Annotated in this window: 54 protein-coding genes and 5 tRNA genes (2 of these 59 cut by a window edge); 15 read left to right on the top strand and 44 right to left on the bottom strand. The window is 52.3% G+C overall.

What is annotated here, in order from left to right:
- The 10 genes from infB to rlmE all read right to left on the bottom strand — a co-directional run.
- Window positions 1-258 carry the start of a translation initiation factor IF-2 gene (gene infB, locus ACSBQN_RS12130; RefSeq protein ID WP_024474266.1) on the bottom strand. It extends 2475 nt beyond the left edge of the window, so 258 of the gene's 2733 nt are visible here — the first part of the coding sequence; it begins with the start codon at window positions 256-258; the stop codon falls past the left edge of the window.
- Window positions 259-279: 21 nt separating this feature from the next.
- Window positions 280-1791: a transcription termination factor NusA gene (gene nusA, locus ACSBQN_RS12125; protein WP_024474265.1), complete on the bottom strand. Its 1512-nt coding sequence runs from the start codon at window positions 1789-1791 to the stop codon at window positions 280-282.
- A gap of 26 nt (window positions 1792-1817) precedes the next feature.
- Entirely contained in the window at window positions 1818-2270 is a 453-nt protein-coding gene (gene rimP / locus ACSBQN_RS12120; protein ID WP_004241392.1) for a ribosome maturation factor RimP, read from the bottom strand.
- 196 nt (window positions 2271-2466) lie between these two features.
- Window positions 2467-2543, bottom strand: a tRNA-Met gene (locus tag ACSBQN_RS12115).
- Window positions 2544-2600: 57 nt separating this feature from the next.
- Window positions 2601-2690, bottom strand: a tRNA-Leu gene (locus ACSBQN_RS12110).
- Between the two features lie 80 nt (window positions 2691-2770).
- On the bottom strand, window positions 2771-3109 hold the full coding sequence (gene secG / locus ACSBQN_RS12105; protein WP_015422312.1) for a preprotein translocase subunit SecG: 339 nt from the start codon (window positions 3107-3109) through the stop codon (window positions 2771-2773).
- Between the two features lie 244 nt (window positions 3110-3353).
- On the bottom strand, window positions 3354-4688 hold the full coding sequence (gene glmM, locus ACSBQN_RS12100) for a phosphoglucosamine mutase (protein WP_337137144.1): 1335 nt from the start codon (window positions 4686-4688) through the stop codon (window positions 3354-3356).
- Window positions 4681-5529 carry a dihydropteroate synthase gene (gene folP / locus ACSBQN_RS12095; protein ID WP_024474263.1) on the bottom strand — a complete coding sequence of 283 codons (849 nt, stop codon included), beginning with the start codon at window positions 5527-5529 and terminating at the stop codon, window positions 4681-4683. The genes glmM and folP overlap by 8 nt, the downstream gene beginning before the upstream one ends.
- 140 nt (window positions 5530-5669) lie before the next feature.
- Complete coding sequence (gene ftsH, locus ACSBQN_RS12090; RefSeq protein ID WP_004234548.1) at window positions 5670-7619, bottom strand: ATP-dependent zinc metalloprotease FtsH; 1950 nt, start codon at window positions 7617-7619, stop codon at window positions 5670-5672.
- A 48-nt stretch (window positions 7620-7667) separates the two neighbouring features.
- A complete protein-coding gene (rlmE, locus tag ACSBQN_RS12085) occupies window positions 7668-8297 on the bottom strand; it encodes a 23S rRNA (uridine(2552)-2'-O)-methyltransferase RlmE (protein ID WP_004234546.1) in 630 nt (209 codons plus the stop codon).
- 159 nt (window positions 8298-8456) lie between these two features.
- Here rlmE and yhbY point away from each other — a divergent pair, with 159 nt between their 5' ends.
- Window positions 8457-8750, top strand: coding sequence for a ribosome assembly RNA-binding protein YhbY (gene yhbY, locus ACSBQN_RS12080; protein WP_004234544.1), 294 nt, complete (start codon window positions 8457-8459; stop codon window positions 8748-8750).
- Between the two features lie 199 nt (window positions 8751-8949).
- Here yhbY and greA read toward each other — a convergent pair whose 3' ends face one another.
- Complete coding sequence (greA, locus tag ACSBQN_RS12075) at window positions 8950-9426, bottom strand: transcription elongation factor GreA (protein ID WP_015422313.1); 477 nt, start codon at window positions 9424-9426, stop codon at window positions 8950-8952.
- 328 nt (window positions 9427-9754) lie between these two features.
- Here greA and dacB point away from each other — a divergent pair, with 328 nt between their 5' ends.
- Complete coding sequence (gene dacB, locus ACSBQN_RS12070; RefSeq protein ID WP_170927037.1) at window positions 9755-11167, top strand: serine-type D-Ala-D-Ala carboxypeptidase; 1413 nt, start codon at window positions 9755-9757, stop codon at window positions 11165-11167.
- A 73-nt stretch (window positions 11168-11240) separates the two neighbouring features.
- Here the strand turns inward: dacB and cgtA are convergent, their stop codons facing one another.
- The 3 genes from cgtA to rplU all read right to left on the bottom strand — a co-directional run bounded on the left by cgtA (window position 11241) and on the right by rplU (window position 13125).
- Window positions 11241-12410: an Obg family GTPase CgtA gene (gene cgtA, locus ACSBQN_RS12065; RefSeq protein WP_004241389.1), complete on the bottom strand. Its 1170-nt coding sequence runs from the start codon at window positions 12408-12410 to the stop codon at window positions 11241-11243.
- A gap of 128 nt (window positions 12411-12538) precedes the next feature.
- Entirely contained in the window at window positions 12539-12796 is a 258-nt protein-coding gene (rpmA, locus tag ACSBQN_RS12060; protein ID WP_004241388.1) for a 50S ribosomal protein L27, read from the bottom strand.
- Window positions 12797-12816: 20 nt separating this feature from the next.
- Entirely contained in the window at window positions 12817-13125 is a 309-nt protein-coding gene (gene rplU / locus ACSBQN_RS12055) for a 50S ribosomal protein L21 (protein ID WP_004241383.1), read from the bottom strand.
- Between the two features lie 262 nt (window positions 13126-13387).
- On the opposite strand from rplU, the gene ispB reads away from it, so the two are divergent.
- Entirely contained in the window at window positions 13388-14359 is a 972-nt protein-coding gene (gene ispB, locus ACSBQN_RS12050; RefSeq protein ID WP_354633097.1) for an octaprenyl diphosphate synthase, read from the top strand.
- A gap of 41 nt (window positions 14360-14400) precedes the next feature.
- On the opposite strand, the gene ACSBQN_RS12045 is transcribed toward ispB, so the two are convergent.
- The gene (locus ACSBQN_RS12045; RefSeq protein WP_004241382.1) at window positions 14401-14787 is read right to left on the bottom strand and encodes a DNA-binding protein; all 387 of its coding nucleotides are present in this window, start codon (window positions 14785-14787) and stop codon (window positions 14401-14403) included.
- A 582-nt stretch (window positions 14788-15369) separates the two neighbouring features.
- Between ACSBQN_RS12045 and ACSBQN_RS12040 the strand changes: the two genes are divergently transcribed.
- Window positions 15370-15636 (top strand): helix-turn-helix domain-containing protein, encoded by a 267-nt coding sequence (locus ACSBQN_RS12040; RefSeq protein WP_015422314.1) that lies wholly within the window; start codon window positions 15370-15372, stop codon window positions 15634-15636.
- 94 nt (window positions 15637-15730) lie between these two features.
- Here ACSBQN_RS12040 and mdh read toward each other — a convergent pair whose 3' ends face one another.
- The gene (gene mdh / locus ACSBQN_RS12035) at window positions 15731-16669 is read right to left on the bottom strand and encodes a malate dehydrogenase (protein ID WP_024474260.1); all 939 of its coding nucleotides are present in this window, start codon (window positions 16667-16669) and stop codon (window positions 15731-15733) included.
- Between the two features lie 448 nt (window positions 16670-17117).
- Between mdh and argR the strand changes: the two genes are divergently transcribed.
- Entirely contained in the window at window positions 17118-17588 is a 471-nt protein-coding gene (gene argR / locus ACSBQN_RS12030) for a transcriptional regulator ArgR (protein ID WP_004234524.1), read from the top strand.
- 67 nt (window positions 17589-17655) lie between these two features.
- On the opposite strand, the gene mpl is transcribed toward argR, so the two are convergent.
- Complete coding sequence (gene mpl / locus ACSBQN_RS12025) at window positions 17656-19008, bottom strand: UDP-N-acetylmuramate:L-alanyl-gamma-D-glutamyl-meso-diaminopimelate ligase (RefSeq protein ID WP_004234522.1); 1353 nt, start codon at window positions 19006-19008, stop codon at window positions 17656-17658.
- Window positions 19009-19175: 167 nt separating this feature from the next.
- Here mpl and fbp point away from each other — a divergent pair, with 167 nt between their 5' ends.
- Both fbp and ppa read left to right on the top strand, forming a co-directional pair.
- Window positions 19176-20189: a class 1 fructose-bisphosphatase gene (gene fbp, locus ACSBQN_RS12020; RefSeq protein ID WP_004234520.1), complete on the top strand. Its 1014-nt coding sequence runs from the start codon at window positions 19176-19178 to the stop codon at window positions 20187-20189.
- Window positions 20190-20284: 95 nt separating this feature from the next.
- On the top strand, window positions 20285-20815 hold the full coding sequence (gene ppa / locus ACSBQN_RS12015; protein ID WP_004241379.1) for an inorganic diphosphatase: 531 nt from the start codon (window positions 20285-20287) through the stop codon (window positions 20813-20815).
- A 67-nt stretch (window positions 20816-20882) separates the two neighbouring features.
- On the opposite strand, the gene ACSBQN_RS12010 is transcribed toward ppa, so the two are convergent.
- From ACSBQN_RS12010 to tamA, 3 genes are read right to left on the bottom strand one after another with little or no spacing between them, the layout of a single operon-like run.
- A complete protein-coding gene (locus tag ACSBQN_RS12010) occupies window positions 20883-21245 on the bottom strand; it encodes a gamma-glutamylcyclotransferase family protein (RefSeq protein ID WP_024474259.1) in 363 nt (120 codons plus the stop codon).
- 3 nt (window positions 21246-21248) lie between these two features.
- Window positions 21249-25019, bottom strand: a complete 3771-nt coding sequence (gene tamB / locus ACSBQN_RS12005; protein ID WP_024474258.1) for an autotransporter assembly complex protein TamB — start codon at window positions 25017-25019, stop codon at window positions 21249-21251.
- Window positions 25019-26761 carry an autotransporter assembly complex protein TamA gene (gene tamA / locus ACSBQN_RS12000; protein ID WP_024474257.1) on the bottom strand — a complete coding sequence of 581 codons (1743 nt, stop codon included), beginning with the start codon at window positions 26759-26761 and terminating at the stop codon, window positions 25019-25021. The genes tamB and tamA overlap by 1 nt, the downstream gene beginning before the upstream one ends.
- A gap of 192 nt (window positions 26762-26953) precedes the next feature.
- Here tamA and msrA point away from each other — a divergent pair, with 192 nt between their 5' ends.
- Together msrA and ACSBQN_RS11990 are read left to right on the top strand one after the other, a co-directional pair.
- A complete protein-coding gene (msrA, locus tag ACSBQN_RS11995) occupies window positions 26954-27619 on the top strand; it encodes a peptide-methionine (S)-S-oxide reductase MsrA (RefSeq protein ID WP_024474256.1) in 666 nt (221 codons plus the stop codon).
- A 178-nt stretch (window positions 27620-27797) separates the two neighbouring features.
- A complete protein-coding gene (locus ACSBQN_RS11990; RefSeq protein WP_036409495.1) occupies window positions 27798-29177 on the top strand; it encodes a hemolysin family protein in 1380 nt (459 codons plus the stop codon).
- Window positions 29178-29210: 33 nt separating this feature from the next.
- Here the strand turns inward: ACSBQN_RS11990 and ACSBQN_RS11985 are convergent, their stop codons facing one another.
- From ACSBQN_RS11985 to fklB, 3 genes are all read right to left on the bottom strand, one after another.
- A complete protein-coding gene (locus ACSBQN_RS11985) occupies window positions 29211-29417 on the bottom strand; it encodes a DUF1107 domain-containing protein (protein ID WP_004234508.1) in 207 nt (68 codons plus the stop codon).
- A 331-nt stretch (window positions 29418-29748) separates the two neighbouring features.
- On the bottom strand, window positions 29749-30489 hold the full coding sequence (gene cysQ / locus ACSBQN_RS11980) for a 3'(2'),5'-bisphosphate nucleotidase CysQ (protein WP_024474254.1): 741 nt from the start codon (window positions 30487-30489) through the stop codon (window positions 29749-29751).
- A gap of 134 nt (window positions 30490-30623) precedes the next feature.
- Window positions 30624-31244 (bottom strand): FKBP-type peptidyl-prolyl cis-trans isomerase, encoded by a 621-nt coding sequence (fklB, locus tag ACSBQN_RS11975; protein ID WP_004241369.1) that lies wholly within the window; start codon window positions 31242-31244, stop codon window positions 30624-30626.
- A 217-nt stretch (window positions 31245-31461) separates the two neighbouring features.
- On the opposite strand from fklB, the gene ACSBQN_RS11970 reads away from it, so the two are divergent.
- Window positions 31462-32052, top strand: coding sequence for a LysM-like peptidoglycan-binding domain-containing protein (locus ACSBQN_RS11970; protein ID WP_227989114.1), 591 nt, complete (start codon window positions 31462-31464; stop codon window positions 32050-32052).
- Window positions 32053-32126: 74 nt separating this feature from the next.
- On the opposite strand, the gene rplI is transcribed toward ACSBQN_RS11970, so the two are convergent.
- From rplI to tsaE, 16 genes are all read right to left on the bottom strand, one after another.
- Window positions 32127-32576, bottom strand: a complete 450-nt coding sequence (gene rplI, locus ACSBQN_RS11965; protein ID WP_004234503.1) for a 50S ribosomal protein L9 — start codon at window positions 32574-32576, stop codon at window positions 32127-32129.
- A 38-nt stretch (window positions 32577-32614) separates the two neighbouring features.
- Window positions 32615-32842, bottom strand: coding sequence for a 30S ribosomal protein S18 (gene rpsR, locus ACSBQN_RS11960; RefSeq protein ID WP_004234502.1), 228 nt, complete (start codon window positions 32840-32842; stop codon window positions 32615-32617).
- A gap of 4 nt (window positions 32843-32846) precedes the next feature.
- Complete coding sequence (gene priB / locus ACSBQN_RS11955) at window positions 32847-33164, bottom strand: primosomal replication protein N (RefSeq protein WP_045139169.1); 318 nt, start codon at window positions 33162-33164, stop codon at window positions 32847-32849.
- A gap of 5 nt (window positions 33165-33169) precedes the next feature.
- Complete coding sequence (rpsF, locus tag ACSBQN_RS11950; RefSeq protein ID WP_004241366.1) at window positions 33170-33559, bottom strand: 30S ribosomal protein S6; 390 nt, start codon at window positions 33557-33559, stop codon at window positions 33170-33172.
- A gap of 151 nt (window positions 33560-33710) precedes the next feature.
- Complete coding sequence (gene rlmB, locus ACSBQN_RS11945; protein ID WP_004234494.1) at window positions 33711-34445, bottom strand: 23S rRNA (guanosine(2251)-2'-O)-methyltransferase RlmB; 735 nt, start codon at window positions 34443-34445, stop codon at window positions 33711-33713.
- Between the two features lie 78 nt (window positions 34446-34523).
- Window positions 34524-36962 (bottom strand): ribonuclease R, encoded by a 2439-nt coding sequence (rnr, locus tag ACSBQN_RS11940; protein ID WP_049242467.1) that lies wholly within the window; start codon window positions 36960-36962, stop codon window positions 34524-34526.
- Window positions 36963-36989: 27 nt separating this feature from the next.
- Window positions 36990-37418 carry a nitric oxide-sensing transcriptional repressor NsrR gene (gene nsrR, locus ACSBQN_RS11935; protein ID WP_004241364.1) on the bottom strand — a complete coding sequence of 143 codons (429 nt, stop codon included), beginning with the start codon at window positions 37416-37418 and terminating at the stop codon, window positions 36990-36992.
- Between the two features lie 205 nt (window positions 37419-37623).
- On the bottom strand, window positions 37624-38922 hold the full coding sequence (locus ACSBQN_RS11930; protein WP_004241362.1) for an adenylosuccinate synthase: 1299 nt from the start codon (window positions 38920-38922) through the stop codon (window positions 37624-37626).
- Window positions 38923-39113: 191 nt separating this feature from the next.
- A complete protein-coding gene (gene hflC, locus ACSBQN_RS11925) occupies window positions 39114-40127 on the bottom strand; it encodes a protease modulator HflC (protein WP_004234484.1) in 1014 nt (337 codons plus the stop codon).
- Between the two features lie 2 nt (window positions 40128-40129).
- Window positions 40130-41407, bottom strand: coding sequence for an FtsH protease activity modulator HflK (gene hflK / locus ACSBQN_RS11920; protein WP_004234483.1), 1278 nt, complete (start codon window positions 41405-41407; stop codon window positions 40130-40132).
- Window positions 41408-41493: 86 nt separating this feature from the next.
- On the bottom strand, window positions 41494-42774 hold the full coding sequence (gene hflX / locus ACSBQN_RS11915) for a ribosome rescue GTPase HflX (protein ID WP_024474250.1): 1281 nt from the start codon (window positions 42772-42774) through the stop codon (window positions 41494-41496).
- A gap of 98 nt (window positions 42775-42872) precedes the next feature.
- Window positions 42873-43178: an RNA chaperone Hfq gene (gene hfq, locus ACSBQN_RS11910; RefSeq protein ID WP_004241361.1), complete on the bottom strand. Its 306-nt coding sequence runs from the start codon at window positions 43176-43178 to the stop codon at window positions 42873-42875.
- A 107-nt stretch (window positions 43179-43285) separates the two neighbouring features.
- Window positions 43286-44224: a tRNA (adenosine(37)-N6)-dimethylallyltransferase MiaA gene (miaA, locus tag ACSBQN_RS11905; protein WP_036409486.1), complete on the bottom strand. Its 939-nt coding sequence runs from the start codon at window positions 44222-44224 to the stop codon at window positions 43286-43288.
- Complete coding sequence (gene mutL / locus ACSBQN_RS11900) at window positions 44217-46115, bottom strand: DNA mismatch repair endonuclease MutL (RefSeq protein WP_354633095.1); 1899 nt, start codon at window positions 46113-46115, stop codon at window positions 44217-44219. Before mutL ends, miaA begins: the two co-directional genes overlap by 8 nt.
- Before the next feature lie 19 nt (window positions 46116-46134).
- On the bottom strand, window positions 46135-47442 hold the full coding sequence (locus ACSBQN_RS11895; protein WP_123567704.1) for an N-acetylmuramoyl-L-alanine amidase: 1308 nt from the start codon (window positions 47440-47442) through the stop codon (window positions 46135-46137).
- A gap of 13 nt (window positions 47443-47455) precedes the next feature.
- A complete protein-coding gene (tsaE, locus tag ACSBQN_RS11890; RefSeq protein WP_024474246.1) occupies window positions 47456-47920 on the bottom strand; it encodes a tRNA (adenosine(37)-N6)-threonylcarbamoyltransferase complex ATPase subunit type 1 TsaE in 465 nt (154 codons plus the stop codon).
- Window positions 47921-48113: 193 nt separating this feature from the next.
- Between tsaE and queG the strand changes: the two genes are divergently transcribed.
- Window positions 48114-49271 (top strand): tRNA epoxyqueuosine(34) reductase QueG, encoded by a 1158-nt coding sequence (queG, locus tag ACSBQN_RS11885; protein ID WP_024474245.1) that lies wholly within the window; start codon window positions 48114-48116, stop codon window positions 49269-49271.
- Window positions 49272-49964: 693 nt separating this feature from the next.
- Here queG and ACSBQN_RS11880 read toward each other — a convergent pair.
- From ACSBQN_RS11880 to orn, 4 genes are all read right to left on the bottom strand, one after another.
- Window positions 49965-50040, bottom strand: a tRNA-Gly gene (locus ACSBQN_RS11880).
- Between the two features lie 33 nt (window positions 50041-50073).
- A tRNA-Gly gene (locus ACSBQN_RS11875) sits at window positions 50074-50149 on the bottom strand.
- Between the two features lie 36 nt (window positions 50150-50185).
- Window positions 50186-50261 (bottom strand) — tRNA-Gly (locus ACSBQN_RS11870).
- 214 nt (window positions 50262-50475) lie between these two features.
- Window positions 50476-51021, bottom strand: coding sequence for an oligoribonuclease (orn, locus tag ACSBQN_RS11865; protein ID WP_004234467.1), 546 nt, complete (start codon window positions 51019-51021; stop codon window positions 50476-50478).
- Window positions 51022-51185: 164 nt separating this feature from the next.
- Here orn and rsgA point away from each other — a divergent pair, with 164 nt between their 5' ends.
- The 3 genes from rsgA to mscM all read left to right on the top strand — a co-directional run bounded on the left by rsgA (window position 51186) and on the right by mscM (window position 56635).
- Window positions 51186-52235, top strand: a complete 1050-nt coding sequence (gene rsgA / locus ACSBQN_RS11860; protein WP_004241350.1) for a small ribosomal subunit biogenesis GTPase RsgA — start codon at window positions 51186-51188, stop codon at window positions 52233-52235.
- Window positions 52236-52324: 89 nt separating this feature from the next.
- A complete protein-coding gene (gene asd, locus ACSBQN_RS11855) occupies window positions 52325-53260 on the top strand; it encodes an archaetidylserine decarboxylase (protein ID WP_015422318.1) in 936 nt (311 codons plus the stop codon).
- 12 nt (window positions 53261-53272) lie between these two features.
- Window positions 53273-56635, top strand: a complete 3363-nt coding sequence (mscM, locus tag ACSBQN_RS11850; RefSeq protein ID WP_214167232.1) for a miniconductance mechanosensitive channel MscM — start codon at window positions 53273-53275, stop codon at window positions 56633-56635.
- 2 nt (window positions 56636-56637) lie between these two features.
- Here mscM and ACSBQN_RS11845 read toward each other — a convergent pair whose 3' ends face one another.
- On the bottom strand, window positions 56638-56811 hold the full coding sequence (locus ACSBQN_RS11845; RefSeq protein ID WP_004241344.1) for a DUF3761 domain-containing protein: 174 nt from the start codon (window positions 56809-56811) through the stop codon (window positions 56638-56640).
- 482 nt (window positions 56812-57293) lie between these two features.
- Here ACSBQN_RS11845 and ACSBQN_RS11840 point away from each other — a divergent pair, with 482 nt between their 5' ends.
- Window positions 57294-57671, top strand: the 5' end (the start) of a protein-coding gene (locus ACSBQN_RS11840; protein WP_152696557.1) for an amino acid permease. Its footprint extends 933 nt past the window's final position; 378 of the gene's 1311 nt are visible here — the first part of the coding sequence; its start codon is at window positions 57294-57296; the stop codon falls past the right edge of the window.

Here is a 57671-nt window from a genome sequence, read left to right as displayed (position 1 = left end):
TTCAATATTAACCGATTTGCTCTTGCCACCGGTTACCGGAACACTCAGCGTACTGCGAGTTTTGCGCTGAAGTGTTAATTTACCCGGCTGACTTGCCCCGCCCTGTTCGCGGTTCAGATGGGCCAGCAGGGCCTCTTTTTCTTGCTGGGAAACGTTATCAGACGCCGTTTTTTTGATGCCGGCATCAGCAAACTGCTGTACCAGGCGCTCTACGGAAGTCTGAATTTCGTCTGCCAGTGATTTTACCGATTCTGTCATGCTGCTCCTTCCCGCTACAAATTAAGATGCATCGTCGCCAAACCAACAGATATTACGCGCTGCCATGATGAGCTCACCTGCTTTCTCATCATTCAGACCTTCGATATCCGTGAGGTCATCGATACCCTGCTCTGCGAGATCTTCAAGGGTACAAATACCACGGGAAGCCAGGGTGAATGCCAGTGTGCGGTCCATGCCTTCAAGGTTTAACAAATCATCCGCCGGTGTGGTACCTGACTGGCTCTCTTTCTGTGCCAGTTCGAGCGTTGTTAAAGCGGCTTTTGCACGTTCGCGCAGGACTTCAACGGTTTCCTCTTCGAGGCCGTCGATTTCCAGAAGTTCGCTGACCGGCACATACGCCAGTTCTTCCAGTGTGGAGAAACCTTCTTCCACTAATAAGGTTGCGAAATCTTCATCGATGTCGAGATGCTTAACAAAAGTTTCAATGGAAGCGTGTGCTTCCGCCTGGTGTTTCGCGTTAAGTTCCTCCGCAGTCATGACATTCAGTTCCCATTTGTCATCACCACGATGTTTTTTCAGCAGTTGTGCAGCGAGACGCACATTCTGGCCGTTACGGCCAATGGCCTGTGCAAGGTTGCTGCTTTCCACAGCAACGTCCATTGTGCATTTGTCTTCATCGACAACAATGGATGCAACATCTGCCGGAGCCATTGCATTAATCACGAATTGCGCCGGGTTGTCATCCCACAACACGATATCAATCCGCTCGCCGCCCAGCTCACCGGAAACGGCCTGAACGCGGGCGCCGCGCATTCCCACACATGCCCCGACAGGGTCGATGCGTTTGTCATTGGTCTTCACCGCGATTTTCGCACGGGAACCGGGATCACGGGCAGCCGCTTTAATTTCAATAATCTCTTCGCCGATTTCCGGCACTTCGATTTTAAATAATTCGACCAGCATTTCCGGACGGGAACGGGTCACAAATAATTGCGCACCACGGGCTTCCGGACGAACATCATACAGAACTCCGCGGATACGGTCACCCGGGCGGAAGTTCTCACGCGGCAGCATATCTTCGCGCATAATGACCGCTTCCGCATTATTCCCCAGATCGAGGGTAATGTTTTCGCGGTTCACTTTTTTCACCACACCGGTGATGATTTCGCCCTGCTGCTCGCGGAACTGATCAACCACCATCGCACGCTCAGCTTCGCGTACTTTCTGTACGATAACCTGTTTTGCGGTCTGAGTGGTGATACGGTCGAAGGTGACAGATTCAATCTGATCTTCGATATATTCGCCTACCTGAATGCCCGGCGTTTCATAATCAGCCGCTTCCAGTGTGATTTCACGGGTCGGCTGAGTGACTTCTTCTACCACCATCCAGCGGCGGAAGGTATCAAAATCACCGGATTTACGGTCGATTTCCACACGAACATCAATTTCCTGTTCGTATTTTTTCTTGGTGGCGGTTGCCAGCGCAGTTTCCAGAGCCTCAAAAATTTTCTCACGAGGAAGCGATTTTTCGTTAGAAACTGCCTCAACAACAGCCAGAATTTCTTTATTCATCCTAGTTGCCTCTTTTGAACTTTATATTAAAAGTGGGGTACCAGGTTAGCTTTCTGGATGTTGCCAAGTGCGAACACTTCGTCTTTGCCATCCACTGTAACCGTGATCATTTCACCGTCGACGGCTTTGATAATACCCTGCCATCTGCGACGGTTCTGCATTGCGATTCGTAAAGTCAGTGAGACTTCCTCACCGGTAAACCGCTGATAATGTTCAGCCGTAAATAACGGACGCTCCATACCCGGAGACGAAACCTCAAGGTTATAAACGGTTGTAATAGGATCTTCAACATCAAGAACGGCACTGACCTGGTGGCTCACGTCCGCGCAATCATCAACAGTGATACCCTCTTCACTATCAATAAAAATACGCAGTGTTGACACGCGGCCGCGGATAAACTCCACGCCGACAAGCTCAAAACCGAGTGCTTCGACAGGTGCAGTGACCATCTCTGTTAATTTCTGCTCTAATGTGGACAAGACCACCCCCGGGACATAAAAAAAGGGCATAACGCCCAGTATCTCTGTTGACTGATAACAAAAAACCCCGAAATTTCGGGGCTTTATGCAACTGGACCCTGTGTACATCACACTTCTTAATCTTTTTTCCAAATCAGGGATAACGTAAGAGTTGTTGATACAATCAACATTGGAAAAAACGATTTGTTATAAGAAGTGGTTGCGGGAGCCGGATTTGAACCGACGACCTTCGGGTTATGAGCCCGACGAGCTACCATGCTGCTCCATCCCGCGTTCGAAACGTGAAAAATTCTACGCTGATCACCTGCAAAACGCAAGTGTGAAACTAAATGGTGCCGAGGACGGGACTTGAACCCGTACGCCCGTTTTGTAGGCACTACCACCTCAAGGTAGCGTGTATACCAATTTCACCACCTCGGCACTGAACTGCTCTTTTTTACGGGACTGACTGATGGTGTGTATCAACCCCGTTTAAAACTTTTACTTCAGACTTGCAACAATCAGCGCGGAATATCGCTGTTAGGAGCTGCTGGTGCTGCGGGAACATCTGTTTTCTGTTCTGTCTGCACCGGCTGAGCGAGATTATCAAACTTGCTGCCTGTACCGGTTTTATTGCTGGTCATGTTGCCCAGAACCAAACTCAGTACAAAAAACAGTGTTGCTAAAATGCCTGTGGTACGGGTCATGAAGTTACCTGAACCCGAAGAACCAAACAGTGTTGCAGACGCGCCTGCACCGAACGAAGCACCCATGTCCGCACCTTTCCCCTGCTGCATTAAGATCATGCCGACTAAGGCAATCGCAACAAGTAAGAAAACGACTAAGAGAGCTGTATACATAAACGTGTACCTATTCCTCGTACGGTATACCGACTGATTCGGTATCAATCTGCACACTCACAGATAAACCTAATTACCTTGCTGAGCGGGTCAGAATACTAACCAAACAAACGCGCACGCGCAAGTCTATTTTAAGCCAGGCGCACCGGTTGCGGAAAAAAACAACAATAAGGGGCGGATTCTGACAGAGCCGGGGAGAAACCGCAATAATTTTTTCCGGCTCTGCCATTCACATCATAAATAATTATACGCGTTTCACCGCGTCTGCAATGTGGTTTGCCATTGCAGTGACCTGCGCTTCATCTTCCCCTTCCACCATCACACGGATCAGCGGTTCAGTACCGGATTTACGCAGCAGCACACGGCCTTTGCCGTTCAGCTCTTTTTCCACTTCCTGTGCCACGCGGGTGACTTCCTCGCTTGCCAGCGGGTCGTGCTGACCGGCAAAGCGGACATTCACCAGCACCTGCGGCAGCAGTTTCATGCCACTGCACAGGTCGTGCAGGCTCATGTTGTTGCGTACCATGGCACTCAGTACCTGAAGACCCGCCACAATGCCGTCACCGGTAGTGGTTTTATCCAGCAGGATGATGTGGCCGGAGTTTTCCGCACCCAGACGCCAGCCTTTTTCCTGAAGTTTTTCGAGCACGTAACGGTCGCCGACTTTCGCGCGCTCAAACGGAATACCCAGCTGTTTCAGCGCCAGCTCCAGTCCCATATTACTCATCAGTGTACCGACAGCACCACCGCGCAGTTGTCCCTGGCGCAGTGCTTCACGGGCAATGATAAACAGGATCTGGTCACCGTCCACTTTTTCACCCAGGTGATCCACCATGATCAGGCGGTCGCCGTCACCGTCAAATGCCAGGCCGACATGTGCGCCTTCAGCCAGAACACGTTCCTGTAACTGACGGACATCCGTTGCACCGCATTTTTCGTTAATGTTGATACCGTTCGGATCACAGCCGATAGCAATCACTTCCGCACCCAGTTCACTTAATACGTTCGGTGCGATGTGATAGGTTGCGCCGTGTGCGCAGTCGATCACCATTTTCAGCCCGTTCAGGCTCTGCTCGTTCGGGAATGTCCCTTTACAGAACTCAATGTAACGGCCGGCGGCATCCACAATACGGTTTGCACGGCCCAGCTCGGCGGATTCCACACAGGTCAGTGGTTTTTCCATTTCGGCTTCAATCGCTTCTTCCACGTTATCCGGCAGCTTGGTGCCGTCGATGGAGAAGAATTTGATACCGTTGTCATAATACGGGTTGTGAGAGGCGGAGATAACAATACCGGCCTCAGCACGGAAAGTACGGGTCAGATAAGCGACCGCCGGTGTCGGCATCGGGCCGGTAAATGAAGCGGATAACCCTGCGGCGGCAAGACCGGCTTCCAGTGCGGATTCCAGCATATAGCCGGAAATACGGGTATCCTTGCCGATAATAATTTTACGTGAGCCGTGACGTGCCAGCACTTTCCCTGCTGCCCAGCCCAGTTTGAGCACAAAATCAGGGGTAATCGGGCTGTCACCCACTTTTCCGCGGATGCCATCAGTACCAAAGTATTTGCGATCACTCATTGTCGTTTGTTTCCTTCGCTAAACGGGTTGCTTCCACCACTTTCATGGCCTGGACAGTTTCTTTTACATCATGAACACGGATAATCTGCGCACCTTTCATCGCGGCAATCACCGCACAGGCCACGCTGCCGGCAACCCGTTCATCCGGGGGAATATCCATCAGCTGGCCAATCATAGATTTTCGTGACATTCCGGCGAGAACCGGTAATCCCAGGTTATGAAACAGGTCTAATTTATCCAATAACTGATAATTATGCGTCAGTGTTTTTCCGAAACCGAAGCCCGGATCGAGAATTATGTGATTTTTTTCAATTCCGGCCGCCACACAGCGTGCCACCTGCGCTTCAAGATACGTATACACCTCACGCACCACATTCTGATAGTGCGGTGCCTGCTGCATGGTACGCGGTTCTCCCTGCATATGCATCACACAAACCGGCAGGCCGCTCTGTGCCGCCGCCTGTAATGCCCCCGGCTCACTGAATGAGCGGATATCATTGAGAATATGAGCCCCTGCATTTGCGGCTTCGCGGATCACCAGTGCTTTTGAGGTATCCACTGAAATCCAGACGTCCGATTCACGGGCAATCGCTGCCACAACCGGGATAACCCGCTCCGCCTCCTGCTCCGGACTGACTTCCGCCGCCCCGGGACGGGTGGATTCACCGCCGATATCAATGATCGCCGCACCTTCCGCAATCATTTTCCGGGCGTGTTCCAGTGCTTTGGCGGGGGTGTTGTGTGTACCGCCGTCTGAGAATGAATCCGGGGTCACATTGAGGATCCCCATCACCTGCGGCGTTGACAGCGAAAGTGTCTGACCGCGTGCGGTAAGTTTCATAATCCGGCCTTCTTACTGTTTATTATTTCAATCGTGACGTGATTGTAATGCCTGACTCCGGCGGGATAAAGATATAAAAAAACCCGGCAGATTTTCCGCCGGGTTTTTCATATTACTGCTTCATGCAACTGAATGATGAATTATGACTGCTTGTTGTCGTCTTCAGACGGCGCAGCATTGTTGTCATCTGATGATTCAGGTGCTTCCTGAACCGGAACCTGGTTACTGCTTTCCGGCGGACGGGTATCCGCTTTCGGCTTGTCACCTTCCCAGCCCGCAGGTTCGCGGACCGGCACACGGTTCATCAGATCATCAATCTGTGGTGCATCAATGGTTTCATATTTCATTAATGCATCTTTCATGGTGTGCAGGATATCCAGGTTATCCATCAGGATCTGACGCGCACGTTTGTAGTTGCGCTCAATAATCCCGCGGATTTCCTCATCGATAGTCCGGGCAGTTTCATCAGACATGTGCTGTGCTTTTGACACAGAACGGCCTAAGAACACTTCACCGTCTTCATCCGCATACAGTAACGGCCCCAGTTTTTCAGAGAAGCCCCACTGCGTCACCATGTTACGGGCAATGTTAGTTGCCACTTTGATGTCGTTGGATGCGCCTGTGGACACATTTTCCGGCCCGTAGATAATCTCTTCCGCCAGACGGCCGCCGTACAGGGTGGAGATCTGACTTTCAAGTTTCTGACGGCTGGCGCTGATCTGATCCCCTTCCGGTAAGAAGAAGGTCACACCCAGTGCACGTCCGCGCGGAATAATGGTCACTTTGTGTACCGGGTCATGCTCCGGCACCAGACGACCGATGATAGCGTGACCGGCTTCATGGTAGGCAGTCGAGGCTTTCTGCTCTTCTGTCATCACCATAGAGCGGCGTTCCGCACCCATCATGATTTTATCTTTTGCTTTTTCGAACTCGACCATGGTCACAACGCGTTTGTTACCACGTGCCGCAAACAGCGCAGCTTCGTTCACCAGGTTGGCGAGATCCGCACCGGAGAAGCCCGGTGTACCACGTGCCAGCACAGACGGTTCAACGTCCGGCGATAACGGCACACGGCGCATATGCACTTTCAGGATTTGCTCACGGCCGCGCACATCCGGCAGACCGACCACGACCTGACGGTCGAAACGACCCGGACGCAGTAACGCAGGGTCAAGCACATCCGGACGGTTGGTTGCCGCGATAACGATAATACCTTCGTTACCTTCGAAACCATCCATCTCAACCAGCATCTGGTTCAGTGTCTGCTCACGTTCATCGTGACCACCGCCCAGACCCGCACCACGCTGACGGCCGACGGCGTCGATTTCATCGATAAAGATGATACATGGGGCTGCTTTCTTCGCCTGTTCGAACATATCACGGACACGGGACGCACCCACACCCACGAACATTTCGACGAAGTCAGAACCGGAAATGGTGAAGAACGGTACTTTCGCCTCACCGGCAATCGCTTTTGCCAGCAACGTTTTACCGGTACCCGGAGGCCCCACCATCAGAATACCTTTCGGAATTTTACCGCCGAGTTTCTGGAAGCGGCTCGGCTCACGCAGATATTCCACCAGCTCGCCGACTTCTTCTTTGGCCTCATCACAACCGGCCACATCCGCAAAGGTGGTTTTGATCTGATCTTCGGTCAGCATGCGTGCCTTACTTTTACCGAAGGACATCGCACCTTTACCGCCGCCGCCCTGCATCTGGCGCATGAAGAAGATCCAGACGCCGATTAACAGCAGCATCGGGAACCAGGAAATGAAAATGGTTGTCAGGATACCCGGCTCTTCCGGTGGTTCACCGACCACAGTGACGTTTTTGTTCAGCATGGTATTAAGCAGCTGATTGTCCTGCATCGGCAGGTACGTCGTGTATTTGGAGCCGTCTTTTTTACTGACGTTAAGATCACGATTGGAAATACGGACTTCGCGCACCTGATCCTGTGCTAACTCAGTGATGAAGGTAGAGTAGTCCACCTTACGACTGTTTGAATCGCCTGGGCCAAAACTCTGGAACAACGACATCAGCACTACCGCGATGACCAGCCAGAGAATTAGGTTTTTCGCCATGTCACTCAAGGGATTAACCTCTTATTACATCTGTGTTAACAAATAACGCACAGGGTACTACACTTTCCACCCTGTCGCTACAATGTATACTTCACGCGATCGGGCCCGCGAAGCATCGGGTTTACGGATTTTCACTTTCGTGAACAGGGAGCGAACCTCCCGGAGGTACTCGTCAAAGCCATCTCCCTGAAAGACTTTAACAATAAAACTGCCCCCCGGTGCCAGAACAGAACGGCACATATCAAGTGCCAGCTCAACCAGATACATCGCGCGCGGAATATCAACAGCCGGAGTTCCGCTCATATTTGGTGCCATGTCTGACATAACAACCTGGACTTTTTTATCCCCCACGCGCCCCAGCAGAGCTTTCAGCACGTTTTCGTCACGGAAATCGCCCTGAAGGAAATCCACGCCGACGATGGGATCCATCGGTAACAGGTCACAGGCAATAACACGCCCGGACTGACCGATATGATTAACAGCATATTGTGACCAGCCGCCGGGTGCAGCACCCAGATCCACAATAGTCATACCCGGTCTGAAAATATTATCGCCCTGCTGAATTTCTTCGAGCTTAAACCAGGCACGAGAGCGAAGCCCCTTTTTTTGCGCCATCTGAACATATTTATCACTAAAATGTTCCTGTAACCAGCGCCCGGAGCTTGCTGAACGTTTTTTATTGGCCATTGTGTTTTCCGACTAACCTGTTATTTCTGACTCAGTTTTTTCGCATAACCGGACGAAAAGTCCCGTTACCGCAGACAGTACTCCTCACCTAATGATGGTGATAAGCATGATATGGCGGTAGAATACACCGTTTTCAATAGTTATTAAGCAAAAAAAACGATGAACCTCACTAAAAAACAAGTCCAGCACCTGAAAGCACTCGCTCATCATCTGAACCCGGTTGTCATGATTGGCAACAACGGACTGACTGAAGGCGTACTCGCAGAAACTGAAGTGGCTCTTACACATCATGAGCTTATCAAAGTTAAAATCGCGGGCGAAGACCGTGAAATGAAAACCTTGATTGCTGATGCGATTGTGCGTGAAACCGGTGCTTACAATGTGCAGATTATCGGTAAAATTCTGGTGCTCTACCGTCCGTCGGAAGCCCGGAAGATCATTTTACCTAAATGATAATTGCATATTTATAAAAAAATGCCACCGGCAGATGATTTCTGACGATATCGTCCGGCCGGTGGCATTCCTTTCAGATTTTCTTCATATCCGGGCCGCCTCTGTACTCTGCCACCCGAATGTAAAGTTCAGTAAAAACGCCTTTCACTGAATTTTTCTGATGAAATATCCGTATTGTGCTGTTTTTTTACGGCACAGCTTACAGGTATTCCACATTGATGACTTCATACTCAACTTCACCGCCCGGTGTCTGGATGACAACCACGTCGTCAACCTCTTTACCGATAAGGCCGCGTGCAATCGGGGAGTTCACTGACAACAGGTTTGATTTGATATCAGCCTCATCATCACCCACGATGCGGTAAGTCTGCTCTTCATCCGTTGCGACGTTAAAAACGGTAACGGTCGCACCGAAAATAATCCGGCCATTGTTGGTCATTTTGGTGACATCAATCACCTGCGCATTGGAGAGCTTGGCTTCGATCTCCTGAATACGGCCTTCACAGAAACCCTGCTGCTCACGGGCGGCGTGATATTCTGCGTTTTCTTTCAGATCGCCGTGCTCGCGGGCTTCCGCGATATCAGCGATAATTTTCGGACGGCGCTCATTTTTGAGAAATTCTAATTCTTCACGCAGTTGGTCTGCGCCGCGTACCGTCATAGGGATTTGTTTCATTCTCTACCTCTGAATCATTCCTAAGTAATAGTCATATCATCCTGATTAAACGATAACAGTACCTTATGCGCCATGTGTGGCACACTACTATTAAGTAAAACCGTGTAAATCTGCGCTGATACGGCCATCGCACTGCGGATGCTGTCAGCGCGGTTGACGCGTTATCCGCGCGGGCTGAACTGAGATCCTGTCCCGGTATTCTATCCCGGAGCGCAATGCGGGTCATCGTTTACTTTTACCGGTCCGTGGCTTTAGTATAACGGGCTCTCACCCCCGATTGTGATGGATAGGTCGCTCAATGAATGTTTTTACCCGGCTCGCATATGCGATGGGATTGTCAGTATTACTGGCTGCAGGTGCAGCAGCCACCCCGGTCGAACAATATACCCAATATCTGCCCGCCGGTACAAACCTGGCGATGATTGCGCAGCGGGTGGGCGATTCTCAGCCAATCGTGGAATACCAGGGGCAGCAGATGGCACTGCCCGCCAGTACCCAGAAAGTGGTGACGGCACTTGCCGCCCTGTTGCAGCTGGGGCCGGATTTCCGTTTTACCACCAGTCTGGAAACCAAAGGACACGTTGAAGGCACTACCCTGAAAGGGGATTTAATCACCCGTTTTACCGGTGATCCGACCCTCACCCGCCAGCAGATCCGCAATATGGTCAATGAACTGCGTAAAGCCGGGGTACAGGCCATCGACGGTGATCTGGTGATCGATATCTCTGCCTTTGCCAGTCATGACAAAGCACCGGGCTGGGTATGGAATGATTTAACCCAGTGCTTCAGTGCCCCGCCGGGTGCCGCGATCATCGACCGTAACTGCTTTTCAGTGACGCTGTACCCGGGGGAAAAACCCGGCGATACAGCCTATATCCGCACCTCGGAGTATTATCCGGTCAATATGTTCAGTGAGGTCAAAACCCTCGAACGCGGCTCTGCCGAAGGGCGCTTCTGTGAGCTGGATGTGGTGCCGGGTGAACTTAACCGCTATACCATCACCGGCTGTATGAATCAGCGCAGCGAGCCGCTGCCGCTGGCATTCGGTGTCCAGAACGGCGCAAGCTACGCCGGGGCGATCGTCAAAAATGAACTGATCCACGCCGGGATCACCCTGAGCGGCAATGTCCGCCGTCAGACGCACCCGGAACAGCCGGGCACCGTACTGATACAGACCCAATCCGCCCCGCTGCATGCCCTGCTGACCAAAATGCTGAAAAAATCCGACAATATGATTGCCGATGAAGTTTTCCGCACCATCGGCCGCAGCTATTACGGCGTGCCGGGCACCTGGCGTTCCGGCCAGCAGGCCGTCCGTCAGGTACTGAAAGAGAAAGCCGGTATTGATATGGGCAATACCGTGATGGTGGATGGCTCCGGATTATCCCGTCACAACCTGATCACCCCGGCGACCATGATGGAAGTGCTGCAATTTATAGCCAAGCATGATGATCAGCTGCAATTTATCAAAATGCTGCCGCTCTCCGGCTATGACGGCACACTGCAATACCGCGGCGGTCTGACAGAAGCGGGCGTTAACGGTAAGCTCTCCGCCAAAACCGGTTCATTGCAGGGCGTGTATAATCTGGCCGGATTCCTCACCACCGCCAGCGGACAACGCATTGCGTTTGTGCAGTTTATTTCCGCTTATGCCGTCCCGCCTGCCGAGCAGCGCAGCCGCCGTGTGCCACTGGTTCGCTTTGAAGGGCATTTGTATAAGGATTTATACCGGAATTACTGAGTTGCTGAAAAACTAATGGCAATAAAAAACCCGGCGTATTCACCGGGTTTTTCTTTGCTCAGGATTCTGGCGATTATTTCTTCCAGATGAACTCGACACCTTCTTCGTCGTCTTCATCCCAGTCGTCGTCCCAGTCATCATCGTCTTCTGCCTGCTCAAGCTGCTCTTTGTGGTAATCATCCCACATAAAGTCCACTTTTGCGTCCGCAGCCGGCACTTCAGCCACGGCTTCGCGGGCATGGGTGTTGAGGAATTCCATCAGATCCCAGCACAGTGCTTTCACGCCTTCGTGATTGACCGCAGAGATCATATAGAATTTATCTTCCCAGCCGAGCGCATCCGCGATCGCCTGAGAGCGGGCTTTCGCTTCTTCAGGATCAATCAGATCGACTTTGTTGAAGACCAGCCAGCGCGGCTTCTCTGCCAGCTTCTCACTGTATTTTTCCAGTTCACCGACAATGATCTTCGCATTTTCCACCGGATCACTTTCATCCACCGGACAGATGTCGATCAGGTGCAGCAGCACGCGGCAGCGTTCCAGGTGTTTCAGAAAACGTATCCCCAGACCGGCACCATCAGATGCACCTTCGATCAGTCCCGGGATATCCGCGACCACGAAGCTCTGTGAGTTATCCATCCGCACCACACCCAGGCTCGGTACCAGTGTGGTGAACGGATAGTCCGCCACTTTTGGTTTTGCCGCAGAGACAGAACGGATAAAGGTGGATTTACCGGCATTCGGCATCCCCAGCATCCCGACGTCAGCCAGCAGCATCAGTTCCATCATGAGTTCGCGGGTTTCGCCCGGGGTACCCATGGTGCGCTGACGCGGTGCACGGTTAACGGATGATTTAAAACGTGCGTTACCCAGGCCGTGAAATCCGCCCTTGGCAACCATGTGACGCTGTCCGTGCTGCAACATGTCCGCCAGTACCTCATTGGTGGTCATATCGCGCACACGGGTGCCTACAGGCACGTTAATCGTGATATCGTTGCCCCGTTTACCGGTACAGTCACGACTCTGACCGTTTTGACCCCGCTCAGCGCGGAATGATTTTTCAAAACGGTAATCAATCAGGGTATTGAGGTTTTCATCGGCCTGGAGGTATACATCACCGCCATCGCCGCCGTCTCCGCCGTCTGGTCCGCCTTTCGGAATATATTTTTCGCGACGGAAGCTCACGCATCCGTTGCCGCCATCTCCTGCCACAACCAGGATTTTAGCTTCATCTACAAATTTCATTACTTTTCTCCGTAACGTTGCCGTGTCCGGACTACCGGTTCAGTATGACCCGGGATGACGTTTTACGCATATAAAAAGCCCTGCAAAAGGTTTGCAGGGCTTTCGGACTCGGTTAAGACGTGAAAAACTTATTCAGCTTCGATGCTGATGAATTTACGGTTTTTCGGGCCTTTAACTTCGAATTTGACTTTTCCGTCAGCTAACGCGAACAGAGTGTGGTCGCGACCGCAACCTACGTTGCTGCCTGCGTGGAATTTAGTACCACGCTGACGAACGATGATGCTGCCTGCTAATACAGCTTCACCACCGAAACGTTTTACACCCAGACGTTTTGCTTCAGAATCGCGACCGTTTCGAGTCGAGCCGCCAGCCTTTTTGTGTGCCATTGATCTGCTCTCCTATTAACTTAAGCGATACCGGTAATTTTAACATCAGTGAACCACTGACGGTGGCCCTGCTGTTTCCGGCTGTGTTTACGACGACGGAACTTAACGATTTTAATTTTATCGCCGCGACCGTGTGTAACCACTTCAGCTTTAATTTTAACACCTTCAACGACTGGAGCGCCGATCTTGATGTCTTCACCATTTGCAACCATCAGAACCTGGTCAAACTCAACAGTTTCACCTGTTGCGATGTCCAGCTTTTCCAAGCGAACGATTTGACCTTCGCTGACCCGGTGTTGTTTACCACCACTTTGGAAAACCGCGTACATATTAACTCCGCTTTCCGCACACCCCATAAAATTTGATTCTCAGAGTGCACTATAAAATTATTCACAATAGGGCGCGGATTTTACGCAAAAACGCTGCAAATGACAAGTGCTGAAAACGATCTAATGGTAAAAAAACGTCACTTTACAGATAGCCGTTTATTTGCAGCTTTTTTACAGTACAATCATAAAATATAAAAAAACGCTGCTATCATAAACCATTACCTTTGATCGGGATGTCAAAAACAAGGTTAAAGCAAGTCATATGAACTCAGAACAAATAATCGCGCTGACTGCGGATGATATGGCCGCAGTCAATCAAAAGATTCAAAAACAGCTGACCTCGGACGTATCACTTATCAACCAGCTGGGTTACTACATTATCAGCGGCGGCGGGAAACGGATCCGCCCGATGATCGCTGTGCTGACCGGCCGGGCTCTGGGCTATGACGGCGACAAACATATTCAGGTGGCGGCCCTGATCGAATTTATTCATACCGCCACGCTGCTGCACGACGATGTGGTGGATGAATCCGACATGCGCCGCGGCAAACAGACGGCCAACGAAGTGTTCGGCAATGCCGCCAGTGTGCTGGTCGGGGATTTTATCTACACACGATCCTTTCAGATGATGACGGATCTGGATTCCATGCGTGTGCTGAAACTGATGTCAGAAGCGACAAACGTGATCGCGGAAGGGGAAGTGCTACAGCTGATGAACTGCAACGATCCGGATATCAGCGAAGCGGATTACATGCAGGTTATCTACAGCAAAACTGCCCGCCTGTTTGAGGCTGCCTCACAGTCTGCGGCAATCCTGGCCGGTGCCACACCGGAACAGGAGAAAGCCCTTCAGGATTACGGCCGCTTTCTCGGTACCGCGTTTCAGCTGATCGATGATGTTCTGGATTATGATGCGGATAACGCGACACTCGGCAAAAATACCGGGGATGATCTCGACGAAGGCAAACCGACACTCCCGCTGCTCCACGCCATGCACAACGGCAATGCGGAAGAATCCTCACTGATCCGTCAGGCAATTGAACAGGGTAACGGACGTCACCTGCTGGAGCAGGTTCTTGCGACCATGAAGCGCTGCGGATCTCTGGCTTACACCTATGCCCGCGCCGAAGAAGAAGCAGACAAAGCTATCGCAGCCCTGTCCGCACTGCCGGACTCACAGTACAAAGATGCACTGGCCGGCCTGGCCCATATCGCAGTCCGCCGCTCAGCCTGATCGTTGCATGAGAAAACGGGATCTTCACAGATCCCGTTTTTTTATTCCGGTTTTTCGTCCGGCTCCCGGCTGCCCGGAAGCTCCTGTGCATCAAGATGCTGGATCAGTTTAGCCAGCCCTTCCCGCAGAATGAACGTGACGATTTTCTCCCGTTCTTCTCTGGTCAGCTGATAATAGGCTTCCACCCAGATCAGAAACGCATCCTGCCGTTTCGCCTGATAGCTTGCGCTGTTATCACATGCATGCAGGATCGCCTGAACTTCATCCGGCAGACTATCGATACTGTATTCGACTGCTTTTCCCTGCACGCCGCGCTTGCGCCGCTGGTGCCAGCCTTCCCGTCTCGCCATCAGGTTGACACCTTGAGGAGATGATGGCAAGCCCGCCAAACCAACCAATTCCTTCGCGGAATACCATTCTTTTTTCATCTTTTCTCCTGCAACCCATTTTCAGCAAAAAATCGGCAAGTTCTGTGCTTAAACTGCGTGAATTTGCCGGGCACTTTCCTAAAAATGACAAATGCTTTAGCTACACTGAATTTTTTAACAGCTTCCGGATTTGCACCGATTTTCACGAGAATATTTTACAAACACAAGGATAAAGCATCATCTTTTTGTGAATAATCGGCATATTTTATTACAACAACGGTAAACACTGACTACAATGACCACCGGGCAGAAAATGAGATCCGGCTCAGTGCTGCTGCTGGCGTATCACGCCTGATAACAGGTAAAAACCGCTTTTGTTTCATCAACAAACTCCTTATGTTAAGTAAGTAAATATGCTTACTTCATTCATTCCTTTGTGTTACCTGCCCATTTTCATTCTGTTTCTTAATTCTGTAACAGAGTTCAAAAAAGATATTTTTAAGAAAAAATTTAAGAAAATATTTAGAAAAATAATGGTATTTTATTTTCTTAATAACGAATTGGGTTCATCTTTAATGTGATGGCAACCCGTTATTTATACCACTAACACAACATTAATCTAAAATAAAAAGGACTCAATATATGGATTCCGGTAAATCTGACTGGCACCCTGCTGATATAATTGCATCGCTGAAGAAACGGGGGACAACCCTGGCTGCCTTGTCGCGCAGTGCGGGACTCAGCTCCTCAACGCTTGCTAACGCGCTTTCCCGGCCGTGGCCGAAGGGTGAATGGCTCATCGCAGACTTTCTCGCCGTCCATCCGTCAGAGATTTGGCCCAGCCGTTATTTTAATTCTATCACAGGTGAATTATTAGATAGGAAAATAAGAGTGAAGGTAACTAATTAATTTCAATATATACTTATAAAAACAATAAAACCGCTAATCGTAATTAGCGGTTTTATTTACGGCTCAAAAAAAATAAATACAACTATTTAATAATTCAGCTGTTAATAAATTTCTCACCAAGCGCAATATCAGCCTTCAGCACATCCAGCATGCCGTTCAGTGCTTTCTCTTCATATGCACTGAGTGAACCGATGTCCAGACGCTTCTCAACACCGTTCTTGCCTAACACGACCGGCTGAGCGAAGAAACGGGCGTATTTGCCGTCACCTTCGGTATAAGTGCATTCCACCACATTGCTCTCGCCCTGCATCGCGCGAACCAGTGACAGGCCGAAACGCGCGGCTGCCTGGCCCATAGAGAGTGTTGCGGACCCGCCGCCTGCTTTGGCTTCCACCACTTCAGTACCGGCATTCTGGATGCGTTTGGTCAGGCTGTCGATTTCCGCGTCGCTGAAGCTGACACCCGGGATCTGAGACAGCAGCGGCAGAATGGTCACACCGGAGTGGCCGCCGATAACCGGTACTTCCAGCTCTTGTGGTTTCTTGCCTTTCAGCTCCGCCACAAAGGTGTTGGAACGGATGATGTCCAGCGTGGTCACGCCGAACAGGCGATTTTTGTCATACACACCGGCTTTTTTCAGCACTTCTGCCGCGATCGCCACTGTGGTGTTCACCGGGTTGGTGATGATGCCGATTAATGCTTTCGGACAGGTTTTGGCAATTTTTTCCACCAGATTGCGGACGATCCCCGCGTTCACATTAAACAGATCAGAACGATCCATGCCGGGTTTACGGGCCACACCGGCAGAAATCAGGACAATATCCGCGCCTTCTAATGCAGGGGTAGGATCCTCTCCCGCGAATCCGGTGATCCGGACATCGGTCGGAATATGGCTGAGATCTTTTGCCACACCCGGTGTGACCGGTGCGATATCATATAAAGTAAGATCTGAACCTGAAGGAAGCTGGGTTTTAAGAAGAAGGGCGAGAGCCTGACCAATACCACCTGCTGCTCCGAGAACTGCAACTTTCATCCTGAGACTCCTTAACTTGGGACGGTTAGCACGATTGCGCATCAGGCGCGAATCCGTGCATGAGGGCTGTGAATACAATATTTTAACAGACTGGTTGCATATTCACGCATTTGAATCTGTTTGTCTATTGTTATCCATTCTATACAAATCGCTTATCTGTTAATGAGATAAGGAACACTATTTTGACAATTATTTTACTTTAAGCGCACTTATAGTCATGTACGTTAATATACCGATGCGTAACTGATAACAACCTCATTTAATTAACAATATATTTACCTCCGGTGATAACCCGGTCAGAGTCATAAGCAATGTCAATTACGTGAGCTGATCACCAGTTTTGACCATTAATGCGGTTTCCCCCGGTCAGACCACAGGGTTTAATTTGCATAAAAATGCATTTTTCCGCATAATAATAAGGTTCGTATCCAAATTTGCAGGAAAGACTATGCGCGCACCTTCTAAACAGGAAGATCTGATCAAGGCGTTTAAGGCGCTGTTGAAAGAAGAGAAATTCAGCTCTCAGGGGGAGATCGTCACCGCCCTGCAGGAAGAGGGCTTTGAGAATATTAACCAGTCCAAGATTTCCAGGATGCTGACCAAGTTCGGTGCTGTCCGCACCCGTAACGCGAAAATGGAAATGGTTTACTGTCTGCCTGCGGAACTGGGTGTTCCGACAGCCACCAGCCCGTTAAAAAACCTGGTGCTGGATATTGATTACAATGACTCGGTTGTGGTTATCCGTACCAGCCCGGGAGCAGCACAGCTGATTGCCCGTCTGCTGGATTCCATCGGCAAATCTGAGGGCATTCTCGGCAGTATCGCCGGGGATGACACTATTTTCTCGACACCGGCCAAAGATTTCACCACAGAACAGCTTTACGAAGCGATTCTCGCCCTGTTCGAGCAGGAACTGTAATCCGCCGTTAATCATAAAAAAACCGCGTGGTACTGATGCACCGCGCGGTTTTTTATTTTTTCTCTGATTACTTCAGTTTTTCCAGCAGTTTATCGTGGATACCACCGAAGCTGCCGTTACTCATCACCAGGATATGATCCCCCGGCTGTGCATGTTCGGCCACCATATTGGTCAGCGCATCCAGGTCACCGCTCCAGTATGCCGGTTGTACACAGCGTTCGGTAATTTCACTGACCAGCCACGGAATATTCGCCGGCTGGAAGATAAAGACTTCATCCGCACGACCCAGCGCAGGCGCGATATCGTCTTTGCTGATCCCCATTTTCATGGTGTTTGAACGCGGCTCCAGAACCACGAGGATGCGGGCCGTGCCGCCGACTTTACTGCGCAGTGCCTGTAATGTGGCCAGAATCGCCGTCGGGTGATGCGCAAAGTCATCATAGACACTGATACCGTTCACCTCACCGCGCAGCTCAAGGCGGCGGCGGGCGTTGATAAATTTACCCAGCGCACGGCAGGCTTCCGCGACCGGCACACCGACGTGATGTGCGGCAGCCACCGCCATCAGGGCGTTCTGCATATTGTGCTCACCCACCAGTCCCCAGGTTACGCGGCCGCTGATTTCACCGTCATAACGCACATCGAACTCACCGCAGTCATTGGTGACTTTCTCCGCCTGCCAGCGGGCATTGTCGCCGGTGTACTCTTCCTCACTCCAGCAGCCCATACTGAGCACCTGTTTCAGATTGGCATCCTGCGCCGGGGCGATAATTTTGCCGTCACCCGGCACCACACGTACCAGATGATGGAACTGTTTTTCAATCGCAGCGAGGTTTTCAAAGATATCCGCGTGATCAAACTCGAGGTTGTTGAGCAGCAGCGTGCGCGGGCTGTAATGCACGAACTTTGAGCGTTTATCAAAGAATGCACAGTCATATTCATCTGCTTCGATAACAAAGAACGGGCTGTTACCCAGCGTGGCGGAAACATCAAAGTTCCCCGGAACACCGCCGATCAGAAAGCCCGGCTGATAGCCGCAGTCTTCCAGAATCCACGCCAGCATACCCGCGGTGGTGGTTTTGCCGTGAGTCCCGGCAACCGCCAGCACCCAGCGCTCCGGTAATACATGGTCATGCAGCCACTGCGGCCCTGAAGTGTAGGGAATACCCTGGTTCAGCACCGCCTCGACACACGGGTTTCCGCGCTTCATGGCATTGCCGATCACCACCATATCCGGGCGCGGCGTCAGCTGAGCCGGGTCATAACCCTGAATCAGTTCGATCCCCTGCTCTGTCAGTAAATCACTCATCGGCGGGTAGACATTCTGATCCGAACCGGTCACTTTGTGCCCCTGTGCACGGGCCAGGATAGCCAGGCTGCCCATGAAGGTGCCGCAGATACCGAGAATATGAATATGCATTATTTTTTATCCAATAGCATGACGTTGGTCACTATTCTAACCATCTCTCAAAAGAACTGAAACGGATTAGCCTATCAATTATGATTTTCTTTGGCTAAACTTGCACCCGCGTTTACGGGCAACCGCTTTCGTAATACTTTTATTTCACCCACTTCAGGACGTACGTCATGAAAACATTAGGCGAATTTATCGTCGAAAAACAGCAGGACTTTTCTCACGCCACCGGAGAACTGACTGCACTCCTCTCCGCGATTAAGTTAGGCGCTAAGATTATTCACCGTGATATCAACAAAGCCGGGCTGGTTGATATCCTTGGTACTAATGGTATCTCAAACGTGCAGGGCGAAGTCCAGATGAAACTGGATCTCTATGCCAACGAGAAACTGAAAGCCGCGCTGAAAGCCCGTGGTGAAGTTGCCGGTATTGCCTCCGAAGAAGAAGACGACATCGTTGTTTTTGAGGGCGGCCGTGCGGAAAACGCCAAATATGTGGTTCTGATGGATCCGCTCGACGGCTCATCCAACATTGATGTGAATGTGTCAGTCGGTACTATTTTCTCTATTTACCACCGTATCACCCCGCTGGGCCAGCCGGTCACCGAAGCTGACTTCCTTCAGCCGGGTAACCGCCAGGTTGCTGCCGGTTATGTGGTTTACGGCTCTTCCACCATGCTGGTTTACACCACCGGTAACGGTGTTCACGCCTTCACCTATGACCCGTCTCTGGGTGTGTTCTGCCTGTGCCAGGCCGATATGAAATTCCCGGAAAACGGCAAAATGTATTCTATAAACGAAGGGAACTACATCCGTTTCCCTGTCGGCGTGAAAAAATACATCAAATACTGCCAGGAAGAAGATCCGGCAACTGACCGCCCGTACACCACCCGTTATATCGGCTCTCTGGTGGCGGATTTCCACCGCAACCTGCTCAAGGGCGGAATTTACATCTACCCGAGCACCGCAAGCCACCCGAACGGCAAACTGCGTCTGCTGTATGAGTGCAACCCGATGTCATTCCTCGCGGAACAGGCCGGCGGTAAAGCGAGTGACGGTAAGAACCGTATCCTCGATATCATTCCGGAAAAACTCCACCAGCGTTCACCGTACTTTGTCGGTACCCGCTCAATGGTAGAGAAAGCCGAAAGCTTTATGGCGGAATTCCCGGACGAAAACGGGAAGTAACCAACAGTAAGCGAAGGAAAAGGCGGTATACCACCGCCTTTTTTTCGTTATAATATCCGCCACGCTATTTGTTCTGAAGATTAAGGAATCCGTTCATGAGCCTGAATAATGTTCCTGCAGGTAAAGATCTGCCGGAAGATATCTATGTTGTTATCGAAATCCCTGCTAACGCAGATCCGATTAAATACGAAGTTGATAAAGAATCCGGTGCACTGTTTGTTGACCGTTTCATGTCAACCGCCATGTTCTACCCGTGCAACTACGGTTACATCAACCACACCTTATCTCTGGATGGTGATCCGGTAGACGTGCTGGTTCCGACTCCGTATCCGTTACAGCCGGGTTCAGTGATCCGCTGCCGTCCTGTCGGCGTACTGAAAATGACCGACGAATCCGGTGAAGATGCCAAACTGGTTGCGGTTCCGCACACCAAACTGAGCAAAGAATACGATCACATTAAAGATGTGAACGATCTGCCTGAGCTGCTGAAAGCTCAGATCACTCACTTCTTCGAGCACTACAAAGATCTCGAAAAAGGCAAATGGGTGAAAGTTGACGGCTGGGAAGATGCTGCTGCCGCCAAAGCTGAAATCATTGCTTCTTTCGAACGCGCTGCGAAAAAATAATCCGCAGTCCGTTTCAGAGACAAAAAAAACCGCTGTTTTCACAGCGGTTTTTTTATTCACAGGGAAATCATTCGCTTTCCGGGCCTTCTGCCTCGTGCCGTTTCAGCCAGTCCCCGCTGTTTATCTTCACCAGTCCGTCCACCGGACGCTGATATAAGTAAATCCAGGCACTGCCGTACGGCGTTGAAACCAATTCACGCCGGTAATCCTGACCATCTTTTTTTAATTCATCCAGCTCAGTCAGGATCGACGAGGAGATCCGGTACACTTCACATTCGATCGAACCGGTTCCCGGTACCACCGCAGGATAGTGTCCCAAATCATACAGGTCATAGCCTTCAAGCGTATATTCTCCCAGCAGGGCGGCATAGGTCATCCAATGATGGTTGCCCTGTTTCTGCCGCAAACTGCCATAAACGATCACTCGCATATATTAAAACTCAAACTGATAAAGCAGATCGATCGCCTGGTTAACACCAGACACCGCTTCCAGATATAACCTGGGCATTAACCTATAGCGTAACGTTAAGGTCGCCAGGGAGTCAAATATACCGACACCATATTTTACCTGCAGGTCGTTGGTTATCTTACCGCTGACCACAACCTGCGATTTATCGCCCACACCCTGGGTATCCAGCGCCAGATCCGAAATACCGAATGTTTCACCAATTTTTCCGACTAACTGCCCGCTTTGTGCCACCCCGAGGCTGATAAGCATGGATGTCATCTGTGAACTGTCTGCGTCACCGGAATCCAGCCCCTCACCGCGCAGCAGATAAGAGAGCGCATTTTCCTGGGACATCGCCGGGTCAGAAAATATTTCCACTTTCGGTCTGTCGGCAAGCCCGGTCACCCGGACACCCGCGATCACGCCGTTAGCAGTGTTATCCGGGTTACGGATAGCTTCCAGATTAAGGAACGGCTGATCAGCCGGACCGGAGAACAGGATCTGTCCTTTGCGCACCAGCAGATCCTGCCCGTAAGCATGGAAACGCCCGCGCGGAATATCCACCTGGCCGTTGAGCCCCAGACCCTGTTTATCCTGGGCGACTTTCAGATCCCCGGTCAGTTTTGCTTTCAGACCAAAGGCATCGAGCAGCACATCATCACCGATATGGATCCGCAGATTACTCAGGATCGGAATACTGGTCTGTTTCTCACGGATTGGCTGTAAGTTGTCATCCAGCATCACTTCGTCGGATGTGGCGCTGACGGCGGACTCCGGTACTTCATGCACTGTGATCCGCGCCCACGGAATATTGACCGTTCCGTCCAGCTTCAGCATCGACGGTGTGGCTTCAAAGACCAGATCCGGGCTGACATCAATCCGGATCATCGGCGGCAGGGAAACGCGCAGTTTGTCACCCTGTGCGAAGATCCGTGCACTCCAGGCATCCATTCTGCGCCAGTCCGCGTTACCGCTGAGGTTAAGATAACCTTCCGGCGTTTTGATGTTTCCGCTGAGATCAGAACGGGCACCATCAAAGTTCACAGTCAGTCCGCCGGTCGTGATATCAAACGGCAGCAGACGGCCGCTGACGGCGAGATCCGATAATCCCAGCTGACCAAACAGCAGTGGTGATGCGGCATTACCGCCCAGACGTAATCCGGCATTCAGCCGCCCGGTGGCTTTATCCCCTTTGCCGAGCAATGGTTTCAGCAGATCCAGCGAGATATTATCGATCCCGACATTCCCGCTCAGCTGGCGGCGTTTCTCCAGATCAGAGATCTGGACATTACCGTTAATCTTCCCGTTACCGGCGATAGCAATCAGCCACTGAAGATTGAGTTTGCCGTTCTTCATGGCGGCGGTCATGGTCAGGGTATCAAACGCGACCGGCAGATTCGTGCCGTCGAGGTTCTGCACCACCTTCACACCGTTGCCTTTCAGGGATGCATCCACCACCGGCTGTGAGCCGTCCGCAAACCAGCGGACATTGGCATTACCGCTGAATACACCGTTCAGCCGGGTATCCGGCCCGAGGAATGGTTTAATCATCGCCAGATCAAACCGTTCAAGGGCAACAGACGCATTACCGGAAGCCCCTGCGGTGATCGGTTTCGGTACACAGATACGGGCATCCGGATTCACCCAGCAATGGGTACCGATGGTCACTTCCTGTTTTTCATTCAGATAGGTCAGCGCCATTGCTTTACTGAGTGACCACTCACCCACCGGTGTGTCAAAGCGGGTGTTATTCAGCGTACCTTTCCAGGTTTCGGTTTTACGGTCAAACCCGCCGTTCAGCATCAGCTGTGCCGAGACCGGCTCGCCTTTCATGACCAGTTTCAGCTGGTGCTGTGCTTCTGTACCTTTGGCATTCAGGGTCAGATTGCTGATCACCAGATCAGCCTGTTTCAGCTGATTCACTGTTACATCCAGCTGGCCTTTGATCTGCTCTGCAGAGGTGATATCCCCTTTGATTTTCGCATCCGCCACCGACAGGTCGTTCTGCCATTTCAGGCTGTTAACAGCCAGATCGGCGAGAATCTGTGGTTTTTCCATATTGCCGCGAACATTGAGCTTCCCTTTGATCGTACCCGCCAGCCCCGGAACCAGACCGCCGAGCGCCGGAGCATTGATATCCGCATCCAGCTTCCAGGCATCCGCCAGCTCGCCCCGCACATCCAGTTTATTGTTACCCAGCGCCAGTTTCAGCTCCGGGATCGTCCACTGACCGCCTGCGTTACCTTTCACATTACCGCGCGCTTTCAGCGGATAGGTTTTCACTTTGCCATCGAGGGTGATATCCGGGATTTCAAGCTCCCAGTTACCGCCGTACAGGCTGCCCCGGGTACTGATTTTGCCGTCCACTTTGGCCGGCCACTCCGGATAGGCTTTTGCGGTATTCAGCCCGGAAAGCGTCAGAACCGCCTGCCAGCTGATGGCTTTCTGCCAGTCCGCCACCCCGGTCACTTCCGCAAAGCCCTGTAACGCATTCAGACGCAGCCGGGTAAGATTCAGCTGTTCGGTATTCCCTTTCGCATCCAGCGTCAGCAGCGCAGGCGGGATGTCCTTTCCTTTGATATCCGAACGCAGAGAGAGGTCGTAACCGCTCACTTTTCCGTTAAGGCGCAGCTTCACGCCATCAAGCTGATAATCAGCCTCACCGGTCAGCGGCCAGCTGACTTTCTGACTCTCCAGGGTCAGCAGCAGCGGCAGATCGGCCTGTGTCAGGTTAGTCTGTGCATCCAGCGTGGCATTGACCGGCCCTTTCAGTGCCAGCGCCAGTTTCAGCTCATCGAGCAGCCCGCCGTTCAGGGTGAGATCGAGATCCTGCCCGCTGAATTCCTCAAAATCACGGACATGGCCTTTCACCGACAACGCCACCGGCCATTTTTCACTAAGCGCCACTTCCCCGCTGACCGCGATATTGCCCTGTGGCGCATCCGCAGACAGATCACTGAGAGTCAGCACCTGCCCTTTGTTAAACAGTGCCAGATGCAGGGAATTAATGGTTACCGGTGCATCACCGCTCACCTGCCAGTTTTCACCGGAAATACCTTCCACTGAGATATTCAGCGGCAGAATAACCTCCGGCAATTCTGCCAGCATCGGCTGAGCAAAAATCTCACTGATGGTTTCACCTAACGGCTTTTCCGGTGCATCCGCTGCCGGCGCCGGTTCTTCTGCCGCAGCCGGGTCACTTTTCGGCAGCACAACAGAAAGCGCATTAATCACCGTTGGTTTCAGGGTCAGCTGGTCACCCTGCCAGGTCATGGCGGTGCGGAAGGTATCCAGATTTACCGCCATATCATCCACGGTGACCTGAGCGTTGGTCACGGAGAGAGAATCCAGGAAAATGGTCAGCGGTGCATTCAGCTCTGTCAGCGGCTCTGACGGCGGAGTTTCTTCTGACGGCGGCAGTTTTGCTGTATCGACAGCAACCCGAGTGCCGTCCGTGCTGAGATTTTCAATACAGAGTGTCATGTCTTTCAGGCAGCCCAGGCGCAGCGCCAGATTCACCTTATCCACGCTGACATCAATACCCGGCATGGTGTATTTCACCTGCTTCAGGGTCAGATTACGCAGATCGCCCTCAACCTGACCGATAGCCAGGCCGGAAACCACACGCGGTGCAAGATTCAGTGCAAAATGCAGGCCGGACTGTGTGCCCAGGATCCAGCCGAGTGTGCCGCCAATCAGCAGAATGAGGACCAGCAGAATGATTGCCGGCCATTTCAGATACTTCAGCCATTTCATCAGAGTTCTGCCCCCAATCCGATATAAAACTGGATATTTTTCGTCTGGTCATCACCGACCGGCGCGGCAAGGTCAAATTTGATCGGTCCGACCGGCGATGCCCAGCGCACCCCGACACCGGCACCGGTTTTGAAATTACTCCGTTTGATATCGTTCACCACTTCACCGCTGTCCACAAACACCGCGCCCCACCAGTTTCCGGTTACGTTGTACTGGTATTCCAGCGAGCCGACCACCAGCCGCGAGCCCCCGGTCAGTTTGCCGTCAGAATCTTCCGGTGAGATTTTGTTGTAACGGTAACCCCGGATACTGCCATCGCCACCGGCGAAGAAACGCAGATCCGGCGGAACCTTGTCGAAATTATTGGTTTCAATCCAGCCGAGGTTGCCGCGCATCACAAAGCGGTGACCATCCCACGGCGTTCTCACCCAGACGTTACGGGCGCGGAAAATGGAAAAATCCACATCCGAGCCCCACATTTCATTGGAAACATCCACTGAGTAGCGCTGACTATCCCCCCAGGACGGCATCATCCCGCCCCGCGAACGGACACGGCTGACATTCACCCCCGGATAGAGCAGCATGGTGGTGTTGGTGATATCCGCCTGGGTAAAGTGGCTGAGACTCCAGCGCATATTGATACCGTACTGCCAGCCGGTGGATAAATCCCAGTTACGGGAAACACTGACTGTCGCGGTATCGGCTTTGGTATCATTCAGGTCGGTACGCTTATACCCGCCGGAGACGGCGTAATACTGCTCAATCGGGTTGACCTTCAGCGGGATGCGGTAAGAGGTATCAATAATCTGTTCCGGCGCGGACAGGCTGATACTGGAGGTCAGGCTGTGGCCGCTGGAATTCACCCACGGCTTATTCCATTTCGCCTGAACACGCGGCCCCACATCGGTGGCAAAGCCGCCGCCCAGCTCGACAAAGTTTTGTGCGCGCGGGGTGAATGAGGCATCCATGGTCAGATAATCACTGTTATCCGCCCGGGCCTTTGCAATATCCGGGGTGACGATCGCGGACTGGAACCAGCCGGTTTCCGCCAGCAGACGGTTAAATTCTGCCAGTTGATCAGAGGTGTAGTAATCGCCTTCTTTAAACGGCACCAAACCTTCCAGATACGCATCGCTGATTTGCGAGCCCTGGTAATTCACTTTCCCGAAACGGTATCGTTTGCCGCTGTTGAACACAAAATCCCAGTAGGCCGCATGACGGGAAAGCGCAATGCCGAGCTGGCTTTTTTCCATTTCGGCATCAAAATAGCCGCGTTTTAAGGCAAGCCCGGATAATCCGCTTTTAAAACTTTCGTACTCGCCGTGATTGACGACAGTCCCGGTTTCAGGTGTATTTTTGGTAATGAATTTTTTGAATGCGGGATCGGTTTTTGCCGCACCTTCGATATCCACGGTAACCCCGGCAATTTTAACCGGCTCCCCCGGAACGACACGGGCATACAGCACAGGACGCGCAGGCGGCGCGTTGTCCTGATAATCAAAGGTGATCACCGGCTCATAATACCCCAGCGGACGAAGCCCCTCTTTGATGGCTTTTTCCACCCGGGCACGAAAACGGCCGTCAGCCACGACCTCATCGGTCGTGATAGTGGAAAGCTGGACTCTTGCATTTTTTTCAAGTTGCCCGCTGAGCCCTTCCACTTTTAAGCGAAGATTTGCACTATATGCCAGAGGGGATGTGAGAGACACAGCGACAACACAAACAAGAGGGTACCGGATCACATCAACTCCTGAATTTCTGCGATTTGACTGAGATATACCTTTATTCATTCAGAATACAGCCAACGAACCGGTAATGTGAATGAATAAGGGTATAAATGAAAATAATTTGAAGTTTACTATAGATACATAAGATAAATAACCTGAAATATACTGATAATGCACCGATTATTCTTAAAACAGGAGCCACCGCAAATGACACAAAACACCACTCAATACCCGCAGGACACTATTGTATCTCCTGTTTCCGCCGCTGATGCACTGCCGGACAGCGCCGTGGCGCTGACCATCAGCCCGCGCCATACCGTAACCGGCCATGATGTGAACCATGTGCCTGACGGCTTTGATACCGCGTATTTTGCCATGGGATGCTTCTGGGGCGTGGAGCGCCTGTTCTGGCAGCAGCCGGGCGTGTACAGCACCACCGCCGGTTACACCGGTGGTACGACAAAAAACCCGACCTATGAAGGCGTCTGCACCGGCAACACCGGTCATGCTGAAGCCGTCCGCATTGTGTATGACCCGTCCGTTATCAGCTATGCCGATCTGCTGCGTCTGTTCTGGGAAAACCATGATCCGGCACAGGGCATGAAACAGGGCGGCGATATCGGCTCACAGTACCGTTCTGCTATCTATACCCAGTCTGACAGCCAGCGCGTGCAGGCACTTGCCTCCCGTGAGCAGTATCAGCAGGCGATGAATGAGAACAATGACAGCCGCAGTATCACCACGGCTATCCGCCCGCTCGGCCCGTTTTATGTGGCGGAGGATTACCACCAGCAATACCTGGATAAGAACCCGGAAGGCTACTGCGGACTCGGCGGGATCGGTGTTTGTCTGCCGCCTTCGCTGAGAAACTAGCCGCTTTTCCCGTTCCGGTGCTATACTGCACATCCGCGCACAGACAAATTGGATGTTCTGTGCGCCTTTCTTTTTTAATATCCGATACTTATGCTCTATATATCTAAAATAACCGGTCGCCACGCATAATCAACAACAGCGCGCCCAGAGGCAATCGTGCCGGCCATTCGGAACTTATATGTTAAATAGTTTATTAATCGTCCTGTTACTCTGCGCGATCAGCGCATTCTTTTCGTTATCTGAAATATCACTGGCCGCCTCGCGGCGTATCAAACTCAAAGTCATGATTGACGAAGGCAATACCAATGCCGCCCATGTGCTCCGTTTACAGGAAGCACCGGGAATGTTCTTCACCGTGGTGCAAATCGGCCTGAACGCCGTGGCGATCCTCGCCGGTATTGTCGGTGAATCCGCCTTTTCACCGGCGCTGCGCACCCTGTTCGGCAATTTTATGGCCGATGCCGCCGCACAGCAGCTCGGCTCCGTATTGTCATTTATTATCGTGACCTCCATGTTTATCCTGCTGGCGGATCTGACCCCGAAACGTCTCGGGATGATCAAACCGGAAGCGGTCGCCATCCGGATTGTCCAGCCGATGCGTTTTTGCCTGACAGTACTGCGCCCGCTGGCCTGGCTGTTTAACGGGTTATCCAACCTGTTCTTTAAATTATTCAAAATCCCGCTGGCACGAAATGAAGATATCACCTCAGATGATATTTACGCGGTGGTGGAAGCAGGTGCGGTCGCCGGAGTACTGCGCAAGCAGGAGCACGAACTGATCGAAAACGTGTTTGAGCTGGAATCCCGTACTGTGCCGTCTGCTATGACCTCCCGTGAGAGCGTGGTCTATTTCGACAAGCAGGAAAACGAAGAGAGCATCAAAGAGAAGATCTCCACACAGCCGCACTCAAAATTCCTGGTGTGCGACGGCGGTCTGGATCATGTGCTCGGTTATGTCGATTCCAAAGATCTGCTCAACCGCGTGCTGAACGGCCAGAGCCTGAATCTGCATGAAGGTGTGCAAATCCGCCCGGCACTGATGATCCCGGATACCCTGAGCCTGTCAGACACCCTGGAGAGCTTTAAAAATGCCGGGGAAGACTTCGCAATCATTCTGAATGAATACGCCATGGTGATGGGTGTTATCACTATCAATGACGTGATGATTACCCTGATGGGAGATCTGGTCGGTCAGGGGCAGGAAGAGCAGATTGTCGCCCGTGATGAAAATTCCTGGCTGATTGAAGGCGGTACACCGATTGAGGATGTGCAGCGGGTGCTGGATATTGATGAGTTCCCGGATGACAGCAACTACGAAACCATCGCCGGGTTCCTGATGTATAAGCTGCGCCGTATTCCGAAACGGACCGATTCCGTGAAATTCTCAGGCTTTAAGTTTGAAGTGGTGGATATCGACAACTACAAGATTGACCAGCTGCTGGTTACACGGATCCCGGATGCCCCGGTTGTCCCGGTTGTCCCGCGTCCGTCAGCGGCGGAAAGCGGCAAAGAGGGTCAGTCTGACGTGGCACACAACGAACAGCACCAGAAACCGTAAAACTAACCCTTCTTCATCAGACAGGTATTGTGATTACGCCAGCTGCGCCTGCAGCAACGATACCTGCTGATTAATTTCACTCATTGCACTCAGGTGGCGTTTGTCTCTGATTTTCGGCGGTAAAATCTTGCCGTAATCAAATTCAAACGCGCCCATCCCCTGTATATACAGGCGGCCACGGAATAAAGTTTTCACGTAGCGGGCGATCTGAGCCGGGTTGTAACGGGCGAAAATTTTCATCGTACTTATGTCCTCCCCTTTACCTTTTCTTTCATGCCTAAGGTATGACTCAATTCTACCACCCGGGTTCATTAATCAAATGATTTAATCACTATTTTTACATAAAATGACACTTCACTACGATTTACTTCACAAATCAGAGTGAAAATCGATCACCGTCACACTATAACAATGAAATAATAACCTCATAATTACTATAAGTTTTATAAATAATGTGAGGCTGAAATATCGGGATCAATGTCAGCAGATACAGAATTTAACAGGCGGGGAAAAATCAGTGTAATTTGCATAACCATGCAAATTACACTGTTATCCGGGAATAAAATGGCAGTCAGAAACTGCTGACGCGGAACCCCGGGTTTATCAGCGATTCACGCGGTGTATAGTCGAGCGTTTTTCCGCTCCAGTCCGTGATATGCGCTCCCGCCGCGAGTGCAACAGCGTGTCCGGCTGCCGTGTCCCAGATGTGGGTCGGGTTAAAACGGGGATAGAGCTGCGCTTTACCTTCCGCCACCAGGCAGAATTTGAGGGATGAGCCGATGGCGCGGGTTTCATGCGGTCCCAGCTGCTCCAGATAATCCGCCAGTTCCGCATCCTGATGTGAACGGCTGATTACTACCATCGGCAGATCTGTATTCACCACTTTGATCGCCATCCGCTGCCCGCCCCGTTCACGCCAGGCATGTTTGCCTTCTGCCAGATAGAGCACGTCCGGTACCGGGGCATACACCACGCCCATCACCGGTACGCCGTCAGAAATCAGGGCGATATTAACCGTAAATTCACCGTTGCGGCTGATAAATTCTTTGGTGCCGTCGAGCGGATCCACCAGCCAGTATTGTGTCCAGTGCTGCCGCTCAGACCACGGCTGCGGATCTTCCTCTGACAGCACCGGAATGTCCGGTGTCAGGGCTTTCAGTTCCTGCACGATGATGTGGTGTGCGGCTAAATCCGCAGCGGTTAAGGGGGAGTTATCCGCTTTGGCGGAGATGGTCAGTGTGTCGGGATGATGGTAGATATCCATGATTGCATCGCCCGCCCGCCGGGCCAGCAGACAAATTTGATTGAGCATCCTTCACCTCTTTCACAGAACGGTTAGTGAGTCGCGTAATCCTGTTCACGTCTCCGGAGACCTGAGTATAGAAATAAAAATGGCCGGTGAAAACCGGCCATTTCGCATATTCTGTTTTTGCTGACAAAGAGAGATTACAGGATCTCCAGCAGCTCCACTTCGAATACCAGTGTGCTGTACGGCGGGATTGCCGCACCGGCACCGCGCTCGCCGTAAGCCAGGTTGCTCGGGATATACAGTTCCCATTTGGAGCCGACCGGCATCAGGGTCAGTGCTTCAATCCAGCCTGCGATCACACCGTTTACCGGGAATTCTGCCGGCTGGCCGCGCTGTACAGAGCTGTCAAACACGGTACCGTCAATCAGGCGGCCGGTGTAGTGAACACGGACACGGTCAGTACGGGCCGGGATAGCACCGTCACCCTGATTAATGACAGAGAACTGCAGGCCGCTTTCAGTGGTGGAAACGCCTTCTTTCTTCGCGTTTTCTTCCAGGAAACGCATGCCGTCTTTGACCAGCTCAGCCTGTTTTTCATTGCGGACAGCATCAGCACGCTCATGCATTTCACGCAGGGCACGATGCAGAACATCCACCGCCACAGCCGGCTGGTTATTTTCCAGTGCGTCGGTGATACCGGCCAGAATAGCTTCCGGTACTAATCCGCTCAGTCCGGATTCCTGTAATTGCTGGCCGATTTGTAAGCCGATTCCGTAGCTTGCCTGTGCTTCCATCGTGTCAAAAGTCGGTTGTGTCATGAGAGATACCTGAGTAATAAGTAAGACGGACAAGCATAACAGCAGGATGTACCCCGGTAAACCCGATAATCAGTGAAAGCTGATGCAACACGGTGATTCCCGGAAAACAACGCAATCAATTTATAAAACAGGACTAATTCCGAATAATTTCAGTAAGTCTGCTGCTACACTGGAATAATACCGGATGATAATTATTCATGCTGAACAGCGGGAGATTATGATGAGACTACTGCCAAAGCGCCATCTTTACGCTATCGCCGCCATTGCGCTGATTATCATGCTGATCCTGTTTTTCTGGCCTGCCGCGCAGAAACCGCCGGTGACCGTTCCGCCTCAGAATATCACACTGACGCCACCGGCAGATCCGTTAGGTGACCTGATAGCTGAACAGACCGGCACACTACCGGAGGCACCATCCGATATCCCGGATTTGCCGCTGCCGGATAATCTGCCGCCTGGTGCACTGAATACCGAACCGGCTCCGCAACCGGCGACCACACCACCGCCGGTTAGTGCAGAGTCTGCTCCTGCTGCGGTGCCTGCACAGGCAGATGCACTGCGTTTCACCCTCAAAAAGGGTCAGACCATCGCCCAGGTCTTTCGCAGCAACGGGTTACCGGTGGATGACTTATTTCGCATGACAGCCGTTGAGGGGCCGCAGAAGCCGCTTAATCAGGTGGAGGCAGGGGATAAAATCAGTGTGACCAAAGGAAAGGGAAATACGGTCTCAGTGCTGAGAATTGATAAGGCTAACGGGCAGTCCGCCACCTTTAAGCGACAGAAAGACGGCAGCTACCGCCGCTCTTAACACCGGTTTTTACTGCAAAAAAAACGCTGGCCTGAGCCAGCGTCTTTCAAAGATGTTTACCGTGTAATCAGAGATTACTCAGCAACAATCTTCACATTCAGTTCTGCAAACACGTCGCTGTGAACCTGGAAGTGAACTTCGTGATCACCCAGAGTACGCAGAACGCCGTTTGGCAGACGAACTTCGCTTTTCGCCACTTCAACGCCTGCTGCAGTTACAGCATCAGCGATGTCACGGGTACCGACAGAACCGAACAGTTTACCTTCGTCACCCGCTTTGGAAGACAGAGTCACAACGCCCAGGGCATTGATTTTTTCTGCACGAGCGTGTGCTGCTGCCAGAACGTCAGCTAATTTAGCTTCCAGTTCTGCGCGGCGTGCTTCGAAGAATTCGATGTTTTTCTTGGTTGCAGGAACTGCTTTACCTTGCGGTACTAAGTAGTTACGTGCATAACCAGATTTAACATTTACCTGGTCGCCCAGGCTGCCCAGGTTTGCTACTTTATCAAGCAGAATAACTTGCATTACCTTATCCTCTTAAAGTCATTAATGGACTGTGCCGATTACTGATGACGATCAGTGTAAGGCAGTAAAGACAGGTAGCGTGCACGCTTGATAGCACGAGCGAGCTGACGCTGATATTTCGCACTGGTACCGGTGATACGGCTTGGTACGATTTTACCACTTTCAGTGATGTAGTTTTTCAGCGTAGCGATGTCTTTATAATCAATCTCTTGAACGCCTTCTGCGGTGAAACGGCAGAATTTACGACGACGGAAATAACGTGCCATATGGCTAGTCTCCAGAATCTATCAATTCAATATGTTCGGCATGAAGAACCAGTTTTGATAATCCATTTCGCCCCTGATGGGTGCTGATGAATCCCTGAACGGTTATCTGACTGCCGACCGTTATACTGCGAGTAATGGTTTGGATCGTCTGTCCGCTGGCAACCACGGGCATTCTGCACCATGCCTGCCGGGTGAGTCCGGCTTCCTGCTGTTGTGAGCGGTGCTCAAGCACAAACTGACAATGCGGAATTCCGGCCGGGCTGACTTTCCGGATGGGTTCCCTGCACACTGTGCCGGATAACACCAGACGGTTAGCGGACACCGTTATTACTCTTCAGTTTCCTCAGCTTCATCATTTTCTTCAATGTCGTCAGACATGTCGCGCGGGCGACGTTCGTCTTTCGCTTTAACCATTGGAGAAGGTTCAGTCACCGCGTGCTTAACGCGCATAACCATGCTGCGGATAACGGCATCATTGAAGCGGAAAATAGTTTCCAGCTCGTCAATCACTTCCTGCGGAGCTTCAACGTTCAGCAGAACGTAGTGCGCTTTGTGCAGTTTGTTGATTGGGTAAGCCAGTTGGCGACGACCCCAGTCTTCGAGACGGTGGATCTGACCTTCTGCGTTAGTAATAGCAGTTTTATAACGCTCGATCATTGCCGGTACTTGTTCGCTCTGGTCCGGATGAACCATGAAGACGATTTCGTAATGACGCATTAGTAGTGCTCCTTACGGATTATTAGCCTCCTGTCCGGGCAACCGCAACCCTGAGAGGCAAGGAACTTGTTTAAGTGCGGCTGAAAAATTTGACGCATAACTATACTCATACCCGCCCCAAAAGACAAGGTAATAAGTGTGTGATGCGGGATTATTTTGCGCGCTGACGCACGGCCTCAAACAGGCAGACACCCGTTGCCACCGAGACGTTCAGGGAAGAGACTGACCCGGCCATCGGAATGCTGATCAGTTCATCGCACAGGTCACGGGTCAGACGGCGCATGCCTTCCCCTTCCGCACCCATCACCAGCGCCACCGGGCCGGTCATTTTACTCTGATACAGATCATGGGTGGCTTCACCGGCAGTGCCGACAACCCAGATATTTTCGTCTTTCAGCTGGCGCAGTGTGCGGGCCAGGTTGGTGACACGGATAAGCGGTACGCTTTCCGCCGCACCACAGGCGACTTTTTTCGCCGTGGCATTCAGTTGCGCGGAACGGTCTTTCGGGATGATCACCGCATGTACACCGGCGGCATCAGCGGTACGCAGACAGGCCCCCAGGTTGTGCGGGTCAGTCACGCCGTCGAGAACCAGCAGGAACGGAGTCTCATGCTCAGCCAGCAGATCAGGCAGATCCTGCTCCTGATACTGACGGCCGCCTCTGACTTTGGCGATAATCCCCTGATGGACGGCACCTTCGGTCTGGCTGTCCATCCACTGACGGCTGGCCATCTGCACACGGACACCTGCCGCTTCCAGAGCATGCACAACCGGGGTCAGGCGGCGGTCTTCACGCCCTTTTAAGATAAAGACTTCAAGAAAACGGCTGGGATCACGCGCCAGCAGGGCATCCACGGCGTGGATACCATAAATAATTTCACTCATAACGTTCCGTTTGTTGCGGGACAATAAAACACAATGAGGCGCAATGCCTCATTGTGGGAAAATTCAAATCAAAGGCGGTTACTTTTCGGCTTTTTTCTTCGCGCGTTTCGCCTTTATATTTGCCTCGATTTTTTTGGTCCGGGCTGATTTTTTACCTTTCGGGGCTTTCGGGCCGTCGTCTTTTTTCTTCTTACGGAACGCACTGTCCGGCTCGAAGTTTTTGTCACGGCGGGGATCCCCCTTCTTACCGTCCCGGCGTTTATCCCCTTTCTCCCCGGCTTTGGCCCGGGTTCTTGCGGTTTTGCCTTCATTACGGGCACGGCGGGTGGTGGAAATCAGCGCGAAATCAATGGTGCGCTCATCCATATGCACCGCTTCCACCCGGATTTCAACTTCATCACCCAGGCGGTACACATTGGAGGAGGATTCACCAATCAGACGCTGGCCGACATTATCGTAGCGGTAGTAATCGTTATCAAGTGTTGATACGTGTACCAGACCATCGATAAACAGGTCGTTCAGACGGACAAAGAAACCGAAGCCGGTCACGCTGGTGATAAGCCCGGTAAAGACATTCCCCACCTGATCCTGCATAAAGTCGCACTTCAGCCAGTCTGCCACGTCACGGGTGGCTTCATCGGCACGGCGCTCCGTCATGGAAGTATGTTCACCGAGCTGAAGCATGCTCTGCATATCGTAATGCCACGCACCGGTCTGCGATTTCGCTTCGCCGCGCTCTTTTGCCAGCAGGTACTTAATCGCACGGTGCAGACTCAGATCCGGATAACGGCGGATTGGTGAAGTAAAGTGGGCATACGCCGGTAACGCCAGGCCGAAGTGACCACGGTTGTCCGGATCATAAATTGCCTGTTTCATCGAGCGCAGCAGCATGGTCTGTAACAGCTCGTGGTCAGGACGCTCCGCCACTTCCAGCATGACACGGGCGTAATCTTTCGGTTCCGGTGTCAGGCCGCCCGGCAGGGTCAGACCCAGCTCATTAAAGACGGTGCGCAGATTGATGACGCTGTCCTCTTTCGGACGATCATGCACACGGTACAGTGCCGGTTCGTTGTTTTTCTCAACAAAGCGTGCCGCCGCAACGTTCGCCATGATCATGCATTCTTCGATCAGTTTGTGTGCATCGTTGCGCAGTACCGGTTCGATGCGCTCAATGCGTTTTTCCGCATTGAAAATAAATTTCGCTTCTTCGGATTCAAAGGCAATCGCACCGCGCTCATCACGGGCTTCCGCCAGCGCTTTATAGAGTTTGTGCAGTTCTTCCAGGTGTTTTACCAGCGGCGCATAGTGTTCACGCAGCTCTTCATCCCCTTCGAGGATTTTCCACACTTTGGTATAGGTCAGACGGGCGTGGGAGCTCATTACCGCTTCATAGAAACGGTAACCGGAAAGCTTACCTTTCGCCGAAATGGTCATTTCACACACCATACACAGGCGATCAACCTGCGGGTTCAGTGAACAGACACCATTCGACAGCACTTCCGGCAGCATCGGCACAACCTGTGACGGGAAGTAAACCGAGGTTCCCCGGCTGCGGGCTTCATCATCCAGTGCCGTCTGCGGACGCACATAATAACTGACGTCAGCAATCGCCACCCACAGACGCCAGCCACCGCCGCGTTTGGCTTCACAGTGTACCGCGTCATCAAAGTCACGGGCATCTTCGCCGTCGATAGTGACCAGCGGCAGATCGCGTAAATCAACACGGCCTTTTTTGGCGGATTCCGGTACTTCCTCGCGGATATCCGCGACCTGACGTTCCACCTGAGCAGGCCAGGTGAACGGAATTTCATGTTTGCGCAGGGCAATATCCACCGCAATGCTGGTACCCATTTTCTCGCCCAGCACTTCGGTGATAACGCCGAGCGCCTGCACCCGTTTGCCCGGACGGCGGGTCAGTTCCGCCACCACGATATTCCCCATCCGTGCGCCGTTAATTGACTCTTTCGGGATCAGAATATCGAAGCACAAACGGCTGTCATCCGGCACGACAAATCCCATGCCTTCTTCGGTAAAGTAACGGCCGACAATCTGGCCGGTTTTCGGCTCGGTCACACGTACAACGCGCGCTTCGCGGCGGCCTTTGCGATCAGCCCCCATCACCTGGGCCAGGATCACATCCCCGTGGATGCATAATTTCATCTGATCCTGCGGGATGTAGAGATCGTCTTTTTGTCCTTCGACACGCAGGAACCCGAAGCCATCACGATGGCCGATCACGGTTCCTTTAATTAAATCAAGACGCTCCGGCAGTGCGTAACACTGACGGCGGGTAAAGACCAGTTGCCCGTCACGCTCCATAGCGCGCAGACGGCGGCGCAGGGCTTCCTGAGCCTCTTCACCGGTGATCCCCAGTTCCTGTGCGATATCTTCGCGGCTCACCGGTTTGGTGTGGCGGCGGACAGTTTCAAGAATAAATTCACGGCTCGCGATCGGGGAATCATATTTTTCCGCTTCGCGCTCACGATAAGGGTCGTTTGATTGTTTTTCCACTGACATTGTATCCTCCGTGGTTTCTGAACGGCGTTATTCGTCCGTCAGTAACAATTTATAAAGATGCTGATTGTCCTGCACCATATCAGCGAGCGTGTGTTTATCCAGTTCCTGTAAGAACTCCCGTATGGCTTTATTCAGTACCGATTTCAGCCTGCATGCCGGAGTAATGTGACAGAATTCACCGCTGCAGTTCACCAGTGTTAACGGCTCGAGCGCGCGGACAACCTCACCGATACCTATAGTATTAGCAGGTTTTCCCAGGCGGATCCCGCCATTTTTGCCGCGAATCGCCTCGACATAACCCAAATGGCTCAATTGGTTAATTATCTTGACCATATGGTTACGTGATACGCCGTAAACGTCCGTCACTTCCGTAATACTGGTCATTTTACCATCAGGAAGTGACGCCATATAAATCAGCGCCCGCAAGCCATAATCTGTAAAACTGGTTAACTGCACATTTTACCCCGGGAATTCTGTCATCCCGCGCGGGGGATCACATGATAAGTAATGGATAATCATTATGTGTGTCTTTTGCTTATTAAGCAAAATTTGTCGTTAAAAACGCCGGATTTCCTGTCATCACATAGCCAGAAACCCCGGCGTCAGAAAACAAAAGGCCGGACAAACATGCCCGGCCCTGACTGGTATCACCTGAACGATCTTATGCGTCGAACGGGTCGCGCAGGATCATCGTTTCAGAACGATCCGGACCGGTTGAAATAATATCAACAGGAACGCCTGTCAGTTCTTCAATGCGGCGGATGTAATCCAGTGCTGCCTGAGGCAGTTCTTCGCGGCTCTTCGCCCCGAATGTGGTTTCAGTCCAGCCCGGCATGACTTCATAAATAGGCTCAATGCCTTCCCAGTTATCCGCAGCCAGTGGTGTGGTTTCGATGATTTCACCATTCGGTAAACGGTAACCGACACACACTTTCACTTCTTTCAGACCATCCAGCACATCCAGCTTGGTCATGCAGAACCCTGACAGGGAGTTGATCTGCACAGCGCGGCGGATAGCAATGATGTCCAGCCAGCCGCAACGGCGGCTGCGTCCGGTGGTCGCACCGAACTCCTGGCCTTTGGTACGCAGGTATTCACCGGTTTCATCAAACAGTTCGGTCGGGAACGGACCGGCACCCACACGGGTGGAGTAAGCTTTGATGATACCCAGGACATAATCCACATAACGCGGACCTAAACCGGAACCGGTGGCAACACCGCCGGCAGTGGTGTTTGAGGAAGTCACATACGGATAGGTACCGTGGTCGATATCCAGCAGTGTACCCTGCGCGCCTTCAAACATCACCAGCTCACCGTTAACGGTGGCTTTGTACAGCAGATCAGAGACATCCACAACCATACCGGTCAGGATATCCGCAACTGCCATGATTTCGTCCAGGGTTTTCTGATAGTCAACCGCAGGCTCTTTGTAGTAGTTCACTAACTGGAAGTTGTGATACTCAAGGATTTCTTTCAGTTTCTGAGCGAAGGTCTCTTTATCGAAGAGATCACCCACGCGCAGACCGCGACGGGCAACTTTATCTTCGTATGCAGGCCCGATACCGCGCCCTGTTGTGCCGATAGCTTTCGCGCCGCGTGCTTTCTCACGGGCATTATCCAGCGCAACATGATAAGGGAGGATCAGCGGACATGCTTCAGAAATCAGCAGACGTTCGCGCACCGGAACACCACGCTCTTCCAGTGCAGTCATTTCTTTCAGCAGTGCATCGGGTGCGAGTACAACACCGTTAGCAATGATGCTGACGACGTTTTCGCGGAGAATACCTGACGGAATTAAATGCAGGACGGTTTTCTCACCGTTGATAACCAGAGTGTGACCCGCGTTGTGGCCACCTTGATAACGAACAACATACTTAGCCCGTTCAGTCAGCAAGTCGACGATTTTGCCCTTGCCCTCGTCACCCCATTGGGTGCCCAATACGACAACGTTCTTACCCATTTCGTTTTTACCTGGTTGCTTAAAAAAGGATTCTAGCATCTCATGACCGCCCTTTCAGCACTTTTTATCCACTTTATGAAAGTCACCTGATCAATGTCCATAATAAAGCCCGCCTAAGCGGGCTTTCTTCATCAGAGTGCGACCATCAGCATGCTGACGATTTTTCAGTACCGGTTATGCGGTTACCGGACTTACTGGCCTGAAGCCGGACGCAATGATGTCGGTGCCTTCATGTAACGGAAGAAATCCGTATCCGGGCTTAACACCATAATGTCGTTGCCATCGGGTTTGAAGCTTTGCTCATAAGCACGCAGGCTTCGGATAAACGCATAGAAATCCGGATCCTGACTGAATGCATCCGCAAACAGTTTAGCGGCTTCCGCATCACCCGCACCACGCAGGGAGAGTGACTGGCGCTCCGCTTCGGCCAGGATTTCAGTACGGGTTTTATCTGCCACCGCACGAATCTTCATGGCTTCTTCCAGACCCTGTGAGCGGTGACGACGCGCCACTGCTTCACGTTCTGCACGCATACGCTGGAAGATAGCTTCGGAGACTTCCGCCGGCAGGTTGATCTGCTTGATACGGACGTCCACCACTTCGATACCTAACGCCGCCATACTGTTCGGATTCACCTGCGGCTGTGCGCCTTTGGTTTCTTCCTGAACACGCGCTGCCGCATCGGCAATAGCGTTATCAGCATCAGTTGCCTGCGGATCGTTACCGGAGCTCCCTTCGTTCAGTGCATTTTTGACTTCCGTCGTTAATGTACCGCGGGAATCCGTCACAATCTCTTTCACGCTCAGACGACCGAACTCAGAACGCAGACGGTCACTGAATTTACGCTTCAGCAGGTTTTCAGCCTGATTAATATTACCGCTGTTTGTTGCGAGATAATACAGGCTGAAATCACTAATCCGCCATTTAAGGTAGGAATCGACGATCAGGTCTTTGTTTTCGTTTGTCAGGAAACGGTCAGCCTGGATATCCAGTGTCTGGATACGGGCAGGCAGCATTTTCACTGTTTCAATAAACGGCACTTTCAGATGCAGACCCGGCTCATACACAATCGGTTTGTTATCCGCATCACGCAGAACTTTGCCAAAGCGCAGCACAATACCGCGCTCGGTCTGCTGAACGGTAAAGACAGACGCATACAGAACGCCTAAAACCAGAATAACAATAACGGCTAAATACTTACGCATGATTATTGTCTCCCTGTGCGTTCAGTGTTGCCACGGATACCCGAACTGCTGAGATCATACGTGTTGTTGTATTCAGCGGGTACATTCGGATTCTGGCTGCTGTTTTGTGCCTGACGGCCTGCCGGTGCCTGTGTTGCCGGTGCGGATGATGGTGTGGCAGCAGCTTTCGCCGGTGCAGCCTGAGAGGCGGCTCTCTGCTCACGCATAATCTGATCCAGCGGCAGCACCATCATGCTGTTGCTTTTATCATTGGCAATCACTTTACGGGTATTGCTCAGCACACGTTCCATTGTCTCTATGTACAGACGTTCACGGGTGATATCCGGTGCCGCACGGTATTCCGGCAGCATTTTCGAGAAGCTTGCCACTTCACCGCGCGCTTTCAGCACGATACTGGCTTTATACGCCTGTGCGCTTTCGATCATACTTTGCGCATTACCTTTTGCCAGCGGCAGAACTTCGTTCGAGTAAGCTTCCGCTTCACGGATGGATTGCTGTTCGTTTTCACGCGCGGCAATCACGTCATCGAATGAAGCCTGAACTTCAGCCGGCGGACGCGCTTCCTGGAAGTTGACGTCGACAATCGCTATTCCCATTTTATAAGGTTTGATTGTCTCTTCGAGGACTTTCTGGGTTTCGTTACGGACCACGGTACGGTTCGCCGTCAGGATTTTCTCCATGGTGAACTTACCGATAACCCCGCGCACCGCGCTGTCCATCGCCTGACGCAGACTGTTGTTCGGGTTGGTGACGCTGAAGAGGTAATCTTCCGGGTTCACTACCTGGAACTGCACGTTCATGTTAACGCGGACCACGTTCTCGTCAGCGGTCAGCATCATGCCGTTGGTGGCCAGATCCTGGACCGTCGCCACATCGACCGCAGTAACGCGATCAATAAAGGTCGGTCTCCAGTTCAGACCCGGCTGAACCACATGACTGAATTTACCGAAACGCGTAACCACGCCGCGCTCCGTTTCTTTAATCGTATAGAAGCCGGTTGCGGCCCAGACAACAACAACGGCGGCAATAGCGAGACTGATAATACGTCCGCCCGCGAACTGTACCGGAGGACGATTGTTCCCGCCGGACTGCCCGTTATTGTTTCCGCCTTTACCGCCACCCAGACCACCGAGTTTTCTGCTCATTTTCCGGAACAGATCGTCGAGATCAGATGCCCCACGGTTCCGGCCGCCTTTGTTACCGTCGGAGTTGCCGCCTTTATTGCTGCTCCCCCACGGGTCGCGGTCCTGTCCGTTATTACCGGGCTGATTCCACGCCATGCCTTCGCTCCACTCTTTTATGATCGGTTTTTCAGGGCTAAGAGCACAAAAACGCGCTCTCAATTAATATATTACGCCGCTGATAATCAGATAACGTAATCGGCTAACTGTTGTTCCTGCTTGCAGAGGCGGCGCCAGTCAACAATGGGCAGCCTGATTTCAAGGCAAATCCGGCCGTCATCATCAAGCCACTCGCGTTCAATCGCCTGAAGCTGATAAAAACGGCTGCGCAGACGACCCTCCGACGGAGGCAGACACAATTCCAGGTGTGCGATCTCACCGGAAAGGCGTTCCGTCAGCGCCCGGAACAACAACGGGATCCCTGCTCCGGTCTGTGCTGAAAGCCAGACCCTGACCGGCAGGTTATCCTCATTTCTGTCGATACGCGGTTCGAAATCGTCCAGCATATCGATTTTATTCATCACTATCAGAACCGGAATTTCATGTGCATCAATCTCTTCCAGCACTGCATTAACTGCATGAATATTTTCATCCACCCGGTTATCCGCCGCATCGACCACATGAAGCAGCAGTGTCGCTTCGCGGGTTTCCTGCAGCGTGGCTTTAAATGCCGCCACCAGGTCATGCGGCAGATGGCGGATAAACCCGACCGTATCCGCCAGCACCACCGTACCGACATCACCGACATCAATCCGCCGCAGGGTCGGATCGAGTGTCGCAAATAACTGATCCGCAGCATAGACTTTCGCATCAGTTATGTGATTAAACAGACTGGATTTCCCGGCGTTGGTGTAACCGACCAGAGACACCGTCGGAATATCCGCTTTACTGCGCGCCTGACGGCCTTGTCCGCGCTGGCGTTCCACTTTTTCGAGACGCCCTGAAATCTGTTTGATTTTATCCCGCAGCATCCGGCGGTCGGACTCAAGCTGAGTCTCACCCGGCCCCCGCAGACCAATCCCGCCTTTCTGACGTTCAAGGTGCGTCCAGCCGCGGACCAGACGCGTGGAAAGATGGCGTAACTGCGCCAGTTCCACCTGTAATTTACCTTCATGTGTCCGTGCCCGCTGGGCGAAGATATCGAGGATAACCCCGGTTCTGTCAACCACCCTGCACTGGCACAAACGCTCGAGGTTGCGTTCCTGCGCCGGACTTAAGGCATGGTTAAAGAGCACCACATCGGCTTCACTGTCGATAACAGCATCGGCAATCTCTTCCGCTTTACCTTCACCCGCAAAATATTTCGGGTGCGGGGCGCTGCGGCTGCCGGTGACTATCTGAACTGGTGTCACACCCGCGGATGTCACAAGGGATTCAAATTCACTGAGATCATCAGTGTTCTTATCCTGTGAGAAAAATATATGGACCAGTACGGCCCGTTCACCGCCTTCATACCTGTCAAACAACGGCAGAACCTCTCAGGCTGAGTGAAAAACACGCAGGAAAAAACACAGGTAAAGTCTCCCTACCTATGTTTTTCCGCGATTGATAACTGCACACTGACTTATTCAGCGCCATCAGTATCCTGTTGCGCACCACCGTTACCGGCTGACTGGTGGTAATTGCTGCCGCCGGTCCCCGGGTTTGCGCCACCGCTGTGGTGAGAAACCGGACGGGAAGGTACGACGGTAGAGATCGCGTGTTTGTAAACCATTTGGCTGACCGTGTTTTTCAGCAGAATAACAAACTGGTCGAATGATTCGATCTGACCCTGTAATTTAATACCGTTGACCAGATAAATAGAAACCGGAACCCTTTCGCGACGTAATGCGTTCAGGAACGGATCTTGCAAAGATTGCCCCTTAGCCATTCTGTATTTTCCTTATTTTGTTGTTTTTTAAATGAAACCCAAGCTGGGTTCGAAAAATAACTACTCAAAAACTTTCGTAACCCGTTAATTGTACACAATCAACGGCGCTATGCACGAAGAACCTGCATAACGGCTTTAAGAGATTGTTCAGGCTGTTCACTGTCGAGCCACTGAACACCTTCCCAACCCCGCAACCACGTCATCTGCCGCTTGGCAAGCTGACGGGTGGCGCAAATGCCCCGATACACCATGTCATCATAACTGATTTCTCCGGCCAGATATGACCACATCTGGCGGTAGCCGACACAACGGATCGACGGCAAATCCGGATGAAGATCCCCGCGCTGATACAGCGCACGGACTTCGTCCTCAAAACCGGCCTTCAGCATCATCTGAAAACGCATTTCAATTCGCTGATGCAATATTTTACGATCTGCCGGTGCAATGGCAAACTGATAAGCATTAAAGGGCAAATTTTCCCCGGCCGTTTCCGTCAGTTCTGTCATTGTTTTCCCGGAGATATAGTATACCTCCAGTGCCCGGCTGAGCCGCTGCGGATCATTCGGGTGGATCCGCGCCCCGGCGACCGGGTCAATCCGGCTCAGTTCATCATGAAGAACCTGCCAGCCTTCCTGTGCCGCCCGCGCCTCAATCTGTGCCCGGATTTCCGGGTCAGCGGACGGCAGCGGCGATAATCCTTCCAGCAACGCTTTGAAATACATCATGGTTCCGCCGACCAGCAGCGGAATTTTTCCCTGCGCGGTTATCTCATGCATTGCCGCCAGCGCATCACGGCGGAAATCGGCGGCGGAATAGGCCACTGACGGGTCGAGAATATCAATCAGCCGGTGCGGGGCGAGTGCCAGTTCGGCAGCATCGGGTTTTGCGGTCCCGATATCCATCCCCTTATAAATCAGTGCGGAATCCACACTGATGATTTCCACCGGCAGGTGCTGACGCAGTTCAATCGCCAGCGCGGTTTTTCCTGAAGCCGTCGGCCCCATCAGAAACAGGGCTGCGGGTTTATGATGATTCTGTTCACTCATGACGTAATGCTGCAACGACCTCAGTTAAATCAATTAATTGCAATAAATCTGCCGGCGGCCTGCGCACCAGTTGCGGGCACAGCCGCTCCACATCGGCCAGCAGCTGCACTGCCTGGGCTTTGCTCTGAGTCGCCGGTTCACTGACCAGCATCTCTGCCAGCCGCGACGCAATGGCTTTCTCATCCGCCTCCGGGTTATCAGCCAGGAAACGCAGTAATTCAGGGATAAGATGCGGTAAATTTTGCTGACGAAGCGGTAACGATACCGTACGAATCGTCGCTTTTCCACGGGAAACTGAGCCTTCTATACCGAAAGTACGCAATAACCCGGCAAACTGCGTAAATGTCTCACACTCCTGTGCGTTTAATGCCATCTGAAGCGGGATCATCAGCGGCTGGGATTTCAGTCCCTGCTCTCCCGGGATCAGTTGCTGACAACGCAGATAATGTGATGCTTTGCTGAGGGAAAACAGCGCAATACCTGCATCTGTCTCAATTAACGCATAACACGGCGGATAAAGCGTAAGGATTTTACCAAAACTTACACGCTCACTTTTTTCCGTCACCGGCTCACTTGCGGCGCTGATCCGGTTTTCTGACAGAAAAGTGCTTTTTTCCGGGAACAGCTGCGGCCGGGTTTCTGCCGGTGTCTGTATCAGTGACTGATATATTCCGGCTTCTTTCGGGCTGTAAACGGGTTTATCCGCAGAATATGCCGGTTTTCCGCTGTTGTGGCCGCTGTGAGACGCGCCGCCCCCGGTGGTTTCCCGGCGGGGCGGCGGTGTGAGTACTTCCTCACGCTCAAAGATATTTTTACCGGCTGCCGCACGGTTTTCCGGCACATGCTGTGTCTGTGGTGCAGACGGATCAGGTTGAAACAGAGAGACCGGCTGCTCATGCTGTTTCAGCACACTGAGCACCGCCTGATAAATAAAGTCATGCACCAGCCGCGCCTGATGAAAACGCACTTCGTGCTTGGCCGGATGGACATTCACATCCACCTGACGCGGGTCAATAGTCAGGTAAAGGACATAGGCAGGCTGCTGATCGCCGCTCAGGCGGTCTTCATAGGCCTGGCGGATAGCGTGGTTGATCAGGCGGTCGCGCATCATCCGTCCGTTAACATAGCAATACTGTAAATCCGCCGGGCCGTTGTAATCTGCCGGTGAGGCCACCCAACCGCGGATCTCCAGCTCTTCGTGAGACCAGGTCACTGCCAGAGCCTGCTGCATAAACGCAGTACCACAGATAGCCCCGAGACGGCGCTCCTGCTGATCTTCCGCTTTAACCGGGCGATACTGACGCATCAGTTTACCGTTGTGGGTGAGATTAATGGCCACATCAAAACGGGACAGCGCGATACGCCGCACCACTTCATCAATATGACCGAATTCCGTTTTTTCAGTGCGCAGGAATTTGCGCCGCGCGGGTGTATTGAAAAAGAGATCCAGTACTTCCACGGTACTGCCCGCCGGATGTGCCGCCGGTTTCAGCATCACCGCCATTTCGCGCCCTTCGGCATATGCCTGCCAGGCTTCGTTCTGGTCGCGGGTGCGGGAGGTAAAGGTCAGGCGTGATACGGAGCTGATACTGGCGAGCGCCTCCCCCCGGAACCCCATGCTCATGATGGCTTCGAGATCATCGAGTGTGGCGATTTTACTGGTGGCGTGACGGGCCAGCGCCAGCGCCAGCTCGTCTTTGGCAATACCGCAGCCGTTGTCACGGATACGGATAAGCTTTTCGCCGCCGCGCTCAATATCAATATCGATACGGGTGGCACCGGCGTCCAGGCTGTTTTCCACCAGCTCTTTCACCACCGATGCCGGGCGCTCAACCACTTCGCCTGCGGCTATCTGGTTTGCCAGCTGCGGCGGTAAAATCCGGATCGCCATAATTGCCCCCGTTCTCCTGTTATTTGGACGGCGCTGCCTGTAACGGGTTCGCGGTAAAGTATGCGCGTAACCCGCCGTGGATCGCGGCAGCGACCTGCTCCTGGTAAGTGTCAGATCCTAACAGCTGTTCTTCAGTGCTGTTACTGATAAAGCCTGTTTCCACCAGAATGGACGGAATATCCGGTGAACGCAGCACCCCGAGGCTCGCGTGCTCCGGCGTGCCTTTGTGGACTTTGCCTATCTGGCGCAGCTGACGGATCACGTCCTGCGCCACGGCATAACCGACACGCTGGGAGTTACCGAACTGCAAATCCAGTACCGCCTGGCTGAGATACGGATCCGCACCGTTTGCCAGTGCATCACCGGCACCGCCGAGCAATTCGGATTGTTTCTCGCTCTGTTCCAGCCAGTTACCTAATTCGTTGTTTGCCCGCCGGTTGGAGAGCACCCAGACTGACGAACCGGTCGCGGTACGGTTTGGTGCGGAATCCGCATGGATGGACACCAGCATATTGGAGCCGAATTTACGCGCCACTTCAGAGCGCCCGGCCACCGAGATAAAATAATCGCCGTCACGGGTCAGTACCGGTTTGAACATCGGGTCATCTTTCAGACGTTTTTCCAGCTTGCGGGCGATACTGATAGTGACGTTTTTTTCTTTCAGGCCGTTCTGGCCGATAGCGCCCGGGTCTTTCCCGCCGTGTCCGGCATCAATCGCCACCACGACCTGACGGCTGTTTTTCGGCAGTTTACCTGTCGGTACCACCGGGATTTTCGCCTGTGCCGGTGCAGCGGCCGGAGTGGTTGCTGCCGGAGCCGCGGCCGCCGGAGCAGCACTGCCGCTGTTCATGCGCAGCGGTTTGCCGCTTGTGGTGGTGACCGGTTGTGCGGCAGCCACCGGGGCTGCGCTATAACTGTTTTTGCCGGTCAGCGTGATGGTCAGACCGCTGTTATCCGCAGAATCGCGGAAACTGTTTTTATCAGCCAGCTCCAGCACGATGCGCTGATGCTGAGCATCCGGCGCGCGGCTCTCTCTGACCACTTTAATCAGCCCGTTATTCAGATTAATCGGCAGACCGGTAATTTTCTGCGGCTGACGGATGTCGATCACCAGACGCTCCGGGTCATGCAGCGGAAACAGTTTATATTGCGGTTTGCCGTCAAAACTGAGCTGTAATGTGCCCTGCGAACCGTTGTTGTTCACATTGATGCCCGTCAGGGACGCGGCGTGCCCGGCTGCACTGAACAGCAGGCTCACGCAGAAAAACAGCGCCGTCAGCCATGAAACGGCAGCCACATCAGATTTCCGTGTCAGATATGCATTCATTATCGGTAATTCCTCACATCTCCGCTAACTTATCCAGGAGTTCTTCACCATAAGGGGAACGGGCGGCAAAACGGGCTTCCCGTCCTTCACCATCATACCGTAAGTGCAATTCCAAATCTGCATCCGGCAGGAAACCGGCCCCTTTTTGCGGCCATTCGACCAGACAGACGGTGTTTTCCCCGAAATAATCGCGGATCCCCATAAATTCCAGTTCTTCCGGATCTGCCAGGCGGTACAGGTCAAAGTGATAGACCGGGCGTGGTGAGAGCTCATAGGGCTCGACCAGGGTGTAAGTCGGGCTTTTCACATGGCCGGGATGCCCCAGTGCCTGAAGAAAGCCGCGGCTGAAGGTGGTTTTTCCGGCCCCCAGATCGCCGAAAAGATGCAGGACAAATCCGCGCTGACTCTGCTGTGCCAGTGCACGGCCGAGCGCGACAGTGGCAGCTTCATCTGCCAGCGTAAACAGACGTTCTTTCATTCTCGTTGTCGTCACAGGTTATTTTATTGAAATAATTGAGCGTGTAATCCGTTAAACATACCACATTCCGGTGACATACCTGCATAACGGCGTGCGAAAAAACGACAATAATGCGCAGTTTTTGTGCCGGACGGTCTGTGATAAACTCCGCACCATTCACCATCACACCTGCAATGTAAGTAAACACTCACTAATGAGCACTCACCCTGATTTACACCAGCTTGCCGCCCGGATCAAACAATGGGGACGCGAACTCGGCTTTCAGCAGGTCGGTATCTGCGATACAGATCTCAGCGCGGAAGAGCCGAAGCTGCAGGCGTGGCTGGATGCAGGCTATCAGGGAGAAATGGACTGGATGGCGCGCCACGGCATGATGCGCGCGCGCCCTCATGAACTGCTGCCGGGCACACTGCGGGTGATCAGTGTGCGGATGAACTACCTTCCCGCCAAAGCGTCCTTTGCTGCCGTACTGCAAAACCCGGAGCAGGGTTATATCAGCCGTTATGCGCTGGGGCGTGATTACCACAAGCTTCTGCGCCAGCGCCTGAAGCAGCTGGGAGAGCGGATTCAGGCTGAGTGTGATGAGCTGGCTCTGGGAAATACCCTCAGCTACCGCCCGTTTGTTGACTCAGCACCGGTACTGGAACGCCCGCTGGCAGCCAAAGCGGGCCTTGGTTGGGTTGGTAAGCACTCACTTATTTTAAACCGTGAAGCCGGTTCCTGGTTTTTCCTCGGCGAGCTGCTGATCAACCTGCCGCTACCGGTTGATATCCCGGTTGAAGAACAATGCGGCCGCTGTGTCGCCTGCATGACCACCTGCCCGACTCAGGCGATTGTCGCGCCTTATACTGTCGATGCGCGCCGCTGTATCTCCTACCTCACCATTGAGCTGGAGGGCGCTATCCCCGAAGAATTCCGCCCGCTGATGGGAAACCGCATTTACGGCTGTGATGACTGCCAGCTTATCTGCCCGTGGAACCGTTTTTCACAACTGACAGACGAGGCGGATTTCTCACCGCGCAAGCGTCTGCACACGCCGGAGCTGCTGGATTTATTTGCCTGGGATGAAGCCACCTTCCTTCGGGTGACAGAGGGCTCGGCTATCCGGCGCATCGGGTATCTGCGCTGGCTGAGAAATATCAGTGTCGCTCTCGGCAACGCGCCGTATGAAGATAAAATTGTTATTGCACTGACAGAAAAAACCGGACTGGCTGACTGGCTTGATGAGCATATCCGCTGGGCGGTTGCCCGTCAGTATGCCAAAAGAGATGAATCACGTATCGAAATACAGACTTCACAGCAAAAACGTCTTATCCGCGCCATTTCCAAAGGTTTGCCGCGCGACGCCTGATCCCGCCTCATAATCCCGTTAAGTTATCCACAATATTCAGTGTTGTGAATAATATAAAAATACCTTGCCTATCAATGTGAAGAAAAAATACAAGAGAGCCGTCACACAATTCACATAAATTAAATTAACATATAAATATCAATATATTAAATATACTGTCGTTCAGTATTTCGCGGAATTCTGTGATTCAGCCGACAAAACCGGCCTGTGGATAACTCTGTGCAGAAAAGTGTGTCAGAACCCCCGGGATGTGAATAACATGCCCCGCAGCGCTGTGGATAAAAAATGACATCCGGACAAAAAAATTGCCCCTGTTTGACTTAATCACCCCATGAAAGGTGATGAAAAGCAGAAACTGACATAAAGATAGTGCAGAAAGTGCCGGTGGTAATCTTTCACTGTCTGAATAATCACCGCTGGTGATCGTTCATCTGCCCTTCGTCAGAGAGGGCGCAAATTCTATTTCACCACGCCGGGATTAGCAAGCCTTTTCCCCGTATTTACGAAAAAAAAGCATCTAACAGATTAAATTATCAGCAAAAATTCGGTGTGGACGGTTTTGTGCTGCGGATAACCGCGACTGATGATTATTTACACCGCACAGCAGTTTTCCCGGCAGAACCGGTAACAGAAATCACGCAAAGAATTTTATTCAGAAAATAATGTTTGGGGGGACTGAAGAGAAGAAAAGACTGGAGCGGGAAACGAGACTCGAACTCGCGACCCCGACCTTGGCAAGGTCGTGCTCTACCAACTGAGCTATTCCCGCATCACAACGGTATATACCTGACTATCTGAAAATTGGAGCGGGAAACGAGACTCGAACTCGCGACCCCGACCTTGGCAAGGTCGTGCTCTACCAACTGAGCTATTCCCGCGTCACAACCGGTATATTACCTGACAATCTGCAAAACTGGAGCGGGAAACGAGACTCGAACTCGCGACCCCGACCTTGGCAAGGTCGTGCTCTACCAACTGAGCTATTCCCGCATATTTTGCAATTTGCCCGCACCGCTTTTGATTGAAAATCTATCTCGGTACGGGGAGCGCATTATACGAAAAATTCATTTTCTGGCAAGCCCTCCGGCACGAAAAAATGAATTTTTTTGTTCAGATGCCGATAAAACCGGCAAATATGCTATAAAACACGCAACCTGAACTAATATTAACCGACCGGCGGCTGAAAATCAGCCACCGTTTTTTATCACAGACGGATAAAGGTTTCGCGATAGTAAGCCAGTTCCGCAATTGACTCACGGATATCATCCAGCGCCTGGTGGGTGTTTTTCTTGGTGAAGCCGTCCAGCACTTCCGGTTTCCAGCGGCGGGCCAGCTCTTTCAGGGTGCTGACATCCAGGTAACGGTAGTGAAAATATTGCTCGAGCGCCGGCATATAACGGAACAGAAAACGGCGATCCTGGCCGACACTGTTACCGCAGATAGGAGAAGCGCCCTGCGGCACCCACTGTTCCAGGAACGCGATAGTGGCCTGCTCGGCCTGTGCGTCGGAATACGTGCTGGCGCGGACACGTTCAGTTAACCCGCTGGCGCCGTGTGTGCGGACATTCCAGTCATCCATCAGACCTAACTGTTCATCAGACTGGTGTACCGCCAGAACCGGGCCTTCCGCCAGAATATTCAGGTTTGCATCCGTCACAATGGTGGCGATTTCGATAATCCGGTCACGTTCCGGGTCAAGTCCGGTCATTTCCAGATCGATCCAGATAAGGTTCTGTTCACTTTTTGCCATGTTGTATCCTATAGTTACCTGAGTATCCGCCTGTTTTTTGTTCACACGGATTGAATGATGACGGGTAAAATGAATGGTGTATCATAGCGCGTAATCCGCCCTGCCGCGAGTCACCCCGGCGGGCACTTTCTTCTTTACGTGGTGTCAAAACAGACGAGGTTTCGTTGGCTAAACAAAAACTTTCCAAAGGTCAGGTACGGCGTGTTCAGGCAAACCAGCAGCGCAAACTGCGCAAAGAGAACCGCCCGGAGCCTGAGGACAGCCTGTTCGGTGAGGCTCAGGAAGGACAGGTAATCAGCCGTTTCGGGCAGCATGCGGATATTGAAGCCGCAGACGGCTCGGTACAGCGCTGCAACCTGCGCCGTACCATCAAATCACTGGTCACCGGTGACCGCGTGGTCTGGCGTGCTGCATTGCAGAATAACGAAGAAGGCCGTGTTAACGGGATTGTTGAGGCAGTGCATGAACGTGAATCAGTACTGACCCGTCCTGATTTTTATGACGGTATCAAACCGATCGCCGCCAATATCAACCAGATCGTGATTGTTTCCGCGATTTTACCGGAATTATCACTCAATATTATTGATCGCTATCTGGTCGCCTGCGAAACACTCGGCGTGGAACCACTGATTGTACTCAACAAAATTGACCTGCTGAATGACGAAAGCCGCGACCAGGTCAATGATTTAATGAATATCTATCGTAATATCGGATACCGTGTGCTGGAAGTGTCCGGCCACACCAATGAGGGGATTGATGCACTGACGGCAGCACTTGCCGGACGGATTTCCATCTTCGCCGGACAATCCGGTGTCGGAAAATCCAGCCTGCTTAATACATTGCTGCCGGAAAACGCGGATATCCTGGTCAATAACGTTTCTGATGTTTCCGGGCTGGGTCAGCACACCACCACCGCCTCACGGCTGTATCATTTCCCGCACGGCGGGGATGTGATCGACTCACCGGGAGTGCGTGAATTCGGGTTGTGGCACCTGACACCGGAGCAGGTCACTCAGGGATATACAGAATTCCGCGATTATCTCGGCGGCTGTAAATTCCGTGACTGCAAACACGGGGATGACCCGGGCTGTGCGCTGCGCGAAGCTGTGGAGAACGGCGAAATCAGTGCGGAACGCTTTGAAAATTATCACCGCATTCTGGAAAGTATGGCACAGGTCAAGCCACGCCGTAATTTTACGGCCGGTGAAGACTGACAAGCGCAATAAGCACAGGTACAATAGCCCCCTTTTGTTCAGAATTCGCCGGAAAAACCGGCAGATAACAAACAATACCAGAGGTCGATGTGCTGGATACTCTTAAAATAAAATTACAATATTTGCTGCCTAAACAGTGTCTTACTCAGCTGGCGGGCCGCTTTGCCAACAAAAAACTTGGCTGGCTGACACAGCTGGTGATCAAAGCATTCGCCAAAGCCTACAAAGTGGATATGCAGGAAGCGAAAGAGAGCGAGTTTATCGCTTACAGTACCTTCAATGAGTTTTTTATCCGCGCACTGAAAGAAGAAGTCCGCCCGATCGTACAGGGCAGCGAAACCCTGGCACTGCCGGCTGACGGCACCATCAGTCAGTTGGGGCTTATCCGTGACGATCAGATTTTACAGGCCAAAGGGCATAACTACACCCTGGAAGCCCTGCTCGCCGGAAACTGGCAGCTGGCGGATCTGTTCCGCAACGGGCAGTTTGTAACCACTTACTTATCTCCGCGTGATTACCACCGCGTGCATATGCCGTGTGACGGCCATCTGCGTGAAATGATCTATGTCCCGGGCGACCTGTTCTCCGTCAACCCGCTGACCGCCGCCAATGTCCCGAACCTCTTCGCCCGTAACGAGCGTCTGATCTGCGTGTTTGACACGGATTTCGGCCCGATGGTGCAGATTCTGGTAGGCGCCACGATTGTCGGCAGTATGGAAACCGTCTGGTGCGGTATGGTTACCCCGCCGCGTGAAGGGATTGTCCGCCGCTGGACTTACCCTGCACACGACAGCGTCTGTGCGGTAAACCTGAAAAAAGGCGAAGAGATGGGTCGCTTTAAGCTCGGCTCCACGGTGATCAACCTGTTCCCGGCGGATACAGTGGCACTGAACAGTGCACTGGCAAACGGCGTTTCCACCCGTATGGGTGAACTGCTGGCCACCCGCATCACAGCGGATGATGCCGCCTGCGCGGAAGAAAGCCCTGCATGCCCGTCACAACCGGACGCCGCTGCCACTAACTGAGGACTCTCCCCTGTGCGCCTGATTATCTCATTTTTACTGGCGGTTTTTCTTTTCTCCCCGCTGACAGCGGTATATGCGGCATCGGATATTAACGAGCCGCAGATCCGCCAGGAACTTAAGCGGATTGAGAGCAGCAAAGATCCGAAAGATATTGAGATGGCTCAGGCGTTACAGGCGACCCTGAACTGGCTGACAGACAGCAAAGCCGCGGATGAACGCGCACAAAGCTATCAGGACACCATCGATAACTTCCCGAAGCTGGTCAGGGCATTACGCCAGCAACTGCTGGAAGAGAGTGATTCCCCGGCCAAAATTCTGACCACCCGCCCTATCAGCGACCTTGAGCAGCAGGCTATCCAGCTCAGCGGACAGTTACTGGAGCAGGGACGGCTGTTACAGCAGGAGCAGGACAAAAACCGCGAAATCAGCGATTCCCTGACCCTCCTGCCCCAGCAGCAGTCTGAAGCACGCCGCCTGCTGAATGAAGCCACCTCCCGCCAGCAGGGACTCGCAACCCCGCTGACCCCGCTTGCCGAGGCTCAGGCCACGCTGGCCGCCGCAGAAGTGCAGGCGCGCAAAGCAACGGTCAATGAGCTGGAACTGGCTCAGCTTTCTGCCAACAACCGCCAGGAACTGACCCGCATCCGCCTTGAACTGCTGCGTAAACGCTATCAGCGGCTGGATCTCGAACTTCAGCAGCTGCGCAGTGTGCTCAACGGCAAACGTCAGCAGAAAGCGGAACTGGCGCTGGAACGCACCGAACTGCTGGCCGAACAGGCCGGTGATTTACCGCCGTACCTGAAAGAACAGATTGATATTAACCGCGAGCTGTCGCAGGTGCTGAATGATCAGGCTGCGCACATGAGTGATATCGGAGAAATGCAGCGCCAGGCGGCAACCGATATCCAGAAAGCGCGTCAGGTACTCGGTACCATTCAGGAACAGGCGCAGTGGCTGAACGGCTCAACCGCACTGGGAGAAGCCCTGCGGGCACAGCTCAGCCGTCTGCCGGATATGCCGAAACCGCAGCAACTGGATAAAGAGATTACCGACCTGCGTGTTGAGCGTCTGAAATATGAAAATATGCTCGACGCCCTGTCCGGTAATAATAATGAACCGGATACGTCACAGACAGCCTCTCTCCCGCCGGATCAGGCTTCCCTCTATCAGCAGCTGATTCAGAACCGCAAAGAGCTGCTCAGCTCCCTGCTCTCCGGTTATGATACCGAAATTCTGGAGCTGACCAAGCTCAAAGTGACCACCAGTCAGCTCAGTGACGTACTGATCGAAGTCCGCGACGACACCCACCGCTATCTGTTCTGGGTGGCGGATGCCACACCGGTTTACCTCAATTACCCGATTGAGGTACTGAGCAGCCTGACCAAACTGCTGTCCCTGGATACCCTGGCGCAGCTCGGCGGCGCATTTAAAACCATGTTCTCGTGGCAGAACAAAGAGATTTCACTCTATATTATCAGCACCCTGATGCTGGCGATTTTCGGCCTGAACTACCGCCGCCATTATCAGGCATTTCTGGACAGAACCAGTCAGCGCATCGGTAAAGTAACACTCGATCGCTTCTCCATCACGCTGCGCACCCTGTTCTGGTCTGTACTTGTCTCTCTGCCGCTGCCGGTACTGTGGTCCGCCATCGGCTACGGGTTACAGAATGCCTGGCAGTACCCGATGGCAAAAGCGATCGGTGACGGTGTCAGCGCCACCACACCGGTGCTGTGGCTGTTTATGTTCTGCGCGACCTTTGCCCGGCCTAACGGGCTGTTTATCGCACAGTTCCGCTGGCCGGAAGCCCGTGTCAAACGGGCAATGCGTTTCTATCAGCTCTCTATTTTTGTCATTGTGCCGCTGATGATGGCAATGACCACTTTTGAATATTTCAATGACAGAGAGTTCGCCCCGACACTCGGCCGCCTCTGCTTCCTTCTGCTGTGTGCGGCACTGTTTATCATTACCAGCAGCCTGCGCCGCGCGGGGGTTCCGCTCTATCTTGACCGCCACGGCAGCGGCGACAATGCCGTCAGCAAAGGAATGTGGTGGCTGCTCCTGCTGGCACCGGTCGTGGCAGCGATTGCCGCTCTGCTCGGCTATCTCGCAACCTCACAGGCACTGCTCGGCCGCCTGGAAACCTCGGTCGCCATCTGGTTTATGCTGCTGGTGGTCTACAACATTATTACCCGCTGGATGCTGATCCAGCGCCGCCGTATCGCCTTTGAACGCGCCAAACAGCGCCGTGCTGAAATTCTGGCGCAGCGGGCAAAAAGTGATGACGACAGCAGTGTGAACAGCAATGCCAACAGTGCTGAAGGCGTGATTGATATTGAAGAGCAGGTCATTGATCTCGATACCATCAGTGCGCAGTCAGTCGGGCTGGTCCGTTCGATTCTGACCATGATTGCCCTGGTATCCTGTATTCTGCTCTGGTCTGAACTGCACACCGCCTTCTCCTTCCTGGAAAATATCCGGCTGTGGGATGTCAGCAGCAGTATCAATGGCGTGGATACCCTCCAGCCGATTACGCTTGGCTCTGTCTTTGTCGCCATTCTGGTGATTATCATCACCACGCAGTTGGTGCGGAACCTCCCCGCATTGCTGGAACTGGCGCTGTTACAGCATCTGGATCTGACTCCGGGCACCGGTTACGCGATTACCACGCTGACCAAATACAGTATTACCCTGGTCGGCGGGATTGTCGGCTTCTCGCTGATCGGCATTGAATGGTCGAAAATGCAGTGGTTTGTCACCGCAATGGGTGTCGGGCTGGGCTTTGGTTTACAGGAGATTTTCGCCAACATTGTTTCCGGCCTGATGATCCTGTTCGAAAAACCGATCCGTATCGGCGATACCGTCACCATCCGTGACCTGACCGGCAGCATCACGCGTATCAATACCCGCGCCACCACGCTGACAGACTGGGACCGCAAAGAGATCATCGTCCCGAACAAAGCCTTTATTACCGAGCAGTTTATCAACTGGTCGCTCTCGGATACAGTCACCCGTATCGTCCTGACCATCCCGGTCCCGGCGGAAGCCAATCCGGAGCAGGTCACCATTCTGCTGCTGATGGCGGCACAGGACTCGGCAATGATTCTGGACACACCAAATCCGGAAGCTTATCTGGTTGATTTGCAACAGGGTATTCAGATTTTCGAACTGCGCGCCTACGCCGCTGAAATGGGACACCGCCTGCCGGCGCGTCATGAGATCCATCAGAATATCCTGCGCAGCTTCGCGGAAAACAACATTATTCTGCCGTTCCCGCCGTTTGAAGCGCGTGTGGATATGGTGGGAAATATTCTGCGCAGCGGCACAAAAAATCTGTCGGGCCGTAACCCGATGCGGAAATCCGGCGGGTTGTGATATCACAGATAGTGATCCACTCCGCCGTGATGTGAACAGGTGCCGCGTCCTTTCGAGGTAGAATAAGAGCCGTCTCTGCACACGGCTTTTATATTCGGATCGTTCGGGTCATAAGTAATATAACCGAATGCACTGACCGAAAAGGTAAAGCACACAAGCAATACTATTTTTTTCACCTGACATTTCCTGATTATCAGTATTTATTATTGGCCATACTTCTGATTCAGATCATCCGGAACATCTTCATCATATTACACCCTTGTTTATCCGTAATCGCTTTTATATAACAGAAGCGCTCCCCGGATACTACAGGAACAACTCACGCTTTGTTCATTTCCGGGGTCAATATCACGTATGCCACAGAGCTCTCATTTTTTATAAAATCACTTCTTCACGTAAATTTATACCTGATAAGCAATATTAATGATTACCCCGTTTGCTTCATACCACGTTTAATCATGATTACTGCCGCCCGGGAGAAAATTTTTCTCCTGATATCACCTTATTCCTCTCTAAAAAGCATTATTTTTTCTGATTTATATCCTTTATGATAAAGATATTAAAAAATAAGCCTGCTGATAACAAAACGTTATTACATAATACGTTGTTTAAATCGCACCCGTTAAGAACAACATTGTTTAAGATTTAAACATTAAGGATGTTATTTATGGCGATAAATACGACACGTTCCGCAGCGGAAAATGCCGGGATGAGTGAAGAGCAGTGGCGTGCAGCGACTAAATTTGATGGTACCGACGCAGGCTGGGTTATTATGAGTATCGGGATGGCAATCGGCGCCGGTATTGTTTTCTTACCGGTTCAGGTCGGTCTGATGGGGTTATGGGTTTTCCTGCTGTCCTCCGTTATCGGCTATCCGGCCATGTATCTGTTCCAGCGGTTATTTATTAACACCCTCGCGGAATCCCCGGAATGTAAAGACTATCCGAGTGTGATTACCGGTTATCTCGGTAAAAACTGGGGGATTTTACTCGGAGCGCTGTATTTTATTATGCTGGTGATCTGGATGTTTGTTTAT

The organism is Morganella sp. B601 (assembly GCF_051172335.1).
Classification (GTDB): Bacteria; Pseudomonadota; Gammaproteobacteria; order Enterobacterales; family Enterobacteriaceae; genus Morganella; species Morganella morganii.
Note: the sequence above shows the minus strand (reverse complement) of the source record. Positions and strands in the feature narration are given on the sequence as shown.

Excerpts from the sequence above, each read along its gene's own strand:
- ispB (WP_354633097.1), top strand. The coding sequence starts at position 13,388 with ATGAACTCAGAACAAATAATCGCGCTGACTGCGGATGATATGGCCGCA.
- rplU (WP_004241383.1), bottom strand. The coding sequence starts at position 13,125 with ATGTACGCGGTTTTCCAAAGTGGTGGTAAACAACACCGGGTCAGCGAA.
- ACSBQN_RS11990 (WP_036409495.1), top strand. The coding sequence starts at position 27,798 with ATGTTAAATAGTTTATTAATCGTCCTGTTACTCTGCGCGATCAGCGCA.
- secG (WP_015422312.1), bottom strand. The coding sequence starts at position 3,109 with ATGTATACAGCTCTCTTAGTCGTTTTCTTACTTGTTGCGATTGCCTTA.
- hflC (WP_004234484.1), bottom strand. The coding sequence starts at position 40,127 with ATGCGTAAGTATTTAGCCGTTATTGTTATTCTGGTTTTAGGCGTTCTG.
- yhbY (WP_004234544.1), top strand. The coding sequence starts at position 8,457 with ATGAACCTCACTAAAAAACAAGTCCAGCACCTGAAAGCACTCGCTCAT.
- ACSBQN_RS12040 (WP_015422314.1), top strand. The coding sequence starts at position 15,370 with ATGGATTCCGGTAAATCTGACTGGCACCCTGCTGATATAATTGCATCG.
- msrA (WP_024474256.1), top strand. The coding sequence starts at position 26,954 with ATGACACAAAACACCACTCAATACCCGCAGGACACTATTGTATCTCCT.
- rnr (WP_049242467.1), bottom strand. The coding sequence starts at position 36,962 with ATGTCAGTGGAAAAACAATCAAACGACCCTTATCGTGAGCGCGAAGCG.
- rpsR (WP_004234502.1), bottom strand. The coding sequence starts at position 32,842 with ATGGCACGTTATTTCCGTCGTCGTAAATTCTGCCGTTTCACCGCAGAA.
- hfq (WP_004241361.1), bottom strand. The coding sequence starts at position 43,178 with ATGGCTAAGGGGCAATCTTTGCAAGATCCGTTCCTGAACGCATTACGT.
- greA (WP_015422313.1), bottom strand. The coding sequence starts at position 9,426 with ATGAAACAAATCCCTATGACGGTACGCGGCGCAGACCAACTGCGTGAA.
- rpsF (WP_004241366.1), bottom strand. The coding sequence starts at position 33,559 with ATGCGTCATTACGAAATCGTCTTCATGGTTCATCCGGACCAGAGCGAA.
- orn (WP_004234467.1), bottom strand. The coding sequence starts at position 51,021 with ATGGCAAAAAGTGAACAGAACCTTATCTGGATCGATCTGGAAATGACC.
- ACSBQN_RS12045 (WP_004241382.1), bottom strand. The coding sequence starts at position 14,787 with ATGAAAAAAGAATGGTATTCCGCGAAGGAATTGGTTGGTTTGGCGGGC.
- nusA (WP_024474265.1), bottom strand. The coding sequence starts at position 1,791 with ATGAATAAAGAAATTCTGGCTGTTGTTGAGGCAGTTTCTAACGAAAAA.
- ACSBQN_RS12010 (WP_024474259.1), bottom strand. The coding sequence starts at position 21,245 with ATGCGAGTGATCGTTTATGGCAGTTTGCGGCAGAAACAGGGCAACCAT.
- rlmE (WP_004234546.1), bottom strand. The coding sequence starts at position 8,297 with ATGGCCAATAAAAAACGTTCAGCAAGCTCCGGGCGCTGGTTACAGGAA.
- ACSBQN_RS11895 (WP_123567704.1), bottom strand. The coding sequence starts at position 47,442 with ATGAATGCATATCTGACACGGAAATCTGATGTGGCTGCCGTTTCATGG.
- fklB (WP_004241369.1), bottom strand. The coding sequence starts at position 31,244 with ATGACACAACCGACTTTTGACACGATGGAAGCACAGGCAAGCTACGGA.
- rpmA (WP_004241388.1), bottom strand. The coding sequence starts at position 12,796 with ATGGCACACAAAAAGGCTGGCGGCTCGACTCGAAACGGTCGCGATTCT.
- glmM (WP_337137144.1), bottom strand. The coding sequence starts at position 4,688 with ATGAGTGATCGCAAATACTTTGGTACTGATGGCATCCGCGGAAAAGTG.
- ACSBQN_RS11930 (WP_004241362.1), bottom strand. The coding sequence starts at position 38,922 with ATGGGTAAGAACGTTGTCGTATTGGGCACCCAATGGGGTGACGAGGGC.
- fbp (WP_004234520.1), top strand. The coding sequence starts at position 19,176 with ATGAAAACATTAGGCGAATTTATCGTCGAAAAACAGCAGGACTTTTCT.
- mutL (WP_354633095.1), bottom strand. The coding sequence starts at position 46,115 with ATGGCGATCCGGATTTTACCGCCGCAGCTGGCAAACCAGATAGCCGCA.
- ppa (WP_004241379.1), top strand. The coding sequence starts at position 20,285 with ATGAGCCTGAATAATGTTCCTGCAGGTAAAGATCTGCCGGAAGATATC.
- tamB (WP_024474258.1), bottom strand. The coding sequence starts at position 25,019 with ATGAAATGGCTGAAGTATCTGAAATGGCCGGCAATCATTCTGCTGGTC.
- mpl (WP_004234522.1), bottom strand. The coding sequence starts at position 19,008 with ATGCATATTCATATTCTCGGTATCTGCGGCACCTTCATGGGCAGCCTG.
- ACSBQN_RS11985 (WP_004234508.1), bottom strand. The coding sequence starts at position 29,417 with ATGAAAATTTTCGCCCGTTACAACCCGGCTCAGATCGCCCGCTACGTG.
- tsaE (WP_024474246.1), bottom strand. The coding sequence starts at position 47,920 with ATGAAAGAACGTCTGTTTACGCTGGCAGATGAAGCTGCCACTGTCGCG.
- queG (WP_024474245.1), top strand. The coding sequence starts at position 48,114 with ATGAGCACTCACCCTGATTTACACCAGCTTGCCGCCCGGATCAAACAA.
- argR (WP_004234524.1), top strand. The coding sequence starts at position 17,118 with ATGCGCGCACCTTCTAAACAGGAAGATCTGATCAAGGCGTTTAAGGCG.
- dacB (WP_170927037.1), top strand. The coding sequence starts at position 9,755 with ATGGGATTGTCAGTATTACTGGCTGCAGGTGCAGCAGCCACCCCGGTC.
- cgtA (WP_004241389.1), bottom strand. The coding sequence starts at position 12,410 with ATGAAATTTGTAGATGAAGCTAAAATCCTGGTTGTGGCAGGAGATGGC.
- mdh (WP_024474260.1), bottom strand. The coding sequence starts at position 16,669 with ATGAAAGTTGCAGTTCTCGGAGCAGCAGGTGGTATTGGTCAGGCTCTC.
- rlmB (WP_004234494.1), bottom strand. The coding sequence starts at position 34,445 with ATGAGTGAAATTATTTATGGTATCCACGCCGTGGATGCCCTGCTGGCG.
- hflK (WP_004234483.1), bottom strand. The coding sequence starts at position 41,407 with ATGGCGTGGAATCAGCCCGGTAATAACGGACAGGACCGCGACCCGTGG.
- cysQ (WP_024474254.1), bottom strand. The coding sequence starts at position 30,489 with ATGCTCAATCAAATTTGTCTGCTGGCCCGGCGGGCGGGCGATGCAATC.
- ACSBQN_RS11970 (WP_227989114.1), top strand. The coding sequence starts at position 31,462 with ATGATGAGACTACTGCCAAAGCGCCATCTTTACGCTATCGCCGCCATT.
- folP (WP_024474263.1), bottom strand. The coding sequence starts at position 5,529 with ATGAAACTTACCGCACGCGGTCAGACACTTTCGCTGTCAACGCCGCAG.
- miaA (WP_036409486.1), bottom strand. The coding sequence starts at position 44,224 with ATGAGTGAACAGAATCATCATAAACCCGCAGCCCTGTTTCTGATGGGG.
- rplI (WP_004234503.1), bottom strand. The coding sequence starts at position 32,576 with ATGCAAGTTATTCTGCTTGATAAAGTAGCAAACCTGGGCAGCCTGGGC.